The 55,734-nt window shown below is 59.1% G+C and carries 54 protein-coding genes and 1 other RNA gene (1 of these 55 only partly in view); 27 read left to right on the forward strand and 28 right to left on the reverse strand.

What is annotated here, in order from left to right; genetic code table 11:
• Positions 1–86: 86 nt before the first annotated feature.
• Positions 87–662: an FKBP-type peptidyl-prolyl cis-trans isomerase gene (locus NTD86_RS13130; protein WP_410016980.1), complete on the reverse strand. Its 576-nt coding sequence runs from the start codon at positions 660–662 to the stop codon at positions 87–89.
• A 337-nt stretch (positions 663–999) separates the two neighbouring features.
• Between NTD86_RS13130 and NTD86_RS13135 the strand changes: the two genes are divergently transcribed.
• Positions 1,000–2,031, forward strand: a complete 1,032-nt coding sequence (locus tag NTD86_RS13135; RefSeq protein ID WP_262202851.1) for an AlgP family protein — start codon at positions 1,000–1,002, stop codon at positions 2,029–2,031.
• Here the strand turns inward: NTD86_RS13135 and NTD86_RS13140 are convergent.
• Positions 2,028–2,492, reverse strand: a complete 465-nt coding sequence (locus tag NTD86_RS13140) for a TIGR02444 family protein (protein ID WP_262202853.1) — start codon at positions 2,490–2,492, stop codon at positions 2,028–2,030. The two genes, NTD86_RS13135 and NTD86_RS13140, sit on opposite strands and share 4 nt — an antisense overlap.
• Before the next feature lie 50 nt (positions 2,493–2,542).
• On the opposite strand from NTD86_RS13140, the gene NTD86_RS13145 reads away from it, so the two are divergent.
• The 5 genes from NTD86_RS13145 (at position 2,543) to NTD86_RS13165 (ending at position 8,312) form a co-directional block, all read left to right on the forward strand.
• A complete protein-coding gene (locus NTD86_RS13145; RefSeq protein ID WP_262202854.1) occupies positions 2,543–4,453 on the forward strand; it encodes an ATP-binding cassette domain-containing protein in 1,911 nt (636 codons plus the stop codon).
• Positions 4,453–5,010, forward strand: coding sequence for a mechanosensitive ion channel family protein (locus tag NTD86_RS13150; protein ID WP_262202855.1), 558 nt, complete (start codon positions 4,453–4,455; stop codon positions 5,008–5,010). The genes NTD86_RS13145 and NTD86_RS13150 overlap by 1 nt, the downstream gene beginning before the upstream one ends.
• Positions 5,011–5,175: 165 nt before the next feature.
• The gene (locus NTD86_RS13155) at positions 5,176–5,808 is read left to right on the forward strand and encodes a LysE family transporter (RefSeq protein ID WP_262202857.1); all 633 of its coding nucleotides are present in this window, start codon (positions 5,176–5,178) and stop codon (positions 5,806–5,808) included.
• Positions 5,809–5,874: 66 nt separating this feature from the next.
• Entirely contained in the window at positions 5,875–7,773 is a 1,899-nt protein-coding gene (locus NTD86_RS13160) for a cytochrome c/FTR1 family iron permease (protein ID WP_262202858.1), read from the forward strand.
• Between the two features lie 86 nt (positions 7,774–7,859).
• Entirely contained in the window at positions 7,860–8,312 is a 453-nt protein-coding gene (locus NTD86_RS13165; RefSeq protein WP_262202859.1) for a YaiI/YqxD family protein, read from the forward strand.
• Here the strand turns inward: NTD86_RS13165 and elbB are convergent, their stop codons facing one another.
• Both elbB and NTD86_RS13175 read right to left on the reverse strand, forming a co-directional pair.
• Positions 8,313–8,978: an isoprenoid biosynthesis glyoxalase ElbB gene (elbB, locus tag NTD86_RS13170; RefSeq protein WP_262202861.1), complete on the reverse strand. Its 666-nt coding sequence runs from the start codon at positions 8,976–8,978 to the stop codon at positions 8,313–8,315.
• A 131-nt stretch (positions 8,979–9,109) separates the two neighbouring features.
• Complete coding sequence (locus NTD86_RS13175; RefSeq protein ID WP_262202862.1) at positions 9,110–9,727, reverse strand: DedA family protein; 618 nt, start codon at positions 9,725–9,727, stop codon at positions 9,110–9,112.
• 451 nt (positions 9,728–10,178) lie between these two features.
• Here NTD86_RS13175 and ppk1 point away from each other — a divergent pair, with 451 nt between their 5' ends.
• A complete protein-coding gene (gene ppk1 / locus NTD86_RS13180; RefSeq protein ID WP_262202863.1) occupies positions 10,179–12,413 on the forward strand; it encodes a polyphosphate kinase 1 in 2,235 nt (744 codons plus the stop codon).
• Positions 12,414–12,500: 87 nt separating this feature from the next.
• Here ppk1 and ppx read toward each other — a convergent pair whose 3' ends face one another.
• Entirely contained in the window at positions 12,501–14,003 is a 1,503-nt protein-coding gene (gene ppx, locus NTD86_RS13185; protein ID WP_262202865.1) for an exopolyphosphatase, read from the reverse strand.
• A 347-nt stretch (positions 14,004–14,350) separates the two neighbouring features.
• On the opposite strand from ppx, the gene trxA reads away from it, so the two are divergent.
• The 7 genes from trxA (at position 14,351) to NTD86_RS13220 (ending at position 20,630) form a co-directional block, all read left to right on the forward strand.
• Entirely contained in the window at positions 14,351–14,680 is a 330-nt protein-coding gene (gene trxA / locus NTD86_RS13190; RefSeq protein ID WP_003206727.1) for a thioredoxin TrxA, read from the forward strand.
• Positions 14,681–14,913: 233 nt separating this feature from the next.
• The gene (gene rho, locus NTD86_RS13195; protein ID WP_048366890.1) at positions 14,914–16,173 is read left to right on the forward strand and encodes a transcription termination factor Rho; all 1,260 of its coding nucleotides are present in this window, start codon (positions 14,914–14,916) and stop codon (positions 16,171–16,173) included.
• Positions 16,174–16,317: 144 nt separating this feature from the next.
• Positions 16,318–17,784: a 4-hydroxy-3-polyprenylbenzoate decarboxylase gene (ubiD, locus tag NTD86_RS13200; protein ID WP_262202867.1), complete on the forward strand. Its 1,467-nt coding sequence runs from the start codon at positions 16,318–16,320 to the stop codon at positions 17,782–17,784.
• Entirely contained in the window at positions 17,784–18,752 is a 969-nt protein-coding gene (locus NTD86_RS13205; RefSeq protein ID WP_262202868.1) for a CDP-6-deoxy-delta-3,4-glucoseen reductase, read from the forward strand. The genes ubiD and NTD86_RS13205 overlap by 1 nt, the downstream gene beginning before the upstream one ends.
• A 159-nt stretch (positions 18,753–18,911) precedes the next feature.
• A complete protein-coding gene (locus NTD86_RS13210; RefSeq protein ID WP_410016978.1) occupies positions 18,912–19,571 on the forward strand; it encodes a gamma-glutamylcyclotransferase in 660 nt (219 codons plus the stop codon).
• A 194-nt stretch (positions 19,572–19,765) separates the two neighbouring features.
• Positions 19,766–20,131, forward strand: coding sequence for a hypothetical protein (locus NTD86_RS13215; RefSeq protein WP_262202870.1), 366 nt, complete (start codon positions 19,766–19,768; stop codon positions 20,129–20,131).
• A gap of 94 nt (positions 20,132–20,225) precedes the next feature.
• Positions 20,226–20,630, forward strand: coding sequence for a flagellar basal body-associated protein FliL (locus NTD86_RS13220; protein WP_262202872.1), 405 nt, complete (start codon positions 20,226–20,228; stop codon positions 20,628–20,630).
• Positions 20,631–21,264: 634 nt separating this feature from the next.
• Here the strand turns inward: NTD86_RS13220 and NTD86_RS13225 are convergent.
• The 4 genes from NTD86_RS13225 to NTD86_RS13240 all read right to left on the reverse strand — a co-directional run bounded on the left by NTD86_RS13225 (position 21,265) and on the right by NTD86_RS13240 (position 26,684).
• Positions 21,265–22,383 (reverse strand): ABC transporter permease, encoded by a 1,119-nt coding sequence (locus tag NTD86_RS13225; RefSeq protein ID WP_262202874.1) that lies wholly within the window; start codon positions 22,381–22,383, stop codon positions 21,265–21,267.
• Entirely contained in the window at positions 22,383–25,112 is a 2,730-nt protein-coding gene (gene rbbA, locus NTD86_RS13230) for a ribosome-associated ATPase/putative transporter RbbA (protein WP_262202875.1), read from the reverse strand. The genes NTD86_RS13225 and rbbA overlap by 1 nt, the downstream gene beginning before the upstream one ends.
• Entirely contained in the window at positions 25,109–26,074 is a 966-nt protein-coding gene (locus NTD86_RS13235; protein WP_262202876.1) for an HlyD family secretion protein, read from the reverse strand. The genes rbbA and NTD86_RS13235 overlap by 4 nt, the downstream gene beginning before the upstream one ends.
• Before the next feature lie 136 nt (positions 26,075–26,210).
• Entirely contained in the window at positions 26,211–26,684 is a 474-nt protein-coding gene (locus NTD86_RS13240) for an EVE domain-containing protein (RefSeq protein WP_262202877.1), read from the reverse strand.
• A 196-nt stretch (positions 26,685–26,880) separates the two neighbouring features.
• On the opposite strand from NTD86_RS13240, the gene NTD86_RS13245 reads away from it, so the two are divergent.
• The gene (locus NTD86_RS13245) at positions 26,881–27,030 is read left to right on the forward strand and encodes a hypothetical protein (RefSeq protein WP_262202878.1); all 150 of its coding nucleotides are present in this window, start codon (positions 26,881–26,883) and stop codon (positions 27,028–27,030) included.
• A gap of 44 nt (positions 27,031–27,074) precedes the next feature.
• On the opposite strand, the gene NTD86_RS13250 is transcribed toward NTD86_RS13245, so the two are convergent.
• The 4 genes from NTD86_RS13250 to NTD86_RS13265 all read right to left on the reverse strand — a co-directional run bounded on the left by NTD86_RS13250 (position 27,075) and on the right by NTD86_RS13265 (position 28,502).
• A complete protein-coding gene (locus tag NTD86_RS13250) occupies positions 27,075–27,680 on the reverse strand; it encodes a 5-formyltetrahydrofolate cyclo-ligase (protein WP_262202880.1) in 606 nt (201 codons plus the stop codon).
• Positions 27,681–27,769: 89 nt separating this feature from the next.
• Positions 27,770–27,947: non-coding RNA, 6S RNA (ssrS, locus tag NTD86_RS13255), on the reverse strand.
• Positions 27,948–27,978: 31 nt separating this feature from the next.
• Positions 27,979–28,296, reverse strand: a complete 318-nt coding sequence (locus NTD86_RS13260; protein WP_262202882.1) for a cell division protein ZapA — start codon at positions 28,294–28,296, stop codon at positions 27,979–27,981.
• The gene (locus NTD86_RS13265; RefSeq protein ID WP_262202884.1) at positions 28,293–28,502 is read right to left on the reverse strand and encodes a TIGR02449 family protein; all 210 of its coding nucleotides are present in this window, start codon (positions 28,500–28,502) and stop codon (positions 28,293–28,295) included. Before NTD86_RS13265 ends, NTD86_RS13260 begins: the two co-directional genes overlap by 4 nt.
• Positions 28,503–28,636: 134 nt before the next feature.
• On the opposite strand from NTD86_RS13265, the gene NTD86_RS13270 reads away from it, so the two are divergent.
• The 8 genes from NTD86_RS13270 to gcvH all read left to right on the forward strand — a co-directional run bounded on the left by NTD86_RS13270 (position 28,637) and on the right by gcvH (position 37,609).
• Positions 28,637–29,200 (forward strand): YecA family protein, encoded by a 564-nt coding sequence (locus NTD86_RS13270; RefSeq protein WP_262202885.1) that lies wholly within the window; start codon positions 28,637–28,639, stop codon positions 29,198–29,200.
• A gap of 29 nt (positions 29,201–29,229) precedes the next feature.
• On the forward strand, positions 29,230–30,564 hold the full coding sequence (pepP, locus tag NTD86_RS13275; protein ID WP_262202886.1) for a Xaa-Pro aminopeptidase: 1,335 nt from the start codon (positions 29,230–29,232) through the stop codon (positions 30,562–30,564).
• On the forward strand, positions 30,561–31,748 hold the full coding sequence (ubiH, locus tag NTD86_RS13280; RefSeq protein ID WP_262202888.1) for a 2-octaprenyl-6-methoxyphenyl hydroxylase: 1,188 nt from the start codon (positions 30,561–30,563) through the stop codon (positions 31,746–31,748). The genes pepP and ubiH overlap by 4 nt, the downstream gene beginning before the upstream one ends.
• Positions 31,749–31,838: 90 nt before the next feature.
• Positions 31,839–33,056: a 2-octaprenyl-3-methyl-6-methoxy-1,4-benzoquinol hydroxylase gene (locus NTD86_RS13285; RefSeq protein WP_262202953.1), complete on the forward strand. Its 1,218-nt coding sequence runs from the start codon at positions 31,839–31,841 to the stop codon at positions 33,054–33,056.
• Positions 33,057–33,162: 106 nt separating this feature from the next.
• Positions 33,163–34,164, forward strand: a complete 1,002-nt coding sequence (locus NTD86_RS13290) for an extracellular solute-binding protein (RefSeq protein ID WP_262202889.1) — start codon at positions 33,163–33,165, stop codon at positions 34,162–34,164.
• Positions 34,165–34,307: 143 nt separating this feature from the next.
• Positions 34,308–35,924 carry an ABC transporter permease gene (locus NTD86_RS13295; RefSeq protein ID WP_262202890.1) on the forward strand — a complete coding sequence of 539 codons (1,617 nt, stop codon included), beginning with the start codon at positions 34,308–34,310 and terminating at the stop codon, positions 35,922–35,924.
• A gap of 156 nt (positions 35,925–36,080) precedes the next feature.
• The gene (gene gcvT / locus NTD86_RS13300) at positions 36,081–37,163 is read left to right on the forward strand and encodes a glycine cleavage system aminomethyltransferase GcvT (protein ID WP_262202892.1); all 1,083 of its coding nucleotides are present in this window, start codon (positions 36,081–36,083) and stop codon (positions 37,161–37,163) included.
• A 62-nt stretch (positions 37,164–37,225) separates the two neighbouring features.
• Positions 37,226–37,609, forward strand: a complete 384-nt coding sequence (gene gcvH / locus NTD86_RS13305) for a glycine cleavage system protein GcvH (protein WP_262202893.1) — start codon at positions 37,226–37,228, stop codon at positions 37,607–37,609.
• 90 nt (positions 37,610–37,699) lie between these two features.
• Here gcvH and NTD86_RS13310 read toward each other — a convergent pair whose 3' ends face one another.
• The 6 genes from NTD86_RS13310 to NTD86_RS13335 form a co-directional block, all read right to left on the reverse strand.
• A complete protein-coding gene (locus NTD86_RS13310) occupies positions 37,700–38,842 on the reverse strand; it encodes a DegT/DnrJ/EryC1/StrS family aminotransferase (RefSeq protein ID WP_262202894.1) in 1,143 nt (380 codons plus the stop codon).
• Between the two features lie 215 nt (positions 38,843–39,057).
• Entirely contained in the window at positions 39,058–39,372 is a 315-nt protein-coding gene (locus NTD86_RS13315; RefSeq protein ID WP_262202895.1) for a DUF2388 domain-containing protein, read from the reverse strand.
• A 65-nt stretch (positions 39,373–39,437) separates the two neighbouring features.
• Positions 39,438–39,887, reverse strand: coding sequence for an NfeD family protein (locus tag NTD86_RS13320; protein WP_262202896.1), 450 nt, complete (start codon positions 39,885–39,887; stop codon positions 39,438–39,440).
• 3 nt (positions 39,888–39,890) lie between these two features.
• Positions 39,891–40,811 carry an SPFH domain-containing protein gene (locus NTD86_RS13325; RefSeq protein ID WP_262202897.1) on the reverse strand — a complete coding sequence of 307 codons (921 nt, stop codon included), beginning with the start codon at positions 40,809–40,811 and terminating at the stop codon, positions 39,891–39,893.
• A gap of 94 nt (positions 40,812–40,905) precedes the next feature.
• Positions 40,906–42,675 carry a GspE/PulE family protein gene (locus NTD86_RS13330; RefSeq protein WP_410016979.1) on the reverse strand — a complete coding sequence of 590 codons (1,770 nt, stop codon included), beginning with the start codon at positions 42,673–42,675 and terminating at the stop codon, positions 40,906–40,908.
• A 111-nt stretch (positions 42,676–42,786) separates the two neighbouring features.
• Positions 42,787–43,113, reverse strand: a complete 327-nt coding sequence (locus NTD86_RS13335; RefSeq protein WP_262202899.1) for a hypothetical protein — start codon at positions 43,111–43,113, stop codon at positions 42,787–42,789.
• A gap of 127 nt (positions 43,114–43,240) precedes the next feature.
• Here NTD86_RS13335 and NTD86_RS13340 point away from each other — a divergent pair, with 127 nt between their 5' ends.
• Positions 43,241–43,708, forward strand: coding sequence for an Lrp/AsnC family transcriptional regulator (locus NTD86_RS13340; protein WP_262202901.1), 468 nt, complete (start codon positions 43,241–43,243; stop codon positions 43,706–43,708).
• Positions 43,709–43,850: 142 nt separating this feature from the next.
• Here NTD86_RS13340 and NTD86_RS13345 read toward each other — a convergent pair whose 3' ends face one another.
• From NTD86_RS13345 to NTD86_RS13365, 5 genes are all read right to left on the reverse strand, one after another.
• On the reverse strand, positions 43,851–44,768 hold the full coding sequence (locus tag NTD86_RS13345; protein ID WP_262202903.1) for a hypothetical protein: 918 nt from the start codon (positions 44,766–44,768) through the stop codon (positions 43,851–43,853).
• A gap of 245 nt (positions 44,769–45,013) precedes the next feature.
• Positions 45,014–45,466 (reverse strand): glycine zipper domain-containing protein, encoded by a 453-nt coding sequence (locus NTD86_RS13350; RefSeq protein ID WP_262202905.1) that lies wholly within the window; start codon positions 45,464–45,466, stop codon positions 45,014–45,016.
• Positions 45,467–45,691: 225 nt separating this feature from the next.
• Positions 45,692–48,040 (reverse strand): FdhF/YdeP family oxidoreductase, encoded by a 2,349-nt coding sequence (locus NTD86_RS13355; protein WP_262202907.1) that lies wholly within the window; start codon positions 48,038–48,040, stop codon positions 45,692–45,694.
• Positions 48,037–48,876: a formate dehydrogenase accessory sulfurtransferase FdhD gene (fdhD, locus tag NTD86_RS13360; protein ID WP_262202908.1), complete on the reverse strand. Its 840-nt coding sequence runs from the start codon at positions 48,874–48,876 to the stop codon at positions 48,037–48,039. Before fdhD ends, NTD86_RS13355 begins: the two co-directional genes overlap by 4 nt.
• A gap of 94 nt (positions 48,877–48,970) precedes the next feature.
• The gene (locus tag NTD86_RS13365) at positions 48,971–49,858 is read right to left on the reverse strand and encodes a LysR family transcriptional regulator (protein ID WP_262202909.1); all 888 of its coding nucleotides are present in this window, start codon (positions 49,856–49,858) and stop codon (positions 48,971–48,973) included.
• 65 nt (positions 49,859–49,923) lie between these two features.
• On the opposite strand from NTD86_RS13365, the gene lysM reads away from it, so the two are divergent.
• The gene (gene lysM / locus NTD86_RS13370) at positions 49,924–50,364 is read left to right on the forward strand and encodes a peptidoglycan-binding protein LysM (RefSeq protein ID WP_262202910.1); all 441 of its coding nucleotides are present in this window, start codon (positions 49,924–49,926) and stop codon (positions 50,362–50,364) included.
• Between the two features lie 77 nt (positions 50,365–50,441).
• Here lysM and yrfG read toward each other — a convergent pair whose 3' ends face one another.
• A complete protein-coding gene (yrfG, locus tag NTD86_RS13375) occupies positions 50,442–51,104 on the reverse strand; it encodes a GMP/IMP nucleotidase (RefSeq protein WP_262202912.1) in 663 nt (220 codons plus the stop codon).
• Positions 51,105–51,192: 88 nt separating this feature from the next.
• On the opposite strand from yrfG, the gene nudE reads away from it, so the two are divergent.
• Both nudE and cysQ read left to right on the forward strand, forming a co-directional pair.
• On the forward strand, positions 51,193–51,759 hold the full coding sequence (gene nudE / locus NTD86_RS13380; RefSeq protein WP_262202913.1) for an ADP compounds hydrolase NudE: 567 nt from the start codon (positions 51,193–51,195) through the stop codon (positions 51,757–51,759).
• Entirely contained in the window at positions 51,756–52,595 is an 840-nt protein-coding gene (gene cysQ, locus NTD86_RS13385) for a 3'(2'),5'-bisphosphate nucleotidase CysQ (RefSeq protein ID WP_262202914.1), read from the forward strand. Before nudE ends, cysQ begins: the two co-directional genes overlap by 4 nt.
• 283 nt (positions 52,596–52,878) lie before the next feature.
• On the opposite strand, the gene NTD86_RS13390 is transcribed toward cysQ, so the two are convergent.
• The 3 genes in view from NTD86_RS13390 to NTD86_RS13400 are tightly spaced (at most 19 nt apart) and all read right to left on the reverse strand, a layout consistent with a single transcriptional unit that may run on beyond the window.
• Positions 52,879–53,334 (reverse strand): thioesterase domain-containing protein, encoded by a 456-nt coding sequence (locus tag NTD86_RS13390; protein WP_262202915.1) that lies wholly within the window; start codon positions 53,332–53,334, stop codon positions 52,879–52,881.
• Positions 53,335–53,353: 19 nt separating this feature from the next.
• Positions 53,354–54,748, reverse strand: coding sequence for a sigma-54-dependent transcriptional regulator (locus tag NTD86_RS13395; protein WP_262202916.1), 1,395 nt, complete (start codon positions 54,746–54,748; stop codon positions 53,354–53,356).
• Positions 54,745–55,734, reverse strand: the 3' portion of a protein-coding gene (locus NTD86_RS13400; RefSeq protein ID WP_262202917.1) for a cache domain-containing protein. The gene runs 825 nt beyond the window's last position; only the last 990 of its 1,815 coding nucleotides appear in the window; its start codon lies beyond the right edge, outside the window; it ends in the stop codon at positions 54,745–54,747. The genes NTD86_RS13395 and NTD86_RS13400 overlap by 4 nt, the downstream gene beginning before the upstream one ends.

Raw genomic sequence — 55,734 nt, forward strand, 5'->3', positions numbered from 1 at the left:
GAAAATCGTGTAGGAGCGAGCTTGCCTCGCGATCTTTTGACCTTTGAAAAGATCGCGAGGCAAGCTCGCTCCTACAGATATTTGTCTTACTGCACCTTCAGCAACTCGATTTCAAACACCAGCGGCGTGTAAGGCGCAATCAAATCCCCCGCGCCATCAGCCCCATACGCCTGATTGGACGGTATCACCAGCCGCCATGTTGAACCAGTTGGCATCTGCGCCAGCGCCAGACGCCACCCATTGATCACACTGTCCAGGCGAAACCATTGTGGCTGCGTGCTCTGGTCGAAAATCGTGCCGTCAGGCAAGCGTCCGACATAGTTGACGTACACCGAGCCCTGAGCATCGGGTTTTGCCCCGGCCCCTGTCTTGAGTTCAGTCGCCAAAATACCGTTGCCCAACTCGCGGACGCCCGCTTTGTGTTTTTCTTTCGATAAAAAATCACGCTCGGCATTCAGTGCAACTTCGCTTTGCGGGTGAGCGGGCTCGGCGTCGATCTGCGCTTGGTGCGCCGTGAGAATTTGCTCGATACGCTCATCTGTCAGCGCCAACGGCTTGCCTTGATAGGCGCTGCGCAGACCGTCGATCAACGCTTGGAGTTGCAGGTCTGGCACTTCGTCGCGCAAACGCTCGCCAAGGCTCGCACCCAAGCTGTAGGCCAGGTCATGCGCGGCTTGCGGGCTTTGTGCCGGTGCTGCATGGGCCGAACAGGCAACGCACAACAAGGTCAGTAAAAGGGAACGCGGCATGAGCACTCTCCGGTCTTAAGTGCGAGCGATTATGCCTGTGCGGGCGGGAATTTTCGGGCGGAATTATTTGAAGCTTTAATAGACGTTGCAGCGGCCACACAATTTAACGGACTGCATCGATGAAAACTGATCTGGCACAAGTTTTCCGGTGCTATGCAACCCCCTGCTATCGTTAGTGTCAACATGACCTAGCGGCGGTTCTTGCAGAGGTCTAGTATGAGCCGCACTCACTTCAGCCAGGAGGTAAACCATGTCGGCCAACGAGAAGTCTGTTAATACGCCGTTGCACTTGCTCCAACAACTCTCAGGCAGCCTGCTTGAGCATTTGGAAAGCGCCTGTTCCCAAGCGCTGGCTGATGCTGAGAAGCTGCTCGCCAAGCTGGAAAAACAGCGTGGCAAAGCCCAGGAAAAACTGCACAAGTCGCGTGAAAAGCTGCAAGCAGCTGCGCATGCAGGCAAGTCCAAGGCACAAGCCAAGGCCAAGTCTTCTGTTAAAGAGCTTGAGCAACTGCTCGACTCGCTCAAAGAACGTCAAACCGAGACTCGCGCTTATATCCAGCAACTCAAGCGTGATGCTCAAGAAAGCCTGAAACTGGCCCAAGGCATTGGCCGGGTCAAGGAAGCGGTAGGCAAGGCTCTGACCGCTCGGACTGCCAAGCCAGCCGCTGCTAAAAAACCGGCCGCTAAAGCCCCTGTGGCCGCCAAGGCACCAGCAAAAACCGCTGCCAAGGCTCCGGCCAAAGCGCCAGCCGCTGCAGCCAAGCCAGCCGCTAAAACCACCGCGTCAAAACCTGCTGCTAAAGCACCGGCCGCCAAACCAGCCGCTGCAAAAGCGCCTGCCGCCAAGCCGGCTGCTCGCACTGGCGCCGCAAAACCGGCTGCCAAACCGACGGCTGCCAAACCCGCTGCCGCTAAACCGGCGGCCACCAAAGCGCCTGCCACAGCAGCGGCCAAGCCGACCGCCAGAACCGCCGCAGCCAAACCCGCCGCCAAGCCAGCAGTTGCCAAACCTGCGGCCAAGCCTGCTGCGAAACCCGCCAGCACTGCGGCCAAAGCGCCAGCCAAGCCTGCGGCCAAACCGGCCGTAAAACCGGCTGCCAAACCTGCCGTGAGAAAGCCTGCGGCCGCCAAGCCCGCGGCCAAGCCCGCGGCCAAGCCCGCGGCCAAGCCTGCGGCGGCTCCCGCCACGTCCGCAACCGCGCCAACAGCTGCAACACCGGCTGCATCGCCAGCTCCGACGACACCTGCAACACCGGCGACAACCCCTACCAGCGGCTCTTAAGCTGGGTTGATTGCGGCGCGCAGCGTTTGCAGCGCGCCGTGATCAGGGTGTTCCACACCGCTGATCATTGTGTTCAGCCAATCGCAATGTTCGTTCGATTGAGTGGGCAACCAGTTTTGGCTTGCGGCTTCCAAACGTCGCAATAGCGTCCGTTCTGCCTCCAACTCCAGCCCCTTGATCAGCCCGCGCAACGCTGACAGTTCGTCATCATGCATGGCCGCTTCGCGCCATTGCGTGCGTAATCGGCGCAAAGGCTGCACGACATCGCGTTGCCAAGGCTCGGCGCACGCCTTGAGGCTTTCAAAACGCGCCTCGTCGCAGGCGACCCTTCGGTGCTCAAGCCAGGCCGCACAGAGCAGCAGGCAGACATCCAGGCCCTGGCTTTGCAGGCTCAAACAGGCGTGCTCAATGCCGGGCAGGGCATAGACCTTCAAACAGTAATTCCACAGATCGGTCTGCATAGTGCAATTCGCGCCAGTTGAGAGGGAAGCTGGTAGACTCCGCGGCCATTATGATCCGACTTCAGAACCTGACTTTACAGCGTGGCCCTCAGCGTCTGCTAGAAGACGCCGAGCTGACCCTGCACGCCGGCCACAAAGCCGGTTTGGTCGGCGCCAATGGCGCCGGTAAATCCACTTTGTTCGCCTTGCTGCTGGGTGAGTTGACGCCTGATTCCGGGGATTGTCTGCTCCCAGCCGACTGGCGGATCGCCCACATGCGCCAGGAAATCGACACGCTCGATCGCATTGCGATCGACTATGTGCTCGATGGTGACCAGCGTTTGCGCGAAGTTCAAGCCAATCTGGCGCAGGCCGAAGCCGCCCAGGACGGTGCTGCGCTGGCGCGCTGGCATGCCGAGCTGGACAGCGCCGATGGCTACACCGCCGATGCCCGTGCGCGCAAAATGCTCGCCGGGCTGGGGTTTACCAACGAACAAATGGACCGCCCGGTGGCCGACTTCTCGGGCGGCTGGCGGATGCGCCTCAACCTGGCCCAGGCCCTGATGTGCCCGTCCGATCTGTTGTTGCTCGATGAACCGACCAACCACTTGGACCTCGACGCCATTCTGTGGCTCGAAGATTTCCTCAAAAGTTACCCCGGCACCATGTTGTTGATCTCCCACGACCGGGATTTCCTCGACGCCGTGGTTGATAACATTGCCCACGTCGAACAGCGCAAAATCACCCTCTATCGCGGGGGTTACAGTGCATTTGAACGTGCCCGCGCCGAGCGTCTGGCCCAGCAGCAACAGGCCTACGAGAAACAGCAAGCGCAACGTGCGCACATGGAAAGCTACATCGCCCGCTTCAAGGCTCAGGCCACCAAGGCCCGTCAGGCGCAGAGCCGGATCAAGGCCCTTGAACGCATGGAAGAACTGAGCGCGGCTCATGTCGACTCACCGTTCAACTTCGTGTTCCGTGAAGCGGTCAAGCTTTCCAGCCCGTTGCTCGATTTGTCCGAAGCGCGCTTGGGTTATGGCGACAAAACCATCCTTGAGAAGGTCAAACTGCAGCTGGTTCCGGGTGCCCGCATCGGCTTGCTCGGCCCGAACGGTGCCGGTAAGTCGACCTTGATCAAAAACCTGGCAGGTGAACTGGCGCCGCTGTCGGGGCGCCTGGCCCGTGGCGAAAACCTGGCAGTCGGTTATTTCGCCCAGCATCAGCTCGACTCGCTGGACTCCAAGGCCAGCCCGTTGCTGCATCTGCAGCGCCTGGCGCCGGCCGAGCGTGAGCAAACCCTGCGTGACTTCCTCGGTGGTTTCGACTTCCGCGGGGCGCGCATCGACGAGCCGGTACTGAACTTCTCGGGCGGCGAAAAAGCCCGTCTGGCCCTCGCGCTGATCGCGTGGGAGCGTCCGAACCTGTTGCTGCTCGACGAACCGACCAACCACCTGGACCTCGAAATGCGCCTGGCCCTGACCATGGCGCTGCAAGAGTTCAGTGGTGCGGTACTGGTGGTGTCTCACGATCGTCATTTGCTCAAAAGCACCACCGATGAATTTTTGCTGGTGGCCGATGGCAAAGTGCAGGAGTTCGATGGCGACCTCGACGACTATGCCCGCTGGTTGGCGGATTACCGTCTGCGCAACGCGCCAGTGAGCAACACCGTGATCAACCCGGACAAGACCGATAAAAAGGCTCAGCGTCAGGCGGCCGCGGCGTTGCGTCAACAGTTGGCACCGCACAAGCGTGAAGCCGACAAGCTGGAAGGCGAGTTGGGCAAGGTCACTGAAAAACTCGCCAAGATCGAAGCCAGCCTCGGTGACAGCGGGGTTTACGAGGCGGCGCGCAAAGACGAGCTACGAGAGTTGCTGGCCGATCAGGCCAAACTCAAAGTGCTTGAAGGCCAGCTCGAAGAACGCTGGATGGAGGCCCTGGAAGTGCTTGAGACCTTGCAAGCCGAACTGGAAGCCCTGTCCTGATGGAATCGCTCAACTTACCCGTACCGGCCGAGTTGATTGCACCGCTGTGGATTGGCGTGCAGATCTTGCTGATTCTGCTGGCCGGGTACTTCCTGCAGCGCGGGGTTGCGCGTTTTCTGACTCGCATGGGCGAGCGTTACCCTTTGCCGCCGCAGCTGCTGTTGCCGCTGCGAGGCGGGTTGCGCTGGTTCATCATGGGCAGCGCGCTGATCTTCGTCCTCGAACGCCTGGGTGTCTCGGCCACGGTGTTGTGGACGGCGCTTTCGGGGTTTGTGGCGGTGGCGGCGATTGCCTTCTTCGCCATGTGGAGCGTGCTGTCCAACCTGCTGTGTGCGGTGCTGATCTTCACCGTTGGGCCGTTTCGCATTGGCGACGTCGTGGAACTACTCGACACCCTCGACAAGCCGGGCGTCAAAGGCCGCGTCGTTGCCATCAACCTGCTCTACACCACCTTGGTAGAGCCTGCTGAAACCGGAAGCGGTAGCAGCATGGTGCAAGTCCCCAACAGCCTGTTCTTCCAGCGCTCCGTACGCCGTTGGCGCGAAGGCGACCTGTAAACACCCATCCCTGTGTAGGAGAGAGCTTGCCTCGCGATCTATTGAGTTTAAAAAAGATCGCGAGACAAGCTCGCCCCTACACGCACTGTCCGCAAAAATATCTGGTTAATTTTCAGCCAGCGCATTAGCTTAAGGACTTGTTACAGTATTTGTCCGAGGTGTGCGATGTCGTTGGAAACGTGGTTGGCCTTCTTTGCGGCGTGTTGGGTGATCAGCCTGTCTCCAGGCGCGGGCGCCATTGCTTCGATGTCGTGTGGCCTGCAATACGGCTTCTGGCGCGGCTACTGGAATGCATTGGGTCTGCAACTGGGTCTGGCCTTGCAAATCTTCATTGTCGCCGCCGGTGTCGGTGCCATCCTCGCCGCCTCGTCCACGGCTTTCTACGCGATCAAATGGTTTGGTGTTGCCTATCTCGTCTACCTCGCCGTTAAACAATGGCGTGCCTTGCCGTCCGATCTCAGCGATGACTCGGCGATCCGCCCTATCGGCAAACCGCTGGCGCTGGTGTTTCGTGGCTTTCTGGTGAACGTCAGCAACCCCAAGGCGCTGGTCTTCATGCTTGCGGTGCTGCCGCAGTTTGTCGACCCGAACGCACCGTTGGTGAGCCAATACCTGACATTGGGCGTAACCATGATCGCTGTCGATCTGATTGTCATGGCTGGCTACACCGGCCTGGCGTCCAAGGTGTTGCGCTTGCTGCGCACCCCTAAACAGCAGCGCCGCCTCAATCGCACCTTTGCCGGTCTGTTCGTGGGCGCCGCCGGGTTCTTGGCGACGTTGCACCGCGCGACAACCTAAAAATCTTGAGTCGCGATCCTCGGAAGTGAACAATATGTCACTTTTCATTTCCGCCTGGATGTATTAATGATCGCCCGATCGCGCTGTTTGGCCTGGCTGATGGTGCCAGTGCTCGCGTTGTGCAGCCTTGCTGTTTCAGCCAATTCCCCAGAAGGTGCTGCCCAAGCGTTGCACCTTATTGACTACATCGGTGCGGACTATCCGCCTACGGTCGAAGACGGCAAAGTCATCGATGAAACCGAGTATCACGAGCAACTGGAGTTCCTGACGGTCCTCAAGGGCCTGATTGCTGACTTGCCAGAGCGCCCTGAGCGCGCGGAGTTGGCACAAGGCGTCGACGCCCTGCAAGCGGCCATCGAGCAGCGCCAGGACGGTGTCAGTGTCGCCCGTGAAGCGCGGCAGTTGGGCGCCAAACTGGCCGTCGCCTACGAGGTCAGCCAAGCGCCGGTCATTACCCCTGATCCTACTCGCGGCGAGCCGCTGTATGCCCTGCATTGTTCGGTGTGCCACGGCGCAACCGGCGCCGGTGACGGCCCGGCCAGCATGGGCATGACCCCGCCACCGGCCAACCTGCGCGATGCCGAGCGTACCGATCGCCTGAGCCTCTACGCGATTTTCAACACGCTGGGGCTGGGCGTTGAAGGCACCGACATGCCGGCCTTTGCCGACCAATTGGATGACCGCCAGCGTTGGGACCTGGCCACCTATGTGGCGGGCCTGAGTGCTGATCCGGCGGCGGCTAAAGCCGACAAAACCTACGACCTCGCCGAATTGGCCCGTCAGACGCCGGGTGAAATCCTGGCTGCAGAAGGCCCGCAGGCAGCCGCCACGTTCCGTGCCCAGCGGGCGCAGCCACCACAGGTCAAGCGCGGCCCCGCACAGTTGCTCGATTACACCAGCCAGACCCTGGACAAAAGCCTCGAAGCCTACCGCGAAGGTGATCGCGAGCAAGCCTACGATCTGTCTGTAGCGGCTTATCTGGAAGGTTTTGAACTGGTCGAAAGCTCGCTGGACAACGTTGACAGCAGCGTGCGTAAAACCACCGAAAAAGCGCTGATGGCCTATCGGCAATCGTTACAGGACGGTTTGCCCATCGAGCAGGTTGAACAGCGTCTGGATGCAGCCAAAGCCTTGCTCAAAGAATCCGCCGGGTTACTGGGCAGCGACGGTCTGAGCTGGTCTTTGAGCTATGTGTCGGGGCTGTTGATTTTGCTGCGTGAGGGTCTGGAGGCCATCCTGGTGTTGGCTGCCATCCTCGCTTTTCTGCGCAACACTGGGCAGCAGTCGGCAGTGCGCAGCGTCAACATCGGCTGGGGCCTGGCGTTGCTGGCGGGCTTGGCCACCTGGGCGCTGGCTGCCTATGTGATTGATGTGAGCGGGGCGCAGCGTGAGCTGCTGGAAGGTTGCACTGCGTTGTTTGCCAGCGTCATGGTGTTGTGGCTGGGCGTGTGGATGCACGATCGCCGCCACGCCGACGCTTGGCAGGACTACATTAAAAGCAGCCTGGTCAGCGGCGGCGGGCGTTTTGGGTTTGCGGTACTGGCGTTCTTCTCGGTGTATCGCGAACTGTTCGAAGTAATCCTGTTCTACGAAACTCTGTGGCTGCAAGCGGGCCCGGCTGGGCATGACGCCGTACTGGCAGGCGGCGCCACGGCGCTGGTGCTGTTGATCGGCCTGGCGTGGATCATCCTGCGCGGCTCGGCCAAATTGCCACTGGGCGTGTTCTTCGGTATCAATGCCGCCTTGCTGTGTGCGCTGTCAGTTGTCTTCGCCGGGCATGGTGTGAAAGCGCTGCAAGAAGCCGGGGTTTTCGGGACGCGACCTGTGCCGTTCTTCGAATTCGACTGGCTGGGCATCCACGCAGACGCCTACTCGCTAAGTGCCCAAGCGGTAGCGATCCTGGCGATCATCGTGCTCTACAGCCGCAGCCGGCTGGCTGAAAAACGTCGGGAACAGGCTTCTTAAATAGCTTTACCTGCTGTGGAAGCGGGCTTGCTCGCGATGCAAGTCCGCTCCCACTGTGTTTTGTTCAGGACTTAAGGAGTTACCCCATGCGTGTCTGGATCGACGCCGACGCTTGCCCCAAGGCTGCGAAGGATCAGGTCATCAAATTCGCGCTCAAGCGTCAGTTTGAGGTGGTGCTGGTGGCGGGGCAGAGTCAGGTCAAGCCCTCGTATACCTTGGTCAAATTGATTGTGGTGCCCAGTGGCCCGGATGCGGCGGATGACTACTTGGTGGAGCACGCTGTGCCCGGCGAGTTGGTGATTTGCAGCGATGTGCCGCTGGCTGACCGGCTGGTCAAGAAGGGTGTGGCCGCGTTGGACCCGCGTGGCAAAGAGTTTGATGCGAACAACATGGGCGAGCGGCTGGCAGTGCGCAACCTGTTTACCGATCTGCGTGAGCAAGGGCAGGTAGGCGGCGGGCAGGGCGCCTATGGCGAACGCGACAAGCAGGCGTTCGCCAATGCGCTGGACCGGATGTTGACCCGCCTGGCGCGGGGCTGATTACGCTTCTTGGGTCAGCTCCAGAACGCGGTCGACCATCTTGTTGATGCCTGACGCGGCTTCACTGATGTTCTTGGCCAGCATGTACGCCGGGGTGCTGACCAGCTTGCGGGCTTTGTCTTCGACAATGTCAGACACTTCGCATTCTTCGTGGGTGCCGCCCATTTTATCCACCGCTGCTGCGGTATCAGGGTCTTTACCGATGGTGCAGGTCACGCCGGGGCCGTAGATCTTGGCGGCGATGGCCGGCGAAATGCACATCAAACCGACGGGCTTGCCTGCTTCGGCAAAGGCTTCGGCCAAGGCCAGGACGTCCGGCTGAACGCTGCACGCGGCCCCTTCGGTGGCAAAGCTCGAGAGGTTTTTGGCGGCGCCAAACCCGCCTGGCACGATCAGCGCGTCAAAGTCCGCAACCTTGGCTTCACGAATGTCCTTGACCTCGCCACGGGCGATACGCGCCGACTCGACCAGCACATTGCGCGATTCGGGCATTTCCTCGCCGGTCAGGTGGTTGATGACGTGCAGTTGCGCAATGTTCGGTGCAAAGCATTGCACGTGCGCGCCGCGCTGACTGAGGCGCAGCAGGGTGATGACGCTTTCGTGGATTTCGGTGCCGTCATAGACGCCACAGCCGGAAAGAATGACGGCAATGTTTTTGGTGGTCATGGTAGGTCTCCTTGTTCGTGGCGTTACTGTCTCCTTATTCGGCACCTGATGCCATAGGGAGGTTCCCGCGATCACGCAGGCGCTGCGGCACAGCGCCCGGGGAGAGGGTTTCTGCGAGCGCAGAAACCGGCTTATTCCGCTGGAGGGGTGTTCACTTCAGCGGCTTTGTTTTTTTCGTCGAGGGCGGTCTGCTTGGCCTGGCGCGCATTCTTGAAGCGACGGCGAAGCCACAGGCATCCGCCCAGTACCAGCAAGGCGCCCAGTACCCACAACTCGTACTTTTTGACGCTGCCCAAAAGCCCTTCCAGCACGGCACCAAAATGGTACGCGGCGGTGGCCAGGGCAATTGCCCAGATGGCGGCACCAATGCCGTTGAGCAACAGGTAGCGACCCGGCGGGTAGCCGGAAAGACCAATGGCTACCGGCATCACCGTGCGTAGGCCATACACAAAGCGGAAGCTCAAGACCCAGATGTCCGGGTGCCTGCGGATATGCTCCAGCGCCTTGTCGCCCATGAGTTGCCAGCGCGGCTTGCGCGCCAACAATTTGCGGCCGTGTCTGCGCCCCAGGAAGTACCACAGCTGGTCGCCGGCATAACTGCCGAAGAACGCCACGATCATGACCAGTTTAAGATCCATGTATCCGCGGAACGCCAAGAAGCCTGCGAGAACCAGGATGGTCTCACCTTCAAAAAACGTCCCTAGAAACAGGGCGAAGTAGCCGAATTCTTGAAGAAATTGTTGGAGCATTGTCTGGATGCTGGAGAAATGAACGCGCAGCCTACGCCTTAAGGGACATTCAGGAAAGTATCGAACTGTGTCTTCTCATGAACAATTCCTACAAATCTTAAGTATTTGACCTACATCATAGTGTTTGTCATCTAGCATTCATGACGCTTTGCTATAACGGTCGCGCGCGACGCATTTAAAAATGTAGAGCCGCTGACGCAGGCTTCGACGGGTTGTTTGGCAGCCTTGTTTTTAAAGCGAAGGCCCTTCGGTGCTCATCGCAGTCGGCGGTAGCGGCGACACATACGGCGTAGCAGAACAAATTTGGTAAAACGCCCTCTAATGGGCTCCAGCCCGCATAAAGCGCCTATGAGCGGTTTAAACCCATGGGCGTTGGTGGCATTCTGGCAGCTTGATTGCACGCGCCGCTAAACGGTCACGAGAGTCAAACCCGCTCTTACAGGAACATTCAATGAATACCGAAGGACAGACAGAACTCGTTGCTACTGAGGCTGAGCCCATTGTTGAGCAGGCCACTGAAACCCCGCCCGTACCTGAAGCTCACGCACCTGCTGCGTCTGAGACGCCAGCGGCGGCGCCAACGATTGCCATTCCGGGCTTGGATGACAGCAGTCTGTATATCCACCGCGAACTGTCGCAACTGCAATTCAACATCCGGGTGCTGGAGCAAGCGCTGGATGAGTCCTACCCGCTGCTTGAGCGGTTGAAGTTCCTGCTGATTTTTTCCAGCAACCTGGACGAGTTCTTCGAAATCCGCGTGGCTGGCCTGAAGAAACAAATTACCTTCGCCCGTGAACAGGCGGGTGCCGACGGCTTGCAGCCTCACCAGGCACTGGCCCGGATCAGCGAGCTGGTACACGGCCATGTTGATCGCCAGTACGCGATCCTCAACGATATTCTGTTGCCCGAGCTTGAAAAGCATCAGGTGCGCTTTATCCGTCGCCGTTACTGGAACACCAAGATCAAGGTTTGGGTGCGCAAGTTCTTCCGCGACGAAATCGCGCCGATCATCACCCCAATCGGCCTCGATCCGACGCACCCGTTCCCGCTGCTGGTCAACAAGAGCCTCAACTTCATCGTCGAACTGGAAGGTATTGACGCCTTTGGCCGTGATTCGGGTCTGGCGATCATTCCGGCCCCGCGTTTGTTGCCACGTGTCATCAAGGTGCCTGAAGAGGTGGGCGGCCCGGGCGACAACTATGTGTTCCTGTCGTCGATGATCCACGCACACGCCGATGACCTGTTCCAGGGCATGAAGGTCAAGGGCTGCTACCAGTTCCGCCTGACCCGAAACGCCGACCTGGCAGTTGACACTGAAGATGTAGAAGACTTGGCCCGTGCCCTGCGCGGCGAGTTGTTCTCCCGTCGCTACGGCGATGCGGTGCGTCTGGAAGTGGCCGACACCTGCCCGAAACACCTGTCGGACTACCTGCTCAAGCAGTTCAACCTGCAAGAGACCGAGTTGTATCAGGTCAATGGCCCGGTGAACCTCACGCGTCTGTTCAGCATTACTGGCCTGGACAGCCACCCGGAACTGCAATACACGCCGTTTACCCCGGCCATTCCGAAGCTGTTGCAGAACAGCGAGAACATTTTCAGCGTGGTCAGCAAACAAGACATCTTGCTGCTGCACCCGTTTGAGTCGTTTACCCCGGTGGTCGATTTACTGCGTCAGGCGGCCAAAGACCCGCATGTACTGGCCGTACGCCAAACGCTGTATCGCAGCGGCGCCAACTCGGAAATCGTCGATGCGCTGGTCGATGCCGCGCGTAACGGTAAAGAAGTGACCGCGGTGATCGAATTGCGTGCGCGGTTTGACGAAGAGTCCAACCTGCAACTGGCCAGCCGCCTGCAAGCAGCCGGTGCGGTGGTGATCTACGGCGTGGTGGGCTTCAAGACTCACGCCAAGATGATGTTGATTCTGCGTCGTGAAGCAGGCGAGATCGTGCGTTACGCACACTTGGGTACCGGTAACTACCATGCCGGCAACGCGCGCCTGTACACCGACTACAGCTTGCTGACGTCGGATGATGCGCTGTGCGAAGACGTGGGCAAGTTGTTCAGCCAACTGATCGGCATGGGTAAAACCCTGCGCATGAAGAAGCTCCTGCATGCGCCGTTTACCCTGAAGAAGGGCATGCTCGACATGATTGCCCGCGAAACGCAATTCGCGCTGGACGGCAAGCCTGCGCACATCATTGCCAAGTTCAACTCGCTGACCGACCCGAAAATCATTCGGGCGCTGTACAAGGCCAGCCAGTCCGGCGTGCGCATTGATCTGGTGGTGCGAGGCATGTGCTGCCTGCGTCCGGGGATTCCTGGCGTGTCGCACAATATCCACGTGCGCTCGATCATTGGCCGCTTCCTGGAGCACACGCGGGTCTTCTATTTCCTCAATGGCGGCGAAGAACAGATGTTCCTGTCGAGTGCTGACTGGATGGAGCGCAACCTCGATAAACGTGTCGAGACGTGCTTCCCGGTTGAGGGTAAAAAGCTGATTCTGCGGGTCAAGAAGGAGCTGGAAAGCTACCTGACCGACAACACCCAGAGCTGGAGCCTGCAGTCTGACGGCCGATACGTGCGCAACACGCCGACCGGCAACCAGAACCCGCGCAGTGCCCAGGCGACCCTGCTTGAGCGCCTGAGCCTGCCGGTATTGACCGTCAGCACCGGCCCGTCGGTGTAAATCGCCCCTGTAGGAGCGAGCTCGTCTCGCGATCTTTTGAATCTGAAAAGATCGCGAGGCAAGCTCGCTCCTACAATGTGGTAAGCCTTACGAAATAGTCAGCACTATCCCGACGCGCGTCAGCCATTGAGCTTCCTGTTCGAAGTCGGCTTGGGTCAGCGGGTTCTGTTCCAGCCAGCCTTCAGCGAAGATCACCTCAAGCTGGTCGCCTTCAGCTCGCAGCTTTACCTGTGACGCTTCCTGGTTGCCACGGATGTGGTAGAACAAAATCGCAAAACGCAGCAGCACGCACAGGCGAATCAGCTTGATGCCTTCAGCGCCAAATTCAGCGAACTTGTCTTTTGGAATGTTACGGCGATGACCGCGTACCAGCAGCGCCAGCATTTGCTGGTCTTCGCGTGAGAAGCCGGCAAGGTCAGAGTGCTCGATCAGGTAAGCGCCGTGCTTGTGGTAGTGATAGTGGGCGATGTCCAGCCCGACTTCATGCACCTTGGCCGCCCAGCTCAGCAGTTCGCGCCACACGCCGTCTTCGAGCTCCCACGATTTGGCGACTTGATCAAATGCTCGCAGGGCTTTGCGTTCAACCCGTGCGGCTTGCTCAAGATCAACGTGGTAACGCTCCATCAGCGAGCTGAGAGTACGCTCGCGCACGTCTTCGTGATGATGGCGGCCCAGCAGGTCGTACAGCACGCCTTCACGCAGAGCGCCGTCGCAGTGGTCCATGCGTTGCAGTTCAAGGGCGTCAAAAATGGCTTCAAGAATCGCCAGGCCTGCCGGGAAAATCGCGCGGCGGTCAGGTTTGATGCCTTCGAAGTCGATCTTGTCCACCTCACCCAGCTTGAACAGCTTGCGCTTGAGCCAGGCCAGGCCTTCGGCATTGACTTCACCGGCACCGTGGCCGCCGGCCTTGATTGCCAGACCAATGGCGCGAATGGTGCCGGAGGAGCCGATGGCTTCATCCCAGGTCAGGCGGTGCAGCGCGTGCTCAATGCTCATGAGTTCAAGGCGCGCGGCGGTGTATGCCTGGGCGTAACGTGCCGGGGTGATCTTGCCGTCGCGGAAATAGCGCTGAGTAAAGCTGACGCAGCCCATTTGCAGGCTTTCGCGCAACAGGGGCTCAAAACGTTGACCAATGATGAATTCAGTACTGCCGCCGCCAATGTCGGCCACCAGGCGCTTGCCCGGGGTGTCGGCGAGGGTGTGCGAGACGCCCAGATAGATCAGGCGCGCTTCTTCACGTCCGGAAATGACTTCTACGGTGTGGCCCAGAATCTGTTCTGCGCGCACGATAAATTCGTTGCGGTTGCGTGCTTCACGCAAGGCGTTGGTACCTACGATGCGCACGGCGCCCAATGGCATGCCATTGATCAGTTGCGCAAAACGCTTCAAGCAATCAAGCCCACGCTGCATGGACTCTTCGTTGAGGTGGCGTTCTTCGTCGATACCGGCAGCAAGCTGCACCTTATCGCCAAGGCGTTCAAGAATACGGATTTCACCGTTCTGGGCTTTCGCCACCACCATATGAAAGCTGTTAGAACCCAGGTCTATAGCGGCGATCAGGGATGGATTCTTGCTTTTTGATTGGGGCATGGTTGAGGGGTCTCGGTCGATAACTTTGCCATCGTGCCACGATCAAACGCTCGCGCCAACGCGTGATGTCACCTGCATTGATATGGAGCAGGTAACAGATGACGTTAGCTGTTCGCGGACAACCTGTATTTATTTGTGTGATCTATTTCCTGTCACATTCGCCCTGTAAAAGCGCATTTTCGCTCGCTCAAGGGCCATGCACGGCCCGCGTGGGGTCCGCAGGTGGGGCCGGGTGATACCCGCACTCATGTGTAGCCATAGTAATAGACAATCATCCGTCACCTTCCTGAACGCGGTGATGACGGCTATGATGTGCTACGTTTTTGCTTACAACCACGGAGACTTCCATGAGCAGCGATCTTATTAAACACGTTAGCGACGCTAGCTTTGAGGCCGATGTTCTCAAGGCTGAAGGCGCTGTACTGGTCGATTACTGGGCTGAATGGTGTGGCCCTTGCAAAATGATCGCGCCCGTCCTGGATGAGATCGCCGAGACTTACAAAGGCAAGCTGACTGTTGCCAAGCTGAACATTGATGAAAACCAGGAAACCCCTGCAAAGCACGGCGTTCGTGGTATTCCAACCCTGATGCTGTTCAAGAACGGCAACGTTGAAGCCACCAAGGTGGGTGCGCTGTCGAAGTCGCAGTTGGCTGCGTTCCTCGACGCCAATATCTAAGCGTTATTAAAAGCCCCGCAAATTGCGGGGCTTTTTCATGGCTCAAGGACTAGACGCTATGAAACTCAAGTGGTACATTCGGCCCCGCACTGGTTTCTCCACTGCCCCCTGCAAGCCGTCGCCGACGCACTCCTTATCGAATTAGTACGCGATCCTGTCGCCTTCTCTGCGGCGCGGCCTCATTAAGCCAAAAGCTTAATTTCCCCCTCCATAAATGATTACGTCATTCCTATATGAACCTGACTGAACTCAAGCAAAAGCCGATTACCGAACTGCTCGAATTGGCCGAACAGATGGGCATAGAAAATATGGCCCGTTCGCGCAAGCAGGACGTGATTTTCTCCCTGCTGAAAAAGCACGCGAAAAGCGGCGAGGAAATCTCCGGTGATGGCGTGCTGGAGATCCTCCAGGACGGCTTCGGCTTCCTCCGCTCTGCTGACGCCTCTTACTTGGCCGGCCCGGACGATATCTACGTCTCGCCTAGCCAGATTCGACGTTTCAACCTGCGCACTGGCGACACCATCGTCGGTAAAATCCGTCCGCCAAAAGAAGGCGAGCGTTATTTCGCGCTGTTGAAAGTCGACACGATCAACTTCGATCGTCCAGAGAACGCGAAAAACAAGATTCTCTTCGAGAACTTGACCCCGCTGTTCCCGAATGTACGCATGAAGATGGAAATCGGTAACGGTTCCACTGAAGACCTGACCGGTCGTGTGATCGACCTGTGCGCCCCGATCGGTAAAGGCCAGCGCGGTCTGATCGTTGCTCCGCCGAAAGCGGGCAAGACCATCATGCTGCAGAATATTGCGTCGAACATCTCGCGCAACAACCCGGAAGTGCACCTGATCGTTCTGCTGATCGACGAGCGTCCGGAAGAAGTGACCGAAATGCAGCGCACCGTGCGTGGCGAAGTGGTTGCCTCGACCTTCGACGAGCCGCCAACCCGCCACGTGCAAGTGGCTGAAATGGTGATCGAGAAGGCCAAGCGCCTGGTTGAGCACAAAAAAGACGTGGTGATCCTGCTCGACTCCATCACCCGTCTGGCTCGTGCCTACAACACCGTGATCCCGAGCTCCGGCAAGGTGCTGACCGGTGGTGTTGATGCCCACGCCCTGGAGAAGCCAAAACGTTTCTTCGGTGCTGCGCGTAACATCGAAGAGGGCGGCTCGCTGACCATCATCGCTACCGCGCTGGTTGAAACCGGCTCGAAGATGGACGAAGTGATCTACGAAGAGTTCAAGGGTACCGGCAACATGGAACTGCCCCTGGACCGTAAAATCGCTGAAAAACGCGTCTTCCCGGCGATCAACATCAACCGTTCCGGCACCCGCCGCGAAGAGTTGCTGACCGCTGATGACGAGTTGCAACGCATGTGGATCCTGCGCAAGCTGTTGCACCCGATGGATGAAGTCGCAGCCATCGAGTTCTTGATCGACAAGCTGAAGCAGACCAAGACCAACGATGAGTTCTTCCTGTCGATGAAGCGCAAGTAAATCACCGGAAGCCAGGCAAGAGCCGGGGAAACCCGGCTTTTTGCTGTCTGACCTTTCTTGATTTTGGGCAGCTCTCCCTTCTGAACACGCGGCTTGGGCGCTACACTCGTTGCCCCAACGCCACGGCCAACATGAGGCTCAAGCATGCAGTACCGCGACTTACGTGACTTTATCAGCGGCCTGGAACAGCGCGGCGAACTCAAGCGCATCCAGGTGCCGGTGTCTCCCAAGCTGGAAATGACCGAAATCTGCGACCGCACGTTGCGCGCCAAAGGCCCGGCTTTACTGTTTGAAAACCCGGTGGGTCACGCTATTCCTGTGCTCGGCAACCTGTTCGGAACGCCTGAGCGCGTCGCCTTGGGCATGGGCGCTGACTCGGTCACTGAGCTGCGTGAAATTGGCAAGCTGCTGGCGTTTCTGAAAGAACCGGAGCCGCCTAAAGGTCTGAAAGACGCGTGGTCCAAACTGCCGATCTTCCGCAAGATCATTTCCATGGCCCCGAAAGTCGTTAAAGACGCGGTGTGCCAGGAAGTGGTGATCGAAGGCGACGACGTCGACCTTGGCCTGCTGCCGGTCCAGCATTGCTGGCCGGGTGACGTGGCGCCGCTGATTACCTGGGGCCTGACCGTCACCAAGGGCCCGAACAAGGATCGCCAGAACCTGGGTATCTATCGCCAACAGGTGATTGGCCGTAACAAAGTCATCATGCGCTGGTTGAGCCATCGTGGCGGTGCGCTGGACTACCGTGAGTGGTGTGAAAAACACCCGGGCAAACCGTTCCCGGTGTCAGTGGCGCTGGGTGCCGACCCGGCCACCATTCTGGGCGCTGTAACTCCCGTGCCAGACAGCTTGTCCGAATATGCCTTTGCGGGGTTGCTGCGGGGCAACCGCACCGAGCTGGTGAAGTGCCGTGGCAACGACCTGCAAGTGCCGGCCACCGCTGAAATCATCCTCGAGGGCGTGATTCACCCCGGTGAAATGGCCCCGGAAGGCCCGTACGGCGACCACACCGGTTACTACAACGAAGTCGACAGCTTCCCGGTGTTCACCGTCGAGCGCATCACTCATCGGACCAAGCCGATTTACCACAGCACCTACACCGGCCGTCCACCGGATGAGCCGGCTATCCTGGGTGTAGCGCTCAACGAAGTGTTTGTGCCGATCCTGCAAAAGCAGTTTCCGGAAATCACCGATTTCTACCTGCCGCCGGAAGGCTGCTCGTACCGCATGGCCGTCGTGACCATGAAGAAACAGTACCCGGGGCATGCCAAGCGGGTCATGCTGGGTGTGTGGTCGTTTTTGCGCCAGTTCATGTACACCAAGTTCGTTATCGTCACCGACGACGACATCAACGCCCGTGACTGGAACGACGTGATCTGGGCCATCACCACGCGCATGGACCCCAAGCGCGATACCGTGATGATTGACAACACGCCCATCGACTATCTTGATTTTGCCTCGCCGATTTCCGGGCTTGGGTCGAAGATGGGGCTCGATGCAACCAACAAATGGCCAGGCGAGACCTCGCGCGAGTGGGGTCGGGTCATCGTCAAGGATGAGGCGGTCACCCGCCGTGTCGATGAAATCTGGAATCAATTAGGAATAGATTGATGCGCGTAACCTTGCAGCCTTCAGGCGCCGTATTGGACACCTTGCCTGGCGAACGGATTCTGGATGCGGCGCAGCGCCTGGGCTATGAATGCCCGCAAAGCTGTCGCAATGGTAATTGCCACGTGTGCGCCGCCTTGCTGGTTGAAGGGCAAGTGGAGCAGGCGGGCGAAGTGCGTGATCATGGCGAGGTGTATACCTGCCTGGCGGCGCCACTGGAAGACTGCGTGGTGTTGTGGGATGGCGTTCTGGCGTTGGGAGAATTACCGGTGCGTAGCTTGGCCTGTCAGTTGACTGAGTGTGTCGAGGTGGGTGGTGATGTGTGGCGCGTGCGTTTGCGTGCGCCCGCGGGCAAGGTACCGCGTTATCACGCTGGGCAATACGTGATGCTGGAGCGTGAGAATGGCGAGAAATCGGCATTTTCGCTGGCCAGCGCGCCGCACTCGGGTCGCGACCTTGAGTTGCACGTGTTGGTGCGTGAAGACAGCGCACGCAACCTGATCGAACAACTGCAACGCAACCAAATGATCCGCCTGGAGTTGCCGTTTGGGGACACGCATTTGTCTGAGTTGCCGAACGGCCCGCTGGTGTTGATTGCGGCGGGCACCGGCATGGCACAAATGCACAGCCTGATCGAACACTGCCGTGCGAAAGGTTTCGCGCATCCGGTGCATTTGTACTGGGGTGTGCGTCGTCCGGATGACTTTTATGCGTTGGAAGAGTGGGACGCCTGGCAGCAGATTCCTAACCTGTTCTTGCATAAAGTCGTCAGTGATTTATGCGGTTGGGAGGGGCGCTGCGGGCTGTTGCATGAGGCCGTGTGTGAAGACATCAGAGACCTCAGCACGGTCTCGGTGTATGCCAGTGGCTCGCCCGCGATGATCTATGGCACGTTGGATGCGCTGGTCGACGCGGGCATGGATGCGCACCAGATGCGCGCCGACGTATTTGCCTACGCCCCCCGGCCTTGATTTCTCAGGGCTGCTGCCGCAGCCCATCGTAGCCTGACGGCAGCGACCACCTATTTCTGTCTGGCCATACGTCTTGCCGCGCGGGTCATTTCATTTTTACTGCTATAAGATTCATAACGTTATTTTCTAGTGCGCCGCATGTAATGCCTGTAGGACTCCATGCCTTCTGTAATAACTGTTTCTGAATCAGCTTGTTCAAACGTGATTTACCCGCCGCGACTCGATCTTGGGGCGCCTTTGTCCCCAGAACAACTTCAGCAATCCTTGCAGGCCACCATGGCGTGCCATCGAGGTGGACCGGTCTGGCTGTTTGCTTATGGCTCCCTGATCTGGCGCCCCGAATGCACGGCGGTCGAGCGCGTGCGGGGGCGTGTGTACGGCTACCATCGCGGCTTATATTTGTGGTCTCACGAGCATCGTGGCACCCCGCAATTACCGGGGCTGGTATTCGGCCTCGATCGGGGCGGTTCGTGCAGTGGCTTTGCCTATCGCTTGCCTGAGGAAAACCTCGATGCAGCGCTCAATGCGTTGTGGCGTCGAGAAATGCCCGTGCCCTCCTATCGACCGCACTGGCTGGCGTGCCGCCTGGAAGATGGCAGCCAGGTCCAGGCGCTTGGCTTTGTGCTGGAGCGGCATTTGCCCAGCTACGCGGGCAACCTGCCAGACGGTGTACTCAGCCAGGTACTGGCCAGCGCCAGCGGGCGCTACGGTACTACCCGCGACTATGTTGAACAGACCATCAGCGCGTTGCGTAGTCATGCCATGCCGGACCGCAACCTGGAAGCGCGGCTCAAGCGCTGTGTACTGGGCAAGTCGTAAGTAATAGATTGCAACATCTGTCCGGTTAATCGGAGCGATCCCACGGCTGGATCGGAGCCCATGGGCTGAGATATGGGCTTACACCTTCCTATCATTCTTTCCTTTTTGCTGGCGCGGCTCTCAAGGTTATTGGCGAGTGGCGGTTCGCAAGTCGGCCGCTAAGCGGAGAAAACCCCCAGGAGTTAGTAGTCTTCGTGCCCTTTAAATTTGAATTTGAGGAGCAAGCTCGCGCTGTAGAGGACGATTTGACGCTCGATATTACGACCGCCACCTGCCTGCAACTCAACCGCGACGTTAACAAGTATGTGCGCAGTGGGCCGACTATGCCGCTGGCGAATTTGCCAGTGTTTCGGATCACCGAAACGCGACTCGTTGACGGGTTTATTGCAGATAAGTACGACAATGAGTCTTTGGTGGTGGGTTTGTATGACCTTTCCCAAGGCATGCTAAAAGTCGCGAAAACCTGTCAACGAAGGATCTCTCGCAGGGTTGTCGACCTGATGCCGCCCAGCGTCAAAGCCTTGCTGGTAGCCGGCGGCATGGAGATTAAAAGCGAGTAAACCTACGGCTTTTAGCGTGCTGGCCGATAACGATAGACAGGTCGCTAAGCGGCCCCCGTATGCTTGCACCCCAGACCGTGCACAGGAGTGAATTGTGAAAGCGTGGATTGTATTGATGCTGGCGTTGGCCTTGCCGATGACGGCGGTGGCCGAAGAGGCTGAAGAGGGCGCTGGTAAGGTCAGCTATATCACCATGACCCCGCCGTTTGTGGGTAACTACGGGCTGGACGGCAGCCCGAAGCTCAAGGTTTACAAGGCGGATATTTCGCTGCGTGTGTCCAGTGACGAGGCCGCGAAGGCGGTCAAGGCCAATGATCCGTTGATCCGTAATCAGTTGGTGGGTTTGTTTACTCAGCAAACCAGCGACAGCCTGGGCAGTGTCGAAGCCAAAGAGAAAGTGCGCCAGCAAGCGCTGAAGCAGGTACAGCAAGTGATGACGGACGAGACGGGCAAGCCGATGGTGGATGATTTGCTGTTCAACAATTTGATTGTTCAGTAAACGCTAAAAGCCCCTCACCCCAGCCCTCTCCCGGAGGGAGAGGGAGCTTGCCGGGGGCGGTTTTGGATTCTGCGCAGTGCTTTCAGATCGCCAAAATCTTGAGCATCCCCCAATCAGTCCGCTCTCCCTGTGCAGAGGGAGCTTGCCGGAGGCGGTTTTGGATTCTGCGCAGTGCTTTCAGATCGCCAAAAATCTTGAGCATCCCCCAATCAGTCCGCTCTCCCTGTGCAGAGGGAGCTTGCCGGGGGCGGTTTTGGATTCTGCGCAGTGCTTTCAGATCGCCAAAATCTTGAACATCCCCCAATCAGCCCGCTCTCCCTGTGCAGAGGGAGCTTACCGGGGGCGGTTTTGGATTCTGCGCAGTGCTTTCAGATCGCCAAAATCTTGAACATCCCCCAATCAGTCCGCTCTCCCTGTGTAGAGGGAGCTTACCGGGGCGGTTTCAGATTCTGCGCAGTGCTTTCAGATCGCCAAAAATCTTGAGCATCCCCCAATCAGTCCGTTCTCCCTGTGTAGAGGGAGCTTACCGGGGCGTTTTCAGATTCTGCGCAGTGCTTTCAGATCGCCAAAAATCCTAAGCATCCCCCAATCAGTCCCCTCTCCCTCCGGGAGAGGGTTAGGGTGAGGGTCGATGTCACGACGCCAAACTCTTGCGGAACCTGGCCAGTGCGACGGCAAAAAACACCAAACCAATCGCCGTTAGCGCCAGCAGGTCCGGCCACACCACATCTACTCCCGCACCCCGAAACAAAATGGCCGCGCTCAAACTTACGAAGTGTGTGGATGGCGAGCACTGCATCACCCATTGCAGCCATTCAGGCATGCTGTCCAGCGGCGTGCTGCCGCCCGATAGCAAGAGCATGGGGATGATCACCGGGATGGCCAGCAGACCAAATTGCGGTGTAGATCGGGCCAACGTGGCGAGGAAGATCCCCAGCGCGGTACTGGCAAACAGGTACAGCGCGGTTACCATCAAAAATAACGCCAACGAGCCCGCCAGCGGCACGCCCAGCGCCCATTTGACGATGATTTCCAGTGACAGCCAGGTGCACACCACCACGACCAACATGTTGCTCCAGATCTTGGCGAGCATGATTTCCAGTGCCGTGAGCGGCAGCACCAGCAAGTGATCGAGGGTGCCGTGTTCACGCTCACGCAGCAACGCGGTGCCCGTTAACACGATGGCCAAAATGGTGATGTTGTTGACGATTTGAATCACCGCCAAAAACCAGCCGCCCTCCAGGTTCGGGTTGAACAGCGGACGGCTGTTGACCAGCGCCGGGGCTTTCGCGCCGGCATTGCCTTGCCCGGCGTAATCAAGCAACTCGCGCTGGAAAATCTGCCCGATATACCCCGCCCCCATAAACGCCTGGCTCATGGCCGTGGCATCCACGTTGAGCTGCACGGCAGGTTCGCGTCCTGCCAGCAAATCGGCCTGGAAGTTGGCGGGCACGTTGATCACAAATGTGTATTCGCCTTTGTCCAGCGCCTCGTCCAGTTGGTCATAGGGCAAGGCTTGCGGGGTTTTGAATTCCGGCGGCAGCAGCGACTCACTGAGCTTGCGTGACAAGGCGCTGTGGTCTTCGTCGATGATCGCGACACTGGCGTTGTGCACGCCAATGATGGAGCCCGCCGCCGGCATGTAAATCGCCACGGTAAAGGCATACAGCAAGAACAACAGCAGCACGCTGTCGTGACGCAGGCTGGTCAGCTCCTTGAGGCCCAAACGCAGGATGTGCGAGAGCTTATGCATCAGACCTCCTGCTTCTTGAGCATGATCAGGCTCAGGCCGGTGAAGGCGACAAAGAACCCGAACAGCGCCAGGCATTGTGGCCACAGCTGGCGCAGGTCCAGCGCTTTGGTGAAGGTGCCCACGGCAATGTCGAGGAAATGCCCGGCCGGGAACAACATGCCCATCAATGCCGCTGAGCCCTCAAGCGAGGAACGCGGCACGATCAGCCCCGAGAACTGAATCGTCGGCAAGCTGGTGATGATCATAGTGCCCAGAATGGCGGCAATCTGGGTGCGGGTGAACGCCGAGATCAACAGCCCCATGCTGGTGGTCGACAGCACATACAACACTCCGCCCAATGCCAAAGTGAGCCCACTGCCTTTAAACGGCACGCCAAACAGCCAGCGATTCATGGCCACCAGCAACGCCAGGTTGACCAGGCTGACGGCCAGATACGGCGCCTGTTTACCCAGCAAAAATTCAAGACGGGTCAGGGGTGTGGCGTAAAAGTTGGTGATGGAACCCAGCTCCTTTTCTCGCACGATCCCCAAGGCAGTGAGCATGGCCGGGATAAACGCGAGGATCAGCGCCATTACGCCGGGGCCAATGGCATTCACGCTGATGACGTCCTGGTTGTAGCGAAAGCGCACTTCCAGTTTGGCCGCCGACTGTTTGTTTTGCGCCAGGCTGCTCAGCGCACTCAACTGTTCAAGGTTGCCTTGATGCACCGCCTGAACGTAGCTACGGCTGGTTTCTGCTCGAAACGGCATGCCGCCATCAATCCAGGCAGCGACGGTGGGCTGGCGCCCGGCATACAGGTCGCGGCCAAAGCCTGGTGGTATCTCCAGGGCGATCTTGATCTCGGAGCGTTGCAGGCGTTTATGTAACTCTTCGGCGCTGGAGATCGGTTTGTGCTCTTCGAAATAACGCGAACTGCGGAACGCCTCCAGGTAGGCCCGACTTTGTGGGGTCTGGTCCTGGTCGTAGACGGCGAACGCAAGGTTTTCAACGTCCAGCGAAATGCCGTAGCCAAAAATTACCATCATGAACACGGCACCCAGCAGCGCGAAGGCCATGCGCACCTTGTCGCGCAAAAGCTCTTTGGATTCCCGGCTGGCCACGGCAATCAGCCGCGTCAGGCTAAAGCCACTTTTGCTGGGCGGCGGGGCGCTGGCTGCGGGCGTGGCGACGGTTTCGCTGTCGGAGGATGGATTGGCGCCCGGATCGTTTTGTGCCTGCTCAAGGCAGGTGACGAAGGCGGCTTCAAGGGTTTCGCCATTGAACTGTTTTTGCAACGCGTCTGGTGTGTCGCAGGCCAGTACTTTGCCCGCGTGCATCAGCGAGATGCGGTCGCAGCGCTGCGCTTCGTTCATGAAGTGGGTCGACAAAAAGATCGTCACCCCTTGGTCGCGCGACAGCTCGATCAACAGCCGCCAGAAGTCATCGCGAGCGGCGGGGTCAACACCCGACGTCGGTTCGTCGAGGATCAACACTTCGGGGCGGTGCAGCACTGCGACCGCCAATGACAAACGCTGCCGCAACCCCAGCGGCAGTTCGCCGGACTGTTGGTCGGCGACGTCGCCCAGGTCGAACCGCTCGATCAGCTCTTCGATGCGGGTCTGGCTTTCGTCCTTGGGCAGATCGAATAATTGCGCGTGCAGCACCAGGTTCTGGCGCACGCTCAACTCGCCGTACAGCGAAAAGCTTTGCGACATAAAGCCGACGCGCTTGCGGGTGGCCAGGTCCTTGGCGTTCACCGGGTTGCCCAGCAGTTTGGCGCTGCCTTCGGTGGCTGGCATCAAGCCGGTCAGCACCTTCATGGTGGTGGTTTTGCCACAGCCGTTGGAGCCCAGAAAACCGAAAATCTCGCCGCGGCCAATCGCAAAGCTGACCTTGTTCACGGCGGTGAAATCACCAAACTTCAGCGTCAGGTCGTGGGCTTCAATGGCGATGTCGGAGTTGTCGCCGGTCCGCGGCGGGATCACCAATGGCTCATTGCTGTGACCACTGTCCCCTTGGTAATGGGTGAAAGCTTCATCCAGTTTGCCGTTGGGTGAGGCGGCAGCCAGCTCCGTACTCAGGCCGGCCGCAATCAGTTTGCCGCGGTCGAGCATCAGGCAATGTTCAAACTGTTCGGCCTCTTCCATGTAGGCCGTTGCCACCAACAGCGTCAGTTGCGGGCGCTGGCTACGTACGTCTTCGACCAGTTCCCAGAAACGTCGCCGTGACAACGGGTCAACGCCGGTGGTGGGTTCGTCGAGAATCAGCAAGTCCGGTTCATGGATCAGTGCACAGCACAGACCGAGTTTTTGCTTCATGCCGCCCGAGAGCTTGCCCGCCGGGCGATCCGCGAAGCGCTCCAGATCGGTGGCCTTGAGCAACTGTTCCATGCGCTCTTCACATTCTTTTTTCGACAGGCCAAACAGCGTGCCGAAAAACCGAATGTTTTCGCTGATAGACAATTCGGGGTAGAGGTTGCCGCCCAAGCCCTGAGGCATAAAGGCAATCAGCGGGTAGAGCGTGTTGCGGTGATGGCGGTCATCGATGGGGCCGCCCAGGACATCAAGAGTGCCTTCCTGCAGTTTCTTGACCCCGGCAATCAGCCCGAGCAGGCTCGATTTGCCCGCGCCGTCGGGGCCGATCAGGCCGCAGCGGGTGCCTTTGGGCAAGCTGAACGCAACGTCGATCAGCGCCTGTTGTTTGCCGTACCGGTGGCTGATGCCACTGGCGTTTATCGCCAGATCGCTCATTGCAGATTAGCCGGCCAGTCCACATCGGCGGTTCGCACATACCCCGCGCCCGGCATGCCCGGTTTTGCCTGTGGCACGGCTTCAGGGTCGGTCAGGCGCAGCTTGACGCGGAACACCAGTTTTTGGCGTTCGTCGCGGGTTTCGACTTCTTTGGGGGTGAACTGTGATTTGGCCGCGACAAACGAGATTTTCGCCGGCAACGCCTGGTCGGGCAGGGCGTCGAGGACGATACGCGCTTCGGCACCCACGGTCAGTTTGCCGACCACCGCAGCGGGCAAGTACAGGTTCATGTACTGGTCGCTCGGGTCGATCATCATAAACACTCGACCACCCGAACCCAGCACTTCACCGGGCTCGGCCAGGCGCAACTGGATCACGCCGTCGATAGGCGCACGCAGGCTGCTGTCTTCGATTTCGCTGGTGAGTTGCGCGACCTGGGCTTCGCTGGAGGCGATGGCCGCTTTAGCCGCTGCGACTTGGGCCTGGGCGGCGCTGACGGCGGCGTTGCTGGTGTCGAATTGCGCCTGTTGCTGATCGACTTGCTGGCCGCTGGCAAAGCCGCGTTGCGACAGTTGGCGGGTGCGCTTGAGTTCCTGGCTGGCGAGCAGTTTTTCACTCTGGCGCAATTGCACGTTGGCTTCGTTGGCGGCCATTGCCTGGCGGGCCCGCTGCACTTCGGCCTGGGCCTGGACGCGGCTGGCCTCGAGTGTGCGGGTGTCCATGCGGGCCAGCAATTGACCCTTGGTTACGCGATCACCTTCATCGACCAGCACTTCGGCCAGGCGGCCGGGGATCTTGGCGGCGATTTGGACTTCTGTGGATTCTAGTCGGCCATTGCCCATGCTAATGCCTTCGGGGAGTCGGTCATGCTGGGATTTCCAGTAACCAAACCCGCCTGCTGCGACCAGCAGAATTGCCAAAGGGATAACGAAATAGTGGGAAATACGGTGATTCTTCGACATGCCGACATCCTGGTCACAGAGCGCTCTAGTTTGACTGTTTCAAGGCGTAAGGCTCTTGATGCCAGTCAAAGGAAGATGTGAGCGTAGTCGGCATTTGAGCTTCAAGCTGAAAGTTTTGAGCTCCAAGCCATAACTTTCAAGCTTGCCGCTCACTTCTTGCCGCTTGAAGCTCTGCGATAACAGCCCATTGCTCGGCCGTCACGGGCATCACCGACAAGCGACTGCCTTTTTGCACCAATGGCATTTCAGCTAAAGCGCTTTGCTGTTTCAGGTAGTCGAGCTTGATGACCTTGGGGAAGGTTTGCACGTGGGCGACTTGCAGTGCGCTCCATGGGTTTTTCTCGGGGCTGGCCTTGGCGTCGAAATAATGGCTTTGAGGATCGAGTGCGGTCGGGTCCGGGTAGGCTGCTTGTGCGATGCGGCCAATGCCGGCAATGCCCGGTTCCGGGCAGCTTGAGTGATAGAAGAAAAACTCGTCGCCCACGGCCATGGCACGCATGAAATTGCGCGCCTGATAGTTGCGCACGCCGTCCCAGCGCGCTTCGCCGATGTGCTGCAAGTCCTTGATTGAAAACTCGTCAGGCTCGGACTTCATCAACCAATAGGCCATTTTTTCGACTCCTGAAACATGGCGTAGTTATTTTGCCGGGCAACAAGCGGATAAACCGACAATCGGTTGACACCAGCGTTTGCGTGTCCGTTCGTGTTGCCTCAGAATGCCGCCATTTTAAGCTTGACGTTGCTGCACGGCCTATAACAAAAACCGTTGCTGACATCGTGTTGATTTGCCTGAAGGGGGGCAATCGATGAAACGCAAACCGGATTTACTGTGGGTGCTGGTTATTTTGTTCGGTCTGGGCGTGGTGACAACCGGTTATGCGCAAAGCCTCTGGTCTACTTCAAACGATGCGCCGATAGAACTGGCACAACAGCAAGTACAACCTTTCAAACGCTAACCACTCATGAACGAAGGCATCGCCGTAGCGTGATGCCTTGCGGGTCAATGCGCGACGTACCACTGGCTGTCCGAGACCGTGCCTTGTAACGGCACATCCCAACTGGCTTGCGCCAGACTCTCGACTTTTTGACATTCATGGGCCAGGCCCAGCAACGTCGGTTTGCGCCAGCTTTGGCGACGCGCCAGGTACGCGAGGCTGCGGTCATAAAAGCCGCCGCCCATGCCCAATCGTCCGCCCTTTGCATCAAATCCCACCAGCGGCAACAGCACCAGGTCCAAAGCCCAGACTTTGCGTTGGCGCGCGCGATTGATGCGCGGCTCCAGGATACGGAAACGGTTGGGGATCAGTTTTTCCCCCGGCGCATAACGCTGGAACACCATCTTGGTTCGGGGCCAGGCACTGAGCACCGGCAGGTAGGTGATCTTGCCCCGGCGCTGCGCTTCACGCAGCAAGAGGCGCGGGTCAATTTCACCGTCAGTGGGCAGATACAACGAAATATGTTTGGCGCGGCGAAACAGCGGATGTTGCGCTAGCTGCCGATACAGGCCGCGGGCTGCCTGACGTTGTTGGCAAGGTGACAATTCGCGGCGGGCTTTACGCAGCAGGCGGCGAAGTTGCGGGCGGGAGGGCGTCGCAGGTTCGGTCATGATGGCGTGCTGTTCAGGATCGAGCGCCCCGGACGGTGGGCTCGTGGTCAGCCAATGCCAGCCCTGAGCTGGCATTGTGCTGTGAAATCAGGCTCCCCGACGTACCGCTGTCGGCTTGGCCCTTGAACCCGAAAGTTCAAGGTGGAAGTTGCAGTAGACCTTAAGGCTTTCCGTCTAGCGGACATGCACACCGGCCCAACGTGCAAGCTCCAGGGTATTGCGAATCGGCTCAGGGACATCGCTAACTGGCGAATACTCCAGGGAGTGGCGAGAGTATACCCCAAAGAAACGTTTTGAATCAGCTCTGACGTTCGTTCGGATCAGTGGCCAGCACCAGATCTACACGGTCGAGCAGGTCGCGCACCTGTTCACGCGTCGCGCTGCTGGTTTGAACTTCAGGCGCTTCCTGCTTGTGCAGCAGGTCGTGGGTGATGTTCAGCGCGGCCATCACGGCGATACGGTCGGCGCCAATGACTTTGCCGCTGCTGCGGATCTCGCGCATCTTGCCGTCCAGGTAGCGTGCAGCGCTCACTAGATTGGCGCGCTCTTCCTGGGGGCACATGATCGAATATTCTTTATCGAGGATGTGGACGGTGACGCTACTGCTTGTACTCATGAGTCTTGCTCCAGGGCTTTGAGACGCGAAATCATCGATTCCACCTTGGTCCGGGCGATTTCGTTTTTTTCAATGAGGTGCGCGCGTTCTTCGCGCCATGTCTTTTCCTGAGCTACTAGGAGTCCGTTTTGGCGTTTAAGTTGCTCGACTCGTGTAATCAGCAACTCGAGTCTAGCCATCAGTGCATGCAGGTCGCTGTCTTCCATTGTGTCCTACTGTGTATTTTCTGATGGGGGGTGACTGCCAAGCCAGTTGACGCCTCGATGGTCTAGCCCGTCTGCCGATGCTAGGATACAAGGCCTCCATTCTAGACATAGCGCCGCTTGGCGCCTAGCTGACCATGCCTAATCAGAACTCCCCGTATCACGCCTTTGCCAACCTGCTGTCTACCAGCGGCCACACTGTTTCGCCTGCAGAACTGCACGGCCTGTTGCTGGGGCGCAGCGCGGCTGGCGCTGGCTTCGATCATGACGGCTGGCTGGCTGACGCGACCGAACTGTTCCAGAGCGAAAACGAAATCAGTGACAACGTACGCAATGCCTTGATCGGTTTGCAAGAGATGGTCAAGGGCGAACTGACCGGTGACGACATGACCGTCGTGCTGCTGTTGCCATCCGATGACGTGCCGCTGACCGAGCGCGCGGCTGCGCTGGGCGAATGGTGCCAGGGTTTCCTGGCCGGTTTTGGCCTGAACTACCGTGACAATGCCTTGAGCGAAGAAGGCAAGGAAGTGCTGCAGGACCTGGCCGCCATTGCCCAGGTGCAAGACGCCCTGGAAGAGTCGGATGACGGCGAAAACGACTACATGGAAGTCATGGAATACCTGCGCGTCGCGCCATTGCTGCTGTTCACTGAAACCAAAAAGCCTGATGAGGCTGCTGCTGCGAAGCCTTCGCTGCACTGATTGAACGTCAAGAAGGAAGCCATCTGCCCATGATCCATATCCCGAAATCGGAATACACCCGCCGCCGCAAGGCGCTCATGGCGCAGATGGAGCCCAACAGTATTGCGATCCTCCCGGCCGCCGCCGTGGCGGTGCGCAATCGCGACGTTGAATATGTGTACCGTCAGGACAGCAACTTCCAGTACCTGAGTGGTTTCCCTGAGCCGCAGGCGGTGATCGTGCTGATCCCCGGCCGCGTGCACGGCGAGTACGTGCTCTTTTGCCGCGAACGAAATGCCGAGCGCGAACTATGGGACGGCTTGCGTGCCGGCCAAGAGGGTGCCGTTCGCGACTATGGGGCCGACGATGCCTTCCCGATCGCCGACATTGACGACATTTTGCCGGGGCTGATAGAAGGCCGTGACCGGGTGTATTCGGCAATGGGCAGTAACCCCGAATTCGATCGCCACCTCATGGAATGGATCAATACCATTCGCTCCAAGGCCAGCCTCGGCGCTCAGCCGCCAAATGAATTCGTGGCTCTGGATCATCTGCTGCATGACATGCGTCTGTATAAATCGGCCGCCGAGATCAAGGTCATGCGTCACGCGGCGCAAATCTCGGCCCGTGCGCATATCCGTGCGATGCAAGCCAGTCGCGCCGGGCTGCACGAATATAGCCTGGAGGCCGAGCTGGATTACGAATTCCGCAAAAGCGGCGCGAAAATGCCGGCTTATGGCTCGATCGTCGCGTCGGGAGACAACAGCTGCATCCTGCACTACCAGGAAAACGACGCCCCGCTCAAGGACGGCAATCTGGTTTTGATCGATGCAGGTTGTGAGATCGACTGCTATGCCAGCGATATCAGCCGCACGTTCCCAGTGAGCGGTACGTTCTCCCCGGAGCAAAAAGCCATTTATGAACTGGTGCTGGCGGCGCAAGAGGCGGCCTTTGGTGAAATTGCGCCGAACAAGCACTGGAACCAGGCCCACGAAATCACCGTACAAGTCATCACCGCCGGGCTGGTTGAGCTGGGCCTGCTGGAAGGCGACGTTGACGAACTGATCGCCAGCGAAGCCTACAAAGCGTTCTACATGCACCGCGCTGGCCATTGGCTGGGGCTCGATGTGCATGATGTTGGCGAATACAAAGTGGGCGGTGAGTGGCGCGTGCTGGAGCCCGGCATGACCCTGACCGTTGAGCCGGGCATCTATATCAGTCCAAATAACCAGCAGGTTGCCAAAAAATGGCGCGGGATTGGCGTGCGCATCGAGGACGACGTCGTAGTCACCAAAAATGGCTGTGAAATCCTGACTGGCGACGTGCCGAAAACCGTCGCCGAGATTGAAGCCTTGATGGCGGCCGCACGGGCGAACGCAGCATGAGTCGCGTTCACCTGGCAATCATAGGCGGGGGGCTGGTTGGGGCGAGCCTGGCCCTGGCATTGCAGGCCGGGGCCAAGGCGCGGGGCTGGAAGATCGTGCTGATCGAACCCTTCGCTCCCGGCAACACTTACCAGCCGAGCTACGATGCCCGTTCATCGGCACTGAGCTATGGCTCGCGGCTTATTTATGAGCGCCTGGGCGTGTGGCAATCGATTATCGAACGTGGCGAACCGATCAATGACATTCACGTGTCAGATCGCGGGCGCTTCTCCACGGCGCGTTTGTCGGCCAGCGACGAAGGCGTACCAGCCCTTGGTTATGTGGTCGAAAACGCTTGGCTCGGCCAGTGCCTGTGGAAAAGTCTGGACCCTGACGTCATCAGTTGGCGTTGCCCGTCAGAAGTTATCCACATGCAGCCGCTTGAAGACGGCTACCGCCTGACCCTCAATGATGAAACTACGCTCGATTGCGATCTGGCAGTGCTGGCCGATGGCGGGCGTTCCGGGCTGCGCGAGCAACTGGGTATTCACGTGCGCAAGCGGCCTTATGACCAGAGCGCCCTGATCGCCAACATCTCCACCAGCCAGCCCCATGAGGGCATGGCCTTCGAGCGTTTTACCGACGAAGGGCCAATGGCCTTGCTGCCGTTGCCCGACAACCGCTGTGCGCTGGTCTGGACCCGTTTGGGCATGGATGCGCAGCGTCTGGCGGCACTGGATGAGCGCAGTTTCCTCAGCCAATTGCAGGAAGTGTTCGGCTACCGACTGGGCACACTCACACAGGTTGGCGCGCGGCATCTGTACCCACTCGTGCTGATTGAAGCTGAAGAGCAGGTGCGTGCGAACCTGGTGGTGCTGGGCAACGCGGCGCACAGCTTGCACCCGATTGCCGGTCAGGGCTTCAACCTGTCGTTGCGTGACGCCCAGGCCTTGGCCGATGCCTTGCTGTCGAGCGATCAAAGGCCTGGCGAGTTGGCCACCTTGCTGAGTTATCAACAGCGTCAACAGCTGGACCAACAGTTGACCATTGGTTTCTCGGATCAAGTGACGCGGCTGTTTGGCAGTGACCAAACGCTGATTTCGTTTGGCCGCAATCTGGGGTTGATGGGCCTCGATGTACTGCCGCCCGCCAAGCGCTGGTTTGCCCGTCAGGCCATGGGCCTGGGCACGCGCGCAGACAGCTGATAGCGGCCGGGGCGTTTACCGCGCCCGGTGTCGACTACCCTTTTTTAAATGCGGCCCTGGCCGCGAGCGAGACAGGCTTAAAGCATGGAAATGCGCGCAGATGTGCTGATTGTCGGGGCCGGAATGGTCGGAAGCGCCTTGGCGTTGGCGCTTAAAGACAGCGGGCTGAACGTGGTGCTGCTCGACGGCAGCCCGCTCAGCGTCAAACCCTTCAACGCTCAAGACACGTTCGAGCCTCGGGTCAGCGCCTTGTCGGCCGCCAGCCAGCGTATCTTGCAGCGTCTGGGTGCCTGGAACGGTATCCGCGCACGGCGCACAAGCCCGTACTCGCACATGCATGTGTGGGATGGCAGCGGCACTGGGCAGATTCATTTCTCGGCGGCCAGCGTGCACGCCGATGTGCTGGGCCATATCGTCGAAAACCGCGTGGTGCAGGACGCCTTGTTGGATTGCCTCCACGCGGCAGACATCGAGATGCTGGCCAATGCCCGCCTGGAGCAAATGCGCCGCTCGGGTGACGACTGGCTGCTGACCTTGGCCAACGGCCGTACCTTGCGCGCTCCGCTGGTGGTGGCGGCCGATGGCGCCCACTCAGCCGTGCGCCGTCTGACCGGCTGTGAGACCCGCGAATGGGATTACCAGCATCACGCCATCGTCACCAGCGTGCGCTGCGCACAGCCGCATCAGCAGACCGCCTGGCAGCGCTTCACCGACCACGGCCCGCTGGCATTTTTGCCGCTGGAGCGTGAAGGCCAGCAGGACTGGTGCTCGATCGTCTGGTCGACCACCCCGGAGCAAGCTGAGCAGTTGATGGCGCTGGACGACGAAGCCTTTTGCCGCGAGCTGGCGTTCGCCTTTGAAGGGCGCCTGGGCAACGTATTGAGTGCCGATCCAAGAGTGTGCGTGCCGCTGCGTCAGCGTCATGCCAAGCGTTACGTGGCTGAGGGCCTGGCGTTGATCGGTGATGCGGCGCACACCATTCACCCGCTGGCCGGGCAGGGCGTTAACTTGGGCTTTCTGGACGCCGCGGTGCTGGCGGATGTGTTGTTGCACGCGGTGGATCGCGGTGAGCGACTGGCCGATGTGCGGGTACTGAGCCGTTTCGAGCGTCGCCGCATGCCCCACAACTTGGCGTTGATGGCGGCGATGGAAGGCTTTGAGCGATTGTTCCAATCGGATTCGCTGACGGCACGGTTGGTGCGCAACACCGGTTTGAAATGGGTCAACCAGATGCCCGAGGCCAAGGCCCTGTTCGTACGTCAGGCGCTGGGTCTCACCGGCGACCTGCCGCCGTTGGCCAAGGCCTGACGGTGCGCCGTAACATCTGGTAACGCCTCTGGGGCGAGTTCGGTTGAGCTGGCAAATGTGATTCACTACCATTTACGCCCGTTTCGCATTTGAGAGACCACCCTCCATGCTGGTACCCAAGCGTCTACTGACAGCCCTGGCCCTTACCGTGTTCGGGAGCAGCGCGTTCGCTGCCGACGAGGTGGTGGTTTACTCCTCGCGAATCGACGAGTTGATCAAGCCGGTATTTGACGCCTACACCGCTAAAACCGGGGTCAAGGTCAAGTTCATTACCGACAAGGAAGCGCCGCTCATGCAGCGCATCAAGGCTGAAGGCCAAAACGCCACGGCCGACCTGCTGCTGACCGTGGACGCCGGCAACCTTTGGCAAGCCGAGCAAATGGGCATCCTGCAGCCCATCCAGTCCGAGGTCATCGACAAAAACATCCCGCCTCAATACCGCTCCTCGACCCACGAGTGGACCGGCCTGAGCCTACGTGCGCGGACCATTGCCTACGCGACTGACCGGGTCAAGCCAGAAGAGCTGTCGACCTACGAAGCCCTGGCTGACAAGAAATGGGAAGGGCGCCTGTGCCTGCGTACCGCTAAGAAGGTCTATAACCAGTCGTTGACCGCGACCATGATCGAAGTGAATGGCCCCAAAGAGACTGAAGAAATCCTCAAGGGCTGGGTGAACAACCTGTCCACAGACGTGTTTTCCGATGACATTGCGGTGCTCGAAGCGATCAACGCCGGGCAGTGCGACGTCGGCATCGTCAACACCTACTACTACGGCCGCCTGCACAAGCAGAAGCCCGATCTGGCGGTCAAACTGTTCTGGCCGAATCAGGCCGACCGTGGGGTTCACGTCAACCTGTCGGGTATTGGCCTGACCAAATACGCGCCGCACCCAGAAGCTGCCAAAGCGCTGGTGGAGTGGATGACCACCCCTGAGGCCCAGGCGATTTTTGCCGGCACTAACCAGGAATTCCCGGCTAACCCGGACGTTTCGCCGTCGTCTGAGGTGGCCAGTTGGGGTGACTTCAAAGCTGACGAATTACCGGTTGAAGTGGCCGGCAAGCGTCAGGCAGAAGCGATCCGCATGATGGACCGCGCTGGCTGGAATTGATCAAAGCCCTCACCCAGCCCTCTCCCAGAGGGAGCTCAATTGCGGTGTTAGATAGATCTGCTTTTGCTTTTAGTTCCCTCTCCCCCGGGAGAGGGCTAGGGTGAGGGACTTTTGACCGCACTAATCCCTTCCGAGAGTTTTTCGTGGCCCATCCTGCCCAACGTCGCTGGTATCCGCTGGTCTTTGCCATTGCCGCTCTGGTGTTACTGCCACTGAGCGTCTTGCTGTTGTCCTGGCAGGACATTGACGCGCAGATCTGGAGCCATTTGTGGGATACGCAGATGCCGCGCCTGCTGGGCAACACGCTGACGCTGATCGTCGGTGTGGGCATCGGGGTCACCTTGCTCGGTGTCAGCCTGGCATGGCTGACCAGCCTGTGCGAATTCCCCGGTCGACGCTGGCTGGACTGGGCACTGATGCTGCCGTTTGCAATCCCGGCCTATGTGCTGGCGTTCGTCTTTGTCGGCTTGCTGGACTTCGCTGGGCCCGTTCAGAGCCTGCTGCGCGAATGGTTTGGCACGGGCCTGCGTTTACCGCGCGTGCGTTCCACCGGCGGCGTGATCACCGTGCTGATCCTGGTGTTCTACCCGTACGTGTACTTGCTCGCGCGCACCGCCTTTTTGGCGCAAGGCAAAGGTTTGATGGAAGCGGCACGGATCTTGGGGCAAAGCCCGTGGCAGGCCTTCTGGCGCGTGGCATTGCCCATGGCACGCCCGGCCATCGGTGCGGGTGTCGCCTTGGCGCTTATGGAAACCCTGGCTGATTTTGGCGCCGTGTCGGTGTTCAACTTCGACACGTTCACCACTGCAATCTATAAAACCTGGTACGGCTTTTTCAGCCTGTCGACCGCTGCCCAGTTGGCCAGTCTGTTGCTGCTGGTGGTCATGGTCGTGCTCTATGGCGAGCGCCGGGCGCGTGGTGCCAGCCGTGCCAGTAACGAGCGGCCCCGGGTCAAAGCCTTGTATCACTTGCGTGGCCCCAAGGCCTGGCTGGCCAGCGGCTGGTGCCTGCTGATCTTTGCCTGCGCCTTCGTCATTCCGGTGCTGCAACTGGTGGTGTGGTTCTGGCAACGCGGGCGGTTCGATCTGGATGAACGCTACACCGGGCTCATTCTGCACACCCTGTATCTGGGTAGCATGGCGGCGCTGATTACCGTCTGTGTAGCGTTGGTGCTGGCGTTTGCCCGGCGTCAGGCGCCGACCCGGGCCATCCGTGCCGGGGTCAGTCTGGCCAACCTCGGTTATGCCTTGCCTGGCTCTGTGTTGGCGGTGTCGATCATGTTGGCCTTCAGCTACCTGGACCGCGAACTGGTGGTGCCGATGTCGGGCTGGTTGGGCGGGGCGGGCAAACCGCTGTTGCTGGGCAGCCTGTCAGCGTTGCTGTTGGCATATCTGGTGCGCTTTATCGCGGTGGCGTATGGCCCGCTGGAAAATAGCCTGGCGCGTATCCGGCCCTCGTTGCCCGAGGCGGCCCGTAGCCTGGGGGTGAGTGGCCCACGACTGTTTTTCAAAGTGTATCTGCCGTTATTGCTGCCGGGCACCTTGAGTGCCGCGTTGCTGGTGTTTGTCGATGTACTCAAAGAGATGCCGGCCACGCTGCTGATGCGTCCATTTGGCTGGGATACGCTGGCGGTACGGATCTTTGAGATGACCAGTGAAGGCGAGTGGGCAAGGGCCTCGCTGCCTGCCTTGACGCTGGTTCTGGTCGGTTTGCTACCCGTGATCGGCCTGATTCGCCGCTCGGCACATCGCAACGGTTAGGTGCCAGTCCTCCTGCATACGGCTACAATGCGCGGCATTCGGTGCGGTCTGTCTGTCAGGCCAGGACGTTTGTTAAACGCGGCAAGGCTTCTTTCAACGGCCTGAAACGTTGCCAACCCCTGTCCGCACCTTCGCCAAGCCCGGAAGGAGAAACCCATGGGACAGCGTACGCCTTTGTATGACCTGCACCTCGCCCTTGGCGCGAAGATGGTCGATTTTGGCGGTTGGGATATGCCCCTGCATTACGGTTCGCAAGTTGAGGAGCACCACGAGGTGCGACGCGACTGCGGAGTGTTTGATGTCTCGCATATGACCGTGATTGACGTCACCGGGGATCAGGCCAAGGAATGGCTACAGCATTTGTTGGCCAACGATGTCGAACGTCTGAACACGCCCGGCCGCGCCCTCTACAGCGCCATGCTCAACGAAAACGGCGGTGTGGTTGACGACATGATCGTCTACCTGTTGCCGACGGGTTATCGGCTGATCGTCAATGCCGCCACCCGCGAGCAGGACCTGGCCTGGATGAACGCCCAGATGCAGGGCTATGACGTCCAGTTGCAAGAGCGCCCTGAGCTGGCGCTGCTGGCCATTCAAGGCCCGCAGGCACGGCATAAGGTGGCTGAGCTGGTAAGTCAGGCCCGCGGCCAGCTTATTCAGCAGTTGCAGCCCTTTGAAGGCCAGGTCAGCGGTGACTGGTTCATCGCCCGTACCGGTTACACCGGTGAAGACGGCCTGGAAATCCTCCTCCCGGCCGATCAGGCACCGGCGTTTTTCAACGATCTGGTCGGCGCAGGTATTTCTCCTATAGGCTTGGGCGCGCGCGATACCTTGCGTCTGGAAGCCGGCATGAATCTCTATGGGCAGGATATCCACCTGTCTGTCTCGCCCCTTTCAGCCAACATGGCATGGACCATTGCCTGGGAACCTGCCTCGCGCAAGTTCATCGGCCGCGAAGCACTGGAGGCAGAAAAAGCCAACGGCTCACGGCTCAAACTGGTGGGTTTGGTGCTCGAAGAACGGGGTGTTCTGCGGGCTCATCAAGTCGTTCGCATCGCTGATGTTGGCGAAGGGGAGATCACCAGTGGTAGTTTCTCTCCTACGCTCAGCAAATCGATTGCGTTGGCCCGGGTGCCAATGGCAACGGCTGATCGCGCCGAGGTTGAGATTCGTGGCAAGTGGTACCCGGTGCGCGTGGTTAAACCGACTTTTGTTCGTCTTGGCAAAGCCTTGATCTAACGTTTACTGGCTGGCTCGCACAGGGTGCGCGCCGCTGACATTTCTTCTTGAGGACACTGAATATGAGCAATATCCCTGCGGAACTGCGCTTTGCTGAAAGTCACGAGTGGGCACGTCTGGAAGCTGATGGCACGATTACCGTAGGTATCAGCGATCACGCCCAGGAAGCGCTGGGTGATGTGGTGTTTGTTGAGCTGGCGGAAGTCGGCAAAGTCTTCGCCGCAGGTGATACCGCTGGTGTGGTGGAGTCGGTAAAAGCCGCTTCGGATATTTACTCACCGGTATCGGGCGAAGTGATTGCAGTCAACGAAGCGCTGGCGGATGCCCCTGAAGGGCTGAACGACGATTCGTACGCCAACTGGATCTTCAAGCTCAAGCCATCCAACACCGCCGAGCTGGAAAAACTGCTGGACGCTGCAGGCTACAAAGCCGCCATCGGCGAGTAAACCAAACCCCTGTAGGAGCGAGCTTGCCTCGCGATCTTTTAAAAGATCAAAAGATCGAGAGGCCAGCTCGTTCCTACAGAGTTTCGCGTGTTAAGCGTTTTTCAATACTGTTTTAACCGCTTCTACAGAGCGCTCCACATCGGCCTTGGTCATTGCCGTAAACATCGGCAGTGACACGATTAAACGTCCTACACGTTCGGCCACCGGCAACATCCCTTCCTTGAAACCACGCTCACGGTACAAGCTCAGCAAGTGAATCGGCGGATAGTGGTAACCGATGCCGACGCCCAATGCTTGCATCTCTTTCATGAACGTCGCACGTGCTGGCTGGCCGTCTTTGCGCTCGGGCAAGACCAGTTGGAACAAATGCCAGTTGGTGTTGTTGAAGTCGGCCACCGGCAGCTGCGCACCGTATTCGGCTTCAAAGTCCGGACCGAAGCAGTCGAAGTAATGCTTGGCCAGCTCACGGCGGTGAGCCGTGATGGATTCGATGTGGGCAAACTGGCCCAGGCCAATCGCCGCGGCAATGTCGGTCATGTTGAACTTGCCGCCCAGCACGTCTACGTCCAGGCCGTCAAAGCCGGTGCGGGTCACGCCTTGCAGGCGATATTTCTCAGCCAGGCGCGCTTCTTCTTCGTTGTTCAGCACCAGGCAACCGCCCTCGGATGAGGTGATGTTTTTGTTGGCCTGGAAGCTGAATGAAACGAAGTCGCCGCGGGCGCCAATGCGCTGCCCTTGCCAGCTCGACCCTAGCGCTTGAGCGGCGTCTTCGACCACGCGCAGGTTGTGCTTTTTCGCCAGTGCGTAGAGCGCGTCCATGTCTACCGGCAAGCCCGACAGGTACACCGGAATAATGGCTTTGGTGCGTGGCGTGATGGCGGCCTCCACCTGGGCCAGGTCGATGTTGCGTGTCACTGGATCGATATCGGCAAACACCGGCGTGGCGCCGACTTCGATGATCACGTTGGCGGTGGCCACCCACGAAATAGGCGTGGTGATCACTTCATCGCCCGCACCGATACCGGCGATGCGCAGGGCGATTTCCATGGTGCAGGTACCGGAGTTGAATGTGCGCACCGGGCGACCGCCAAAGTACTCGGACAATTGCGCCTCGAACGCCTGAACCTTTGGCCCGCTGGTGATCCAGCCCGAGCGCAACACGTCGCCTACGGCAGCAATAGTGGCTTCATCAATGGTGGGTTTGGAAAACGGCAGGAAAGGCAGAGAACTCATAGAGGCTAGACGTCCGATGTGAATTTGGGTGAGTAAAGCATACCCAGCGCCTTGTTCACAGCCGGTGAAAATTCTGTATGAACGCTGAATGAAATAACCCGTAGTCGCTGCCGCAGGCTGTGAAGGATTGCGCAGCAATCCGTTATCTCGAAGCCGGCGCGATTACCGGCGCGATTCTTAGCGCAGCCTGCGGCAGTGACGACACATGGTGAGCTTTACTCTGACGTGGCGTTTTTAACCAGAATCGCGTTGGCCAGTTCCATGTCGCTGACCTTCAGGTTCGGGTTGTCCGCACGCACTTGCTGCATCGCTGATTCAAGGTAAGGCCCGCGAATTTCGCCGTTGCTGGCAACAAAGCTACCGGCGTCATCTTGAGCGGCAATCACTTTGCGGTCTTTTTTGAACGTCAGGTAGGTCGAACCGGTTGTCGCCCCCGAAGACAGGACGTCACGCCAAAAACCATCGGCCATGACTGAGCCGACAGGCAGGGACAGCAGTGCAATAGAGGCGACAGCATATTTGAGGCGCATGATGGGTGACTCCGAATAAGTTAGTTCCCTGTTTGATTGTAGATGTAGATAGGGAGTTCCCTACGTTATGACACCCGCTCCACGCTTAACACGGTGCCGTTTTGGGCGGTTACACGCACAGGGGTGCCGACTTCTGCGTCAGGTCCGACTGCCATCCAGACACCATCACCGACTTTGATCTTGCCCCGGCCTTCCACAATGGCTTGCTGCACGATAAACGTGCGACCGATCAACTCGTGCCCGCGACTGTTCAGTTCAGGTTGGTTGCTGTTGGCGATGGTGTTGCGCTGGCGTTTCCACCACAACACCGCTGTGAGGATTGCCAGTATGCCGAACAGGGGCAATTGCAGCGCCCAGGACAAGGCGGGAATCATAAATGTCACGGCCCCGACGATAAGGCCCGCAATGCCCACCCAAAGCAGATAACCGCCGGCACCAAACACTTCCAGGATCAATAGAATCGTGCCCAGCGCCAGCCAGTCCCAGTAGCTCAGGTTTTGCATGAACTCCCACATGCATCAGGCCTTTTTGTTATCGAAGGTCGCTTTGACGATTTCGCCGATACCCCCGACTGCACCGATGACCTGACTGGCTTCCAGTGGCATCAAGATGACCTTGCTGTTGTCGGCAGAGGCCAGTTGGCCCAGTGCATCGATGTATTTTTGTGCGACAAAGTAATTGATTGCCTGCACGTTGCCCGTGGCAATGGCTTCGGAAACCACTTGCGTTGCCCTGGCTTCTGCTTCGGCCTGACGTTCGCGGGCTTCTGATTCGAGAAACGCTGCCTGGCGGCCACCTTCGGCTTCGAGGATCTGCGCCTGTTTTTTACCTTCAGCGGTCAAGATGGCGGAGGCGCGCAGGCCCTCAGCTTCAAGAATTTGTGCGCGCTTGATCCGCTCGGCTTTCATTTGTCCGGACATGGCGGCCATCAGATCGGCCGGAGGGCTGATGTCTTTTATTTCGATACGGGTGATCTTGATGCCCCACGGTGCGGTGGCTTCATCGACCGTGCGCAGAAGCTTTTCATTGATACCGTCACGCTGGCTCAGCATCGCGTCCAGCTCCATGGAGCCGAGCACGGTACGGATGTTGGTTTGCAGCAAGTTGCGAATGGCGTGTTCGAGGTTATTGACCTCATAGGCGGCTTGCGCCGTGTTGACGACCTGAAAGAAGCACACGGCATCGATTTGAACGGTGGCGTTGTCGGCGGTGATGACTTCTTGAGGCGGGATATCGAGCACGCTCTCCATCACATTGATCTTGCGTCCGATACGATCCATCACCGGGATGATGATGTTGAGGCCCGGTTTTAGCGTGTTGGTGTAGCGTCCGAAGCGCTCAACCGTCCACTGATAACCTTGCGGTACGACCTTGAAACCCATGAAAAGCAGGGCAATGGCCAAAGCGACAAATAACAGGACAACAGTACCCACTTGCATAACCATTCCTTGTCTGGATGTGTGAGAGCTATAAGCGGGCCAAAGTTTAACCATCAAGCCAAATGCAAACTGATTAAATAATAGACAAAACAATTCAACATGCAGGTGTTACGCGCAATGTTTCAGCCAGAGTGGTCATGCCGGCGGTCACTTTTTGTGCAGCTGCCACCCGCAAAGGCCGCATGCCTTCACTGCAGGCTTCGCGGCGCAGGGCCGTGATATCGGTTTGCGGATTGATCAGTGCCTTCAGGCGGTCACTCATCAGCATGATTTCGTAGACGCCGGCCCGCCCGCAATAACCCGTGCCTCGACACTCCAGGCAGCCATTGGCCCGCCAGGCATGCGCAGGGGGTGTAGTGAGCGGGTCGGGCGCCAAGCCCTGCCAGTCGTGCGCGAGCATGGGCTGCTCGGTCTTGCACTCCGGGCACAATGTGCGGACAAGCCGCTGGGCCATCACGCCCAGCAATGTGGCCTTGATCAGATAAGGCGCAACGCCCAGTTCTTGCAGGCGGCTGATCGCACTGGGGGCGTCGTTGGTGTGCAGGGTGGACAGCACCAGGTGCCCGGTCAGGGCTGCCTGAATGGCAACTTCGGCGGTTTCCAGGTCGCGGATCTCGCCCAGCATGATGATGTCGGGGTCCTGGCGCAGCAGGGCTCGCACCCCGCTGGCGAAACTCAGGTCGATGTTGGCGTGGACCTGCATCTGATTGAACGCCGGTTCAATCATTTCGATCGGGTCTTCAAGGGTGCACAGGTTGACCTGCGGGGTGGCCAGTTGCTTGAGCGTGGCGTACAAGGTGCTGGTTTTGCCGGAGCCAGTCGGCCCGGTGATCAGGATGATGCCGTTGGGCTGGCGGATCATCTGCTCCCAGCGCTGCAGGTCTTCGCCGTCAAAGCCCAGTTGATCGAAGCTTTTGAGCACCACCTGCGGATCGAAAATACGCATCACCAGTTTTTCGCCAAAGGCGGTTGGCAAGGTGGCGAGGCGCAGCTCCACTTCGGTTCCGGCCGGAGTTTTGGTTTTCAGCCGACCGTCCTGGGGTTTGCGTTTTTCGGCGACATTCATCCGCCCCAGGCTCTTGAGGCGGCTGACGATGGCCACCGTGACGTGCGGTGGGAACTGGTAGACCTGATGCAAGAGGCCATCGATGCGAAAGCGCACGCCGCCCTGTTCGCGACGGGGTTCGATGTGGATATCGCTGGCCCGCTGCTCAAAGGCGTACTGAAAAAGCCAGTCGACGATATTCACAATGTGCGCATCGTTGGCGTCGGGTTCCTGGCCGCCGCCGCTCAGGGTCAACACTTGTTCCAGGTCGGTTGAGTGGCTGGTTTTTTGATCAAGCAGCGCGGCCCCGCTCACCGATTTGGCCAGTTGGTAAAACTCCGCGTTTAGCCGCTGGATCTCCAGCGGATTGGCAATCACCCGCTTGATCGGGCGCTTGAGCAAGTGTTTGAGGTCTGCCTCCCAGCGGCTGACCCAGGGTTGGGCGCTGGCAATAGTGATGGCGTGCTCATCGGCTGCCACGGCCAGGATCTTGTGGCGCTGGGCGAAGGCAAACGACATCAGCCCGGTTACCGTTGCGGCATCGATCTTCAGCGGGTCGAGGCGCAGGTAAGGTTGCGCGAATTGCGCGGCGAGCCAGGCGGTCAGGGTTTCAAGGTCCAGGGTCTTGCCGGGGCGGGCAGGGTCTTCCAAGTGCTGATTGGCCAGAAACACCAGTGGATGCACATCGCTATTGAGCGGGTCGCGACTGCGGATCAATGCCTGCTCCGCACAGCCAGGGAGCAGGCGGCCTTGTGCGAGCAGGACGGGTAACAGTTGCTTGAGGGTGAGCCACTGGTCATGAGGCGGGGCATTGCGCATGGACAGCTCCTGGGGACGTCTTCAAACACCAGCGCAGACGTATCCTTGTCTGCGTTGTGTGAAGCCTAGTCACCCTGGGCTGATCATGGCCGGGGCAATCGTTGCGGGCTGTTACCCGGTTAGTGCGGACCTGGCCGGTTGAGCGGGTTCCAGCGTCATGTCGAACACGCTGATCAGATTGCGTAATTTTTCGCCAATTACCTGAGCGCGGTGCCAGCTTTGTTCATCGCTGACAATTTCAATGCTGAAACTGTCTTCATCACGCATTACTTCAACCTGCTGAGGGATGAGCTGCTGCAAGGCAAACAGATTCAAAATCCGGCACAGCACATCGGCTTCTGCTTCTGCCTGGATGATAAACCGCACGGCACACGGCGCTGCATGGCTGGCCCAGACATCGGGGCGGGTTGAGGGATGGACGGCTTCCAGAGGCGACATGCAATTACTCCTGATTAGGCTGGAGAAATATTTACACGTCGGACGGGGTTTTTTTTATCTAAGATGTATCGATTAAGCGAAAGAAAGACTTATTCAAGTCGCGACTAAATTATCCATAGGTATTTTTATGCAAGGTGACCTCGACGCGTATGACCGGCGCATTCTCGCGCTTGTGCAAGAAGACGCTTCATTGTCCAGCGCACAGATTGCCGAACAGGTGGGGTTGTCACAATCGCCTTGCTGGCGGCGCATTCAGCGGATGAAAGACGAAGGCATTATTCGCGGGCAAGTGACTCTGCTGGACCGCAAGAAAATCGGTCTCAACACGCAGATTTTTGCCGAGATCAAACTGAACGCTCACGGGCGCTCCAACTTCACCGAATTTACCGATGCGATTCGCGGTTTTCCCGAGGTGCTGGAGTGTTATGTGCTGATGGGCGCAGTGGATTTTTTACTGCGCATTGTTACGGCGGACATCGAGGCTTATGAGCGCTTCTTTTTCGAGAAGTTGTCGATGGTGCCGGGCATTCAAGAAGTGAACTCGATCGTCGCGTTGTCTGAGATCAAATCCACCACGTGCTTGCCGGTTCAATGAATGGCGTGCAAAAAAAATGGCCTTCGCGAGGAAGGCCATTTTCAAGCAGCTGTCAGTGAACGAACAGCGCAATCAGGATGATGATCGGGATAGGGATACCGAGAAAGAACAATAGAATCGAGCGCATTTTTATTCTCCAGAGTTAACGGTCATTGCCGGTTGTGAGGTAGGTCACGGCATCGCGACGGCGACCACCGAAGGTTGCACACAGGCTGGCAAAGAACGCGCCCAGCAGCAGTGTGATAAAGGCCCACAAGGTGCTCCAGGCGGCAGCTTTGGCGGCCACGTCAGCCGCTTCCTTGGCTTTGACCTTGGCGTCTTCGATGGCCTGATGTGCTTTGCCATAGACTTGGTCAATGCGTTGCTCGGCTTCAGGCTGAGTCAGGTTGGTCCGCTGGGCAATGATTTGCGCCAGGTAGCCGCGATCGTCAGCATTCAGTTCGCCGTCCTGCAGGCCGCGAACCAGAATACGGCTGACAACCCCGCGTACATCCTCCTCACTCAAAGACGTGCCGTTTTCATTGCGGAACAGGCTGTCGATGTAATAGTTCGGGCCTTTGTCTTCTTTGCGCATGTGCTCGCCGGCTGCACTGGCTGCGCTGCCCACTGCGGAGGCCGCGCCGGAAGCCACGTTGGCCGACGCCTGAACGCCGCTACCAATAGCGCTGCTCAGGGAACTTGCGATCAGCACGGCGGAGACGAGCGTGGCCACAGCCCACGACAAAAAGCCGTGTGCGGTGTCGCGAAAGTACACTTCATCGCCGTGCATGCTGGACCATTTGACCCGCAGGCGCCCCGCCAGATAACCGCCCATGCCTGAGGCAATGATTTGCGTCAGGGCCAGCCAGATAATTGCGGTGAAGCCCAGCGCTTTGGCGCCTACACCTTCATCGGCCCACGGTGAAATGGCCGAAAAGCCCAATCCGGCACCCAATAAAACCAGCAGTAGAGAGAGTGAAGCCGCGGCGGCGGCACCCGCAAAAATGGCGGCCCAAGACACGCCTGATTGGTTGGAGGAATCCTGCGGGGCAGGTGGATAGTGCTCTGTCGTCCCGATCATTATTGTTGTGCTCCTGAAATGAAATGAGGTGCAGCCTTCATTCAAGGAATTGCAGGGGGCATGCCAAGACCGATTTGCCAGTGAACTCTTTATATTTCAACGAGATAGGATTTAGACCGAAAACACCAATCATGCAGCCTGCATGATTCAGGCAAATGCAAGCGGGCGTAATGCACTGGCACGGGGGAGACGGCGTGGCCGCGAGCCATTGAAAACGGGAGACCGTGGTCTCCCGTTTGGGGGTGTCAGTGGTGACGGTGTTTTCTTTTCTTGTGATGACCGTAGGCATGACCGCGGCCTCGGTGGTCATCGCGGTCGTAGCGACGATCGTTGGCGTCGCTTTTATTACCCATGTAGTTACCCAGTGCACCTCCAGCCGCACCGCCCGCAGCCGAACCAACCAGTGCGCCAGTGCTGCCGCCGGCTCCGCGCCCCAGCACGTTGCCCCCTGCCGCGCCCAGTGCGCCACCGATTGCCGCTTCGCCACGGTTGCGCTTATCGGCCCCCACGGCACTGCCTGCCGCGCCACCCACGCCTGCACCAATGGTTGAACCGGTCGAGCCGCCCAACTGCTGGCCGACTACGGCGCCCAGCACCCCGCCTAATGCGCCGCCCACACCGGCTTCGGTGGTGCCACCGGCTGAGGCAACGCCACTGACCAGGCCAAGGGACAACAAGAGAATCGAGGGGAGCTTCATGGGTGAGCCTCAAAAGAATGACGGCGCGATCCTGAGGCTGGAGGGGGAGGGTTACAATCGGAATCCGACCAGTAACACGAGTTATATGAATTTACATAACTTGTTGTTTTTGTTGAGGAACTTAATGTTTTTTCGTGGGTCTGTTTGTGGTTCAGACAGGCCAATTTCTACGGAAATTGGCCTTTTTTGTGCCTGGAAATAAAAGGTATTCGTACAGCGCTAGGGTCAGCTCGCTTTTGCCATGATCAACCGCGATGGGCTGGCCGCTTCCAAACGGATCGCCACGAATTTTGACGTCGGTGTATGGCTGCCATCCCCGGTGCTTTCCAACGGCACCAGCGGGTTGACCTCCGGGTAATATGCCGCCGCTTGCCCGGCCGGAATATCAAACGCCAGCAAGGTGAAGTTCTTCACCCGGCGCTCATGCGCGTCATCCCAGATCGACACGATGTCGACTTTTTGCCCCGGCTTGAAGCCCAGGCGGATGATGTCGGCTTCGTTGGCAAACAGGACGTTACGCTGGCCCTTGACCCCACGATAACGGTCATCGAGGCCGTAGATGGTGGTGTTGTACTGGTCATGGGAGCGCATCGATTGCAGGATCAGGTCCGGCAACTGGCCTGTGGCGCGGGTGCGGGCGTCGATGAGGTCTTGTGGCAACGCGTTGATGCGGAAGTTGGCGCGCTGGGTCGGCGTATTCCACTGCCGTGCCCCGGCCGAGTTACCCAGGTAGAAACCGCCTGGGTGCTGGATGCGCGTGTTGAAGTCTTTGAACCCCGGAATCGTGTCGGCAATCAGCTCGCGAATGCGACTGTAGTCGGCCACGATCCAGTTCCAGTCGATGGGGTGCGTGCCCAATGTGGCAGCGGCAATTGCGGCGATGATCGCAGGCTCAGAGCGCATCTGATTCGACAAGGCTTTGAGCTGGCCATTAGAGGCGTGGACCATGCTGAACGAGTCTTCAACGGTGACCGCCTGCGGGCCCTCGGCCTGAAGGTCGATGTCGGTGCGGCCCAGGCACGGCAAAATCAGCGCCTCTTTGCCGTGCATCAGATGGCTGCGGTTGAGCTTGGTGCTGATCTGCACGGTCAGGTCGCAATTGCGCAGGGCCTGGGCCGTGCGCGGGCTATCAGGAGTGGCTTGGGCAAAGTTGCCGCCCAGGCCAATAAATACCTTGGCTCGACCTTCCAGCATGGCGTGAATGGCTTCGACCACGTTATGGCCGTTTTCACGCGGCACCTTGAAGTTGAAGCGCCGCTCCAGTGAGTCAAGGAAGGCCACTGGTGGCCGTTCATTGATCCCCATGGTGCGGTCGCCCTGCACGTTACTGTGGCCACGCACCGGGCACAGGCCCGCGCCAGGCCGGCCGATGTTTCCGCGCAGCAGCATCAGGTTGGCGATTTCCTGAATGGTCTGCACCGAATGGCGGTGTTGGGTGATGCCCATCGCCCAGCACATGATCACGTTTTTACCCTTGAGGTACATGCGCGCGGCGCGCTCGATGTCCACCAGAGTGAGGCCCGACTGCTCGACGATATGCTCCCAGGACGTGTCGTCCAGGCTGGAGATGTAATCGAGGATGCCCGAGGTGTGTTCATTCAAAAACGCGTGATCGAACACCGCTGGTTCGCCGGCCGCCTGTGCATCGCGCTCCCATTGCAGCAGGAACTTGGCCATGCCGCGCAACAGCGCCATGTCGCCGCCCAACGCCGGGCGCAGGTAGGCGGTGTTGGTGGGGCGGTCGCCGTTGGTGAGCATCTCCAGTGGATGCTGCGGATGCTGGAAGCGCTCCAATCCGCGCTCTTTCAGTGGGTTGACGCACACCACCTGAGCGCCGCGTTTAACCGCTTCGCGCAGCGGTTCAAGCATGCGCGGGTGGTTGGTGCCTGGGTTCTGCCCCAGCACGAAAATCGCGTCGGCGTGTTCAAAGTCATCGAACGTCACGGTGCCTTTGCCCACGCCGATGCTTTGCGCCAGCGCCACACCGCTGGCCTCGTGGCACATGTTCGAGCAGTCCGGGAAGTTGTTGGTGCCGAACGCACGGACAAACAGCTGATACAGGTACGCCGCTTCATTGCTGGCGCGGCCCGAGGTGTAGAACTCGGCTTCGTTGGGGCTCGACAGGTTCAGCAGATGGCGGGCGATTACGCTGTTGGCCGCGTCCCAACTGATGGGCTCGTAATGATCGGTTTCGGCGTTGTAACGCATTGGTTCGGTCAGGCGGCCCTGATATTCAAGCCAGTAATCGCTTTGCTCCAGCAAGGCGCTGACGCTGTATTTGGCGAAGAAGGCTGCGTCTACCCGGCGCTTGGTCGCTTCCCAGTTCACCGCCTTGGCGCCGTTCTCGCAGAACTTGACCATGCCGCTTTCCGGCGAGTCGCCCCAGGCGCAACCCGGGCAATCGAAACCGCCGTTCTGGTTGGTTTTGAGCATCATGCGCAGGTTTTTCAGAGCGTTGTCGCTGGTCAACCAGGCCTGCGCCACACTGATCAGTGCGCCCCAGCCGCCGGCCGGGCCTTTATAAGGCTTGTAGCGCGGATTCGGGGTTTGGTCGGCTTGATGATGAAGGCTCACGATTGAATCTCCTGCGCTGGGCTGTACACACGCGGCGCGCTTTTGTGGGGCAGATGAATAAGGTTCAGGTTATGGCGCCGGGCCCATTGCAGCGCCAGGCCGGTAGGCGAGGACAGGCTGATCAGGGTTTGAATCCCAGCGCGTAACACTTTTTGAATCAGCTCAAGGCTGCAGCGGCTGGTGACAATCGCCGTGCCGCCACTCAGGTCGATGTGCTGGCGCACCAGCGCACCGATCAGTTTGTCGAGGGCGTTGTGCCGGCCGATATCTTCGCGGCCCATCAGCAGTTCGCCCTTGGCGTCCATATAAACAGCGGCATGCACTGCGCCGCAGTGCTGGCCCAGCGGTTGGAAGTCGCTGATGCGCTGGCGCAAGCCTTCGAGCCAATGGGCGGGCGGCAAGGGCGCGCCGGGCAGTACCTTGAGGTCGGGCAGCGCTTGCTCCACCGCCTCAACGCCGCACAAGCCGCAGCCGCTGGTGCCGGCCAGTTGCCGACGCTGTTGCTTGAGGTTCCAGAACGCCCGGCTGGCGATTTCGACCTGAGCGTATTGCGCCGAGCCTGAGCCGCTGAGCTTGAGGTCGTAGATATCGTTCGCGTCTTTGATGATGCCGCTGCCCAGGCTGAAGCCGACGATAAAGTCTTCAAGGTCGGTGGGCGTCACCAGCATCACGGCCTGGTTGATGCCGTTGTAGGCAATCGCCAGTGCCACTTCTTCTGCGAGGGCCGTTTCTGCACCGCTGCCATGGTCGAGCGTGACGTAGTGATAGGTCTGGCTGGCAGCAGGCGCGGGCGTACTGGGAGCGGGCGCCGCGCACAAAGGGCGCTTGGCGTTCATAGGGCTTTACCAACGTGGTCTATGACCCTAAGCGTAGGCGCGACACTGGGTCGCGTCTAATCGCTAGCGTTGATCTGCTGATAGAGGCTGTCGATCAAGACAGGTCGGGTGATTTCTGAAACTGTGCAAAACAGGCTTCTGCCAGCGCCGAACGCGGCGCCTCCCGCCGCATGATCAAACCCAGTTGCGACAAGGTTTTGGCGTCTTCGATCGGGTGCAGGCGCAAGGTGTCGGTCAGCGCTTCAAGCCCGCCTTCAAGCGGCATTACCGCGCAGCAGAGGCCCGCGTGCACCGCTTGCAACAATTGATGAACGGCATCGGTTTGTAACAGGGGATGGGGCGTAAGGCCGCGACTGTGGAAGTTGTGATCGATGGACTGGCGAAAGTGCATTCCGCCGCTGAGCAGCCCCAGAGGCAAGGTGATCAGGGCCTCCCAGCTCAGCGGCTGATCAGCAAAGTTGAAATACCGTTGGTCGTAAAGAAGCCCCATTCGGGTGTCGCCCAGGGCCAGTGAGTCGAAGCGCTCGTGATCAAGGCGGTCCAGGTACGAGACCCCGATATCCAACTGGTTGCTGGCCAGCTGTTCCAGGATTTGCTCCGAACTCAGGGCCGATAGCTCAAAGCGCAGCTCGGGGTGTAGCTGGTGCATGCGTTGCAACAAAGGCAGCGGGTCGAAGCTGGACAACGGCACCACCCCCAGGCGCAACGTACCGATCAAATTGCCGCGACAGGCCGCCGCTTCGGCTTGCAAGCCATCGTAGGCCGCCAGCACGGTGCGTGCCCAGGCGAGGATGCGCTCACCGGGGGCGGTAAAGCTTTCAAAGCGTTGGCCTCGATTGACCAGTTGTAGATCGAGCTCTTGCTCAAGGCTGCGCAAGCGCATCGACAGCGTGGGCTGGGTGATATGGCAACGGGCAGCGGCCTGACCGAAGTGCCGGGTTTCATCCAGGGCAATGAGGAATTTCAGCTGTTTGATGTCCATCCTTGCTCCAGCAATGTTGGTCTACGCTTAGGTCTCTGGATATTTCCTACCTTGGAGCGTGACCTATGAGCCTTTTAAGCTTTGTGAAAGAAGCCGGTGAAAAACTAGCCCACCTGTTCACCCCGGGAAATGCCAATGCCTCAGACGACCTCAAAAAACACGTAGAGGCTGTAGGCTTGGGCAATCCTAATATCAAAGCCGAGGTGGAGGGCGACAAGATAACGCTCAGCGGCGAGGTAGCCTCTCAGGAAGAGAAAGAAAAAATCATACTGGCGGCGGGCAACATTGCCGGTGTGGCCAGCGTTGACGATCAGATCACCGTCAGCGGGCCTGCCGTAGTAGCTTCGCGTTTTGTCGTGGTGAAAAAAGGCGACACCCTGAGCGCGATTTCGCTGGCAGTGTATGGCAACGCCAACCAGTACAACAAAATCTTCGAAGCCAACAAGCCGCTGCTCAAGAGCGTGGACAAAATCTACCCAGGGCAGACGCTGCGTATTCCTGAGTAAGCTGATGTCTGTAGGAGCGAGTTTTTGATCTTTGGAAAGATCGCGAGGCAAGCTCGCTCCTACACGTTTTGTGTGAATCAAAGCCCTTCCAGCAGCTCGCGATAATCCCCCAGTGCCGCGAATTCTTCGGTGTCTTTCGGGCCTTTTTTGCTGTCCGGCTGTTTGACGGCCAGCAGATGGCCTACCCCGAACGCCTGGGCGCTGCGCAGGATTGGCAAGGTGTCGTCGATAAACAGGCTGCGGCTGGGATCAAAGCCGATATCGGCTTGCAGGGCATCCCAGAACGCCGGGCTTTCCTTGGGGAAACCGTAGTCGTGGGAACTGATCAGGCGCTCGAAATACGGCGCCAGTTCAATGCGCTCCAGTTTCAATGACAACGAATCGCGGTGCGCGTTGGTGATCAGGATCACCCGCTTGCCAGCGGCTTTGACCGCGGCTAAAAAGGTGTCCGCATCGGGCCGCAAGGCAATCAGGTGGGCGGTTTCGAGCTTGAGCTCGCGCACCGGAATCTTCAGCTCGCTGCTCCAGAAGTCCAGGCAGTACCATTTCAACTGGCCTGCGTTGTTCTCAAACAGTGGTGTCAGCTCCAGATCTGCCATTGCGCGGCTGATGCCGTGCAAGTCGGCATAACGCTGTGGCAAGTGTTCGAGCCAGAAGTGGTTGTCGTAGTGCAGGTCGAGCAGTGTGCCGTCCATGTCCAGCAGAACGGTATCAATGTCGCGCCAAGGTAACGCTGTCATGCAAAACTTCTCCCACAGTAGAAAAACATCCGACACAGACAATCGGAAAAGCCGGGGTATAGTAACCCGTTCATATTGAGGAGCCGCTATGCGCCAAAAACCCACCGTACTTGCCCGTGAAATTGTTGCCAGTAGCCGATTGTTTCGGGTCGAGGAAGTGCAACTGCGCTTCTCCAATGGCGTTGAGCGCACTTACGAACGGTTGGTGGGGCGCGGCAACGGCTATGGCGCGGTCATGATCGTGGCAATGATCGACGCCGAGCACGCCATTCTGGTCGAAGAATATTGCGGCGGCACCGATGAATACGAAGTGTCATTGCCCAAGGGGTTGATCGAACCGGGCGAAGACGTGCTGGCGGCCGCCGAACGTGAATTGAAAGAAGAAGCAGGCTTTGGTGCCCGACAGTTGGAGCATTTGACTGAGCTGTCGTTGTCGCCGGGGTACATGAGCCAAAAGATTCAGGTGGTGCTGGCTTCAGAGTTGTATGAAGCCCGCCTTGAAGGCGACGAGCCGGAGCCGATGCGGGTTGATCGGGTCAATCTGCGCGAATTGTCCACGCTGGTGCAAAACCCGCAATTCAGCGAAGGCCGTGCCTTGGCCGCGTTGTACCTGGCGCGTGATGTATTGACTCAGCGTGGAGTGTTTAAACCGTGAATGTGGCGCATCCGTTGCTGGCCCCCGTGATCGAACTTGCGCACCGTGCTGGCGAGGCCATCCTGCCGTTCTGGCGTGCAGACGTAGCCGTCACTGCCAAGGCCGATGATTCCCCGGTGACAGCCGCTGACCTGGCAGCGCATCACATTTTGCTCGATGGCCTGACGGCGCTGGACCCAACTATCCCGGTGCTGTCGGAAGAAGACGCGAATATTGCGCAGAGCGTGCGGGAGGGCTGGACGCGCTGGTGGCTGGTCGACCCGTTGGACGGCACCAAGGAGTTCATCTCGGGCAGCGAGGAGTTCACCGTCAACATTGCCCTGATCGAACACGGCCGCGTGGTCTTCGGTGTGGTTTCAATGCCTACCAGTGGCCGTTGTTATTACGGTGGCGCGGATTTGGGTGCCTGGCGGGCGGATGCGGACGTGATCGTGCCGATCCGCGTGCGCGACGTGCTGCCACAAGGCGAACCGCTGATCGTGGTGGCCAGTCGTCGGCATTCAAGCCCCGAGCAAGAGCGCTTGCTGGCCGGGCTGGAGACGGCAGTGGGCACGTTGGAAACTGCCAACATTGGCAGCTCGTTGAAGTTCTGTTTGCTGGCCGAAGGGGCGGCGGATTGCTACCCGCGTCTGGCGCCGACTTCACAGTGGGACACCGCAGCGGCTCAAGGCGTACTGGAAGGCGCGGGTGGGGTGGTGCTGCAACTGGATGGCCAACCGTTCACGTACCCGGCGCGCGAGTCGTTGCTCAATGGCTATTTTTTGGCCTTGCCAGCCAAGGCATCGTGGCGTGAGCAATTGTTGGCGTTGGCAAAAACCCAAAGCCCCTCACCCTAACCCTCTCCCGGAGGGAGAGGGGACTGACCGGGGGATGCTCAAGCCTTGCTGCGATCGTGGAGTGTTGCGCTGACTTTGAAAACACCTCGGTAAAGCGTCCTCTCCCGGTGGGAGAGGGGATTGATCGAGGGATGCTCAAGCCTTGCTGCGGTCGTGGAGTGTTGTGCTGATTTTGAAAACACGTCGTTAAAGCGTTCGATGCGGTCTGGAAGAACGGCGGTGATTCTGAAAACACCTCGTTCAAGCTCCCTCTCCCTCCGGGAGAGGGTTGGGGTGAGGGCAATTAGCGATGCAACACATATTGCCCGCTAAACCGCACCGCATCGTCCCCACCGTCAGCATTGATCAACCGCGTTTCCAGGGTCAGACGCGCCCGCCCATGGCGTTTGTACATCGTCAAAAACTTGTTCCACGCGGCCTCGCTCGGCGCATCGCACAGCGCGATGGCGTCTTGGGTCACAGGCAGCGGGTAGCTGATGTGGCCTTCCTGGATCACGATGTGCCCGTCTTCGACCCCGGCTTCACGCAGGCTCAGGTGCAACCAGCCCCAGCCTGCCAGTACCGCGCCGCAATACAGACTGCCGCCAAACATGGTGCTTTTGTGGTTGATGTTGGCTTCCAGCGGCAATTGCAGACGCAGTTGCCGATCATGCCAGTCGACCACTGTGAGGCCCATTTCACGGGTCAGCGGAATGTCGTGATGAAGGATGGATTCCAGATAACGACTGTCGCGGTTCATGCGGGGGATCCTGTGCAGGTCAATCGAGTTCATCGGTGTGAGGATGGCTGCCGCTCTCGAAGTGAAGCCCGTGTTTGCGCAGCTTGTCATGCAGGGTTTTGCGCGGCACACCCAACGCTTCGGCCAGGCTGCGCATCGAGCTGTGTGAGCGCTCAAGTTCGGCGGCAATCAGGCTTTTTTCGAACTGTTCAACTTGCTCGCTCAAGCTGCCCGACACCCCAAGGTCAGACGCTTGCGTTGTATCGTTGGCATCTTCGTCCAAAGCCAATTCCAGACCCAGGGCAAATCGCTCAGCAACGTTTTGCAGTTCGCGTACATTGCCCGGCCAGGTATGACGCAACAGTTGCGCACGTTGGCCGGGTTGTAGTGCGTTGAGTGCCAGGCCGTGGCGGGTGCTGGCTTCGTCGGCAAAGTGCTGGAACAGCACCAACACGTCATCCCCACGCTCACGCAACGGCGCAATCCGCAGCGGCGCAACGTTCAGCCGGTAGTACAAGTCAGCGCGGAAACGGCCTTGGTCAGCCGACTGGCGAAGGTCTTCCTTGGTCGCGGCGATCACCCGAATGTCCAGCGGGATCAGTTGGTTGCCACCCAAACGTTCGACCACGCGCTCTTGCAGCAAACGCAGCAGTTTGACCTGCACGTCCAGGCTCATGCTTTCGATTTCGTCGAGGAACAACGTCCCGCCATTGGCGAATTCGAATTTGCCGATACGGCGCTTTTGCGCGCCGGTAAAGGCGCCAGGTTCATGGCCGAACAGTTCGCTTTCGACCACCGACTCGGCCAGTGCGCCGGCGTTGATCGCGACGAAGGGGCCGTTGCGGCGGCTCGACAGGTCGTGCAACGCTCGGGCGACGACTTCTTTGCCAGAGCCGGTTTCGCCCAAAATCAAGACGTCCGCCTTGGTCGCCGCCAGCGCGCCGATTTGATCGCGCAGACGCAGCATGGCCGGGGACTGCCCCACCAGCCGGGTGCTCAGTTGCTGGCGGTCACTGAGCGCCAGGCGCAAGCTGCGGTTGTCCAGGACCAATGCGCGCAGGGCCAGCGCCCGGCGCACGCTATCGAGCAACGCGTCGCTGGCGAACGGTTTTTCCAGAAAGTCGTAGGCACCGGCGCGCATGGCTTGCACAGCCAGCGGTACATCGCCATGCCCGGTGATTAACAGCACCGGCAGTTCAGGGTCTTGCGCATGGAGGTGGGTCAGCAACTCCAGCCCGTCCATACCCGGCATGCGGATGTCGCTGACCACCACGCCCGACCAGTCGCGCTCAATACGTTCGGCCAGGCCGTTGGCTTCGGCCAGCGGCAATACGTTAAGCCCGGCCAGGTCCAGGGTTTGATAGAGCGCCTGGCGCAGGTGCGGATCATCGTCGATCAAGATGACCTGAACGCTCGGATCAATGGGTTGGCTCATGACCTGGAGTCCTCTGAAGCTTGCAAGCTCACGCCTGGCGCACCGGCGCGCAGTCGCAGGGTAATTAGGGCGCCGCCTTCCTTGTGGTTGGCGAACAGCAATTCGCCGCCGAACGCACGAATCAGCGTGTCGCAAATGGCCAGCCCCAAACCCAGCCCCTGGGTACGGGTCTTGGTGGTGTAGAACGGCTCGCCGGCGCGGCCCAGGGCTTCCATGCAAAAACCCGGGCCGTTGTCGCGAATGAACACAGTGACGCCTTCAGGCGTGGATTGGGCACTTATCCATAACCGCCGGGGCGGGCCTTTTTCGGTGAGGGCGTCGAGGGCATTGGCCAGCAGGTTGCCCAGCACCTGGCGCAAACGGGTCTCACCGGCTTCGACCCACAGCGTGGCCGCGGGCAAGTCGCGGATCAGCTCGACCTCCATGCTGCGCCGACGCTTGGCCAGCAAGGCCAGGGCATCGTCCAGCGCGGGTTGTAGCGCCACACTTTCCGGCGCGTGCCGATCACGCCGGGCGAACGCACGCAGGTGGGCAATGATCGAGGACATCCGCCCGGTCAATTCGTTGATCAGCTTGAGGTTGCTGCGCGCATCGTCGGTGCGTTGATGATCAAGCAGCACTTCGGCGTTTTCCGCGTAGCTACGGATGGCTGCCAGCGGCTGGTTGAGCTCGTGGCTGATGCTTGCAGACATGGTGCCCAGCGCTGACAACTTGCCGGCCTGGACCAGATCATCCTGGGCGCGCACCAGCTCTTGTTGCGCATGTTCGCGCTCCAGTACTTCCTTGCGCAGGCGCTGGTTGAGGCCTTCGAGGTCGCTGGTGCGCTCAGCCACGCGACCTTCCAGTTCGCGTCGGGCCTTGGCTTCGAAGGCGATGCGCTCCAGGTAGTGACGGCGGCGCTGCATCATCAGGCTGATCAACAGCATGACCACCAGCAAGGTGGCGGCGCCAATGGCCAGCACGGTACGCACCGGGCGGTCGATCAA

This window comes from Pseudomonas sp. 7P_10.2_Bac1 (assembly GCF_025465935.1).
Classification (GTDB): Bacteria; Pseudomonadota; Gammaproteobacteria; order Pseudomonadales; family Pseudomonadaceae; genus Aquipseudomonas.

What these genes read in the sequence shown, in the direction of transcription:
- rbbA (WP_262202875.1), bottom strand. Translation starts at nt 25,112, where the DNA reads ATGAGCGATCTGGCGATAAACGCCAGTGGCATCAGCCACCGGTACGGC.
- NTD86_RS13140 (WP_262202853.1), bottom strand. Translation starts at nt 2,492, where the DNA reads ATGCAGACCGATCTGTGGAATTACTGTTTGAAGGTCTATGCCCTGCCC.
- NTD86_RS13160 (WP_262202858.1), top strand. Translation starts at nt 5,875, where the DNA reads ATGATCGCCCGATCGCGCTGTTTGGCCTGGCTGATGGTGCCAGTGCTC.
- ubiH (WP_262202888.1), top strand. Translation starts at nt 30,561, where the DNA reads ATGAGTCGCGTTCACCTGGCAATCATAGGCGGGGGGCTGGTTGGGGCG.
- ubiD (WP_262202867.1), top strand. Translation starts at nt 16,318, where the DNA reads ATGCAGTACCGCGACTTACGTGACTTTATCAGCGGCCTGGAACAGCGC.
- NTD86_RS13135 (WP_262202851.1), top strand. Translation starts at nt 1,000, where the DNA reads ATGTCGGCCAACGAGAAGTCTGTTAATACGCCGTTGCACTTGCTCCAA.
- lysM (WP_262202910.1), top strand. Translation starts at nt 49,924, where the DNA reads ATGAGCCTTTTAAGCTTTGTGAAAGAAGCCGGTGAAAAACTAGCCCAC.
- NTD86_RS13225 (WP_262202874.1), bottom strand. Translation starts at nt 22,383, where the DNA reads ATGCATAAGCTCTCGCACATCCTGCGTTTGGGCCTCAAGGAGCTGACC.
- NTD86_RS13365 (WP_262202909.1), bottom strand. Translation starts at nt 49,858, where the DNA reads ATGGACATCAAACAGCTGAAATTCCTCATTGCCCTGGATGAAACCCGG.
- gcvT (WP_262202892.1), top strand. Translation starts at nt 36,081, where the DNA reads ATGGGACAGCGTACGCCTTTGTATGACCTGCACCTCGCCCTTGGCGCG.
- NTD86_RS13325 (WP_262202897.1), bottom strand. Translation starts at nt 40,811, where the DNA reads ATGCAAGTGGGTACTGTTGTCCTGTTATTTGTCGCTTTGGCCATTGCC.
- NTD86_RS13330 (WP_410016979.1), bottom strand. Translation starts at nt 42,675, where the DNA reads ATGCGCAATGCCCCGCCTCATGACCAGTGGCTCACCCTCAAGCAACTG.
- ppx (WP_262202865.1), bottom strand. Translation starts at nt 14,003, where the DNA reads ATGCCCCAATCAAAAAGCAAGAATCCATCCCTGATCGCCGCTATAGAC.
- NTD86_RS13270 (WP_262202885.1), top strand. Translation starts at nt 28,637, where the DNA reads ATGCCTAATCAGAACTCCCCGTATCACGCCTTTGCCAACCTGCTGTCT.
- NTD86_RS13290 (WP_262202889.1), top strand. Translation starts at nt 33,163, where the DNA reads ATGCTGGTACCCAAGCGTCTACTGACAGCCCTGGCCCTTACCGTGTTC.
- NTD86_RS13150 (WP_262202855.1), top strand. Translation starts at nt 4,453, where the DNA reads ATGGAATCGCTCAACTTACCCGTACCGGCCGAGTTGATTGCACCGCTG.
- NTD86_RS13235 (WP_262202876.1), bottom strand. Translation starts at nt 26,074, where the DNA reads ATGTCGAAGAATCACCGTATTTCCCACTATTTCGTTATCCCTTTGGCA.
- NTD86_RS13350 (WP_262202905.1), bottom strand. Translation starts at nt 45,466, where the DNA reads ATGAAGCTCCCCTCGATTCTCTTGTTGTCCCTTGGCCTGGTCAGTGGC.
- NTD86_RS13205 (WP_262202868.1), top strand. Translation starts at nt 17,784, where the DNA reads ATGCGCGTAACCTTGCAGCCTTCAGGCGCCGTATTGGACACCTTGCCT.
- NTD86_RS13265 (WP_262202884.1), bottom strand. Translation starts at nt 28,502, where the DNA reads ATGGAAGACAGCGACCTGCATGCACTGATGGCTAGACTCGAGTTGCTG.
- NTD86_RS13175 (WP_262202862.1), bottom strand. Translation starts at nt 9,727, where the DNA reads ATGCTCCAACAATTTCTTCAAGAATTCGGCTACTTCGCCCTGTTTCTA.
- gcvH (WP_262202893.1), top strand. Translation starts at nt 37,226, where the DNA reads ATGAGCAATATCCCTGCGGAACTGCGCTTTGCTGAAAGTCACGAGTGG.
- NTD86_RS13285 (WP_262202953.1), top strand. Translation starts at nt 31,839, where the DNA reads ATGCGCGCAGATGTGCTGATTGTCGGGGCCGGAATGGTCGGAAGCGCC.
- NTD86_RS13165 (WP_262202859.1), top strand. Translation starts at nt 7,860, where the DNA reads ATGCGTGTCTGGATCGACGCCGACGCTTGCCCCAAGGCTGCGAAGGAT.
- NTD86_RS13320 (WP_262202896.1), bottom strand. Translation starts at nt 39,887, where the DNA reads ATGTGGGAGTTCATGCAAAACCTGAGCTACTGGGACTGGCTGGCGCTG.
- NTD86_RS13155 (WP_262202857.1), top strand. Translation starts at nt 5,176, where the DNA reads ATGTCGTTGGAAACGTGGTTGGCCTTCTTTGCGGCGTGTTGGGTGATC.
- ppk1 (WP_262202863.1), top strand. Translation starts at nt 10,179, where the DNA reads ATGAATACCGAAGGACAGACAGAACTCGTTGCTACTGAGGCTGAGCCC.
- elbB (WP_262202861.1), bottom strand. Translation starts at nt 8,978, where the DNA reads ATGACCACCAAAAACATTGCCGTCATTCTTTCCGGCTGTGGCGTCTAT.
- NTD86_RS13345 (WP_262202903.1), bottom strand. Translation starts at nt 44,768, where the DNA reads ATGATCGGGACGACAGAGCACTATCCACCTGCCCCGCAGGATTCCTCC.
- nudE (WP_262202913.1), top strand. Translation starts at nt 51,193, where the DNA reads ATGCGCCAAAAACCCACCGTACTTGCCCGTGAAATTGTTGCCAGTAGC.
- NTD86_RS13250 (WP_262202880.1), bottom strand. Translation starts at nt 27,680, where the DNA reads ATGACCGAACCTGCGACGCCCTCCCGCCCGCAACTTCGCCGCCTGCTG.
- NTD86_RS13315 (WP_262202895.1), bottom strand. Translation starts at nt 39,372, where the DNA reads ATGCGCCTCAAATATGCTGTCGCCTCTATTGCACTGCTGTCCCTGCCT.
- NTD86_RS13210 (WP_410016978.1), top strand. Translation starts at nt 18,912, where the DNA reads ATGCCTTCTGTAATAACTGTTTCTGAATCAGCTTGTTCAAACGTGATT.
- trxA (WP_003206727.1), top strand. Translation starts at nt 14,351, where the DNA reads ATGAGCAGCGATCTTATTAAACACGTTAGCGACGCTAGCTTTGAGGCC.
- yrfG (WP_262202912.1), bottom strand. Translation starts at nt 51,104, where the DNA reads ATGACAGCGTTACCTTGGCGCGACATTGATACCGTTCTGCTGGACATG.
- rho (WP_048366890.1), top strand. Translation starts at nt 14,914, where the DNA reads ATGAACCTGACTGAACTCAAGCAAAAGCCGATTACCGAACTGCTCGAA.
- NTD86_RS13145 (WP_262202854.1), top strand. Translation starts at nt 2,543, where the DNA reads ATGATCCGACTTCAGAACCTGACTTTACAGCGTGGCCCTCAGCGTCTG.
- NTD86_RS13260 (WP_262202882.1), bottom strand. Translation starts at nt 28,296, where the DNA reads ATGAGTACAAGCAGTAGCGTCACCGTCCACATCCTCGATAAAGAATAT.
- fdhD (WP_262202908.1), bottom strand. Translation starts at nt 48,876, where the DNA reads ATGAACGCCAAGCGCCCTTTGTGCGCGGCGCCCGCTCCCAGTACGCCC.
- NTD86_RS13335 (WP_262202899.1), bottom strand. Translation starts at nt 43,113, where the DNA reads ATGTCGCCTCTGGAAGCCGTCCATCCCTCAACCCGCCCCGATGTCTGG.
- NTD86_RS13245 (WP_262202878.1), top strand. Translation starts at nt 26,881, where the DNA reads ATGAAACGCAAACCGGATTTACTGTGGGTGCTGGTTATTTTGTTCGGT.
- pepP (WP_262202886.1), top strand. Translation starts at nt 29,230, where the DNA reads ATGATCCATATCCCGAAATCGGAATACACCCGCCGCCGCAAGGCGCTC.
- NTD86_RS13340 (WP_262202901.1), top strand. Translation starts at nt 43,241, where the DNA reads ATGCAAGGTGACCTCGACGCGTATGACCGGCGCATTCTCGCGCTTGTG.
- NTD86_RS13310 (WP_262202894.1), bottom strand. Translation starts at nt 38,842, where the DNA reads ATGAGTTCTCTGCCTTTCCTGCCGTTTTCCAAACCCACCATTGATGAA.
- NTD86_RS13240 (WP_262202877.1), bottom strand. Translation starts at nt 26,684, where the DNA reads ATGGCCTATTGGTTGATGAAGTCCGAGCCTGACGAGTTTTCAATCAAG.
- NTD86_RS13395 (WP_262202916.1), bottom strand. Translation starts at nt 54,748, where the DNA reads ATGAGCCAACCCATTGATCCGAGCGTTCAGGTCATCTTGATCGACGAT.
- NTD86_RS13390 (WP_262202915.1), bottom strand. Translation starts at nt 53,334, where the DNA reads ATGAACCGCGACAGTCGTTATCTGGAATCCATCCTTCATCACGACATT.